The organism is Haloplanus natans DSM 17983 (genome assembly GCF_000427685.1).
Classification (GTDB): domain Archaea; phylum Halobacteriota; class Halobacteria; order Halobacteriales; family Haloferacaceae; genus Haloplanus; species Haloplanus natans.
Genome location: NZ_ATYM01000003.1, coordinates 1 through 57,671 on the forward strand (window position 1 = coordinate 1; position 57,671 = coordinate 57,671).

Here is a 57,671-nt window from a genome sequence, read left to right on the forward strand (position 1 = left end):
ACGATGATGACTCCGACGACCACTCCGACGATGATGACTCCGACGACCACTCCGACGATGATGACTCCGACGACCACTCCGACGATGATGACGAAGATTAGCTGATACCGGATCAAACCTATCCGCTATTGTAAAGTAACCGTCTGCAGGCACAGTAGTCCCGGGCACCTGCGTTGAGCCCTTCGTATTATGCCAGAATACTGTGTGGACGCATACGATTCGATGACTGGACGCGAACACACTTTTTGATACCGTACCCACAGCTAGATATGTATAATCGATTATCGCAAGTCGGTCTCGCCGTTGTGCTCATTCTGGTCGTTAGTGGAGTCGGCACTGTTCAAGCGGGGGCATCACCAGTAGATGGTGATCATATAGTCGTGAAAAATCTTGACGCAACAGAACAGTCACTCCCTCCTGTTGCGGACGTGGATGAATTGGAGGGTGAGGAAGAGGAAGGTGAAGATGCAGAGGATACGGACGAAGATGAGACAGGCGCGAGTCTGATTGGAGATTGGTGGGGCCTTGGTGGCGAAGTGAATGAGGCTCCGTACATTGGTGTGGTTGAAGCTGGCGTTGTCTTTCTCGTCGTCGGTGTCCTCGGGTACAGTCTCGCAAAGCGAAAGCGATTGCTGCCGATGCAATACCGGCGGTATCAGTTACAAACACACCAGTGGGTCGTTCTCATCGGGACGGCACTAACGCTGCCACACTTCATTGCTGTCGAAGAGTGGGAAGGCCTCGGTCTCGCAGTTGCTGCCTTGCTCGGTGTAGAGGTGGCGAGTGGCCTGTATGGTCGATATCTACATCGACACGTCGTCCGGCGTGGACGAGGAGACGAGATACCGTCAGTCGTTGGCCGTGTGCTGACTGTCACAAAAGAGACTCTCTTTTCACGATGGCGACGAATACACGTCTTGCTGACTGCTGTCACTGCCATCATCCTCGTCCTCCACATTATCACCGCAATCGGCGACTGACCTTCTCGTGGTCCCGACTCAGCCTGATAGTAGAGGAATGACAGCAAAGTTGGAATTGGCCCGTTTCGGACAGTGCCGCACATCTTTCGATGGAGATGAGTCCGTACACGAGTCAGGGGTATGGAGTTCTAGTGGTCCCGAGTGACACTTCCCGCCGTGATGTCTTTCGACGAATCGCTCAACGCCCACACGTCGATTGGCCGGCCTACGACGCGACGCCACTGTACGACCAAAGTTCACTGACAGCGCTCACAGAGAATATCCGGACCGTCTCGGGGATCTGGTTCGAATCTCGCTGTCTGATCAGTTCCCGCCCGAGTTGACGGTACGAATCCCAATCGGATCGATGTTTCCGTTCCGGTTGAGACCAGTCCGGGTGATCGTAAATACGATCGGGGAATCCTCTACATTCGTCTGAGCGCCGCCCAGATCATAAGCACGACCGGCAGCAAAAAAATCGGTCCAACGCCGATAGCGAGTCCGATCAGCTGTGCGGTGTCGACGTTCGGGCTGACGGCGAGACCGGCGGGAACGGCGAGAAAGGAGAGTGCGAGCAATAGGGCGGACGCGATGACGGCCGAATCACGCTCGGGGCGAGCGGGGTCCGATACGGGCAGTTCGAGTGTCTCGATCGTGGCGTCGAGATCGGTGACCGGGCCAAGTTGGGCGTCACGGTCGTCGGGGTCGACCCCGGATACCGCCAGCGTGCCGGTGTCGAGCAGTCGATCCGGGATCGCGTTGCGGATCGAGAACGTCGCCGAGTCCACCGGGGCGGTCCACTGGACGGCCCCGAGTGCCGTATCGTAGGCTACGAGTCGCTTCTCGTACCGGCGGTACTCGATCGTCCCGTACCGCAGGTAGTAGCTGCCGATACGCGCGCCGGCGACGACGAGGACGAACACGAGCCCGATGATTAACCAGACCGATCCACCGGTGAGTGCGGCGAACGCCAGCCCGATCAGGATAGCGAACGTGGACCGGTGAGCGAACCCGAACGCGACCATCGGGAGGCTGCCGAGCAGGACGGGTGCCGCGTCGACGGATATCCGTCCACGAACGGGCCCGTCCGGGGTGTCGATATCCGGACGTGGCTCGGCGTGGCTTCCGCCGAACGCCCCGTCGAGGACGGACGGCACCGGGAGGTCCGTGTGATCTGTGACGAGCCGATAGACCGAGGTCGCGGTCTTGACAACGACGATGCCGGTGAGGAGGACTAGCCCACCGGATCGGTCGCCGGCGCTCGCGAGCAGACCCACCGTGAGAGTCACGAGGCCGAGCTGGAGGGGTTCACGCAGGATCTCTTGGGCGGAGACGTCGGCGTACTCCTGTCCGGCGAGGTAGTCGGACAGGAACTCGTGGAGCTGTGTGATCACCAGTCCGACACCGCCGACGAGCAGGGACAGCGACGGGCGGATAACCGGTGCCGCCGTCAACCAGTAGAGGACGCTCGCCGGGAGAACGGCGACGGTCCAGAACCCGAGTATCGACGCCGCGAACGGGACGTTCCGTGGATAGACTGCAGGGAGCCGGGAGAGGGGACGCCAGCCGCCACGCTTCTCACGGAGCTCGTGGAGCGGCTCGATATCGGGAAGACCCGGCGAGCCACGTTCGGCGAACAGCGCCTTCGCTGCAGCCAGCAACACCGTCACCAGTCCCTCGATCCAGTAGAGTGTCAAGAGCGAATAGACGTTCCAGCCGAGGGTCAGGACGCCGACCAGCGGAACGAGGTTGGCGACGGCCGCGACGCTGCCGACGCGATGTCTTTGCCACTCCGACGGGGGACGGACGCGCATGTGTCAGTCGAGACGTGGACGCGAGGTCTTGCAGCGTTTCATATCGGCGTGGACGAACGGCCGAGGCTCATCGCCAGCGGCGGGCGAGTTCGTAGGCGAGGGTCACTGGAATAGTGATACTCAAGACCACGAACGTCACGTCGTCGACCGTCGGACTGGATCGAGTGAGCGCGGCGAAGAACACGAGCGCGCCGACGGCGAGGACCCCGACGACGGTCGCAACGTAGTCCGGGCTCGTCCAGTCCGCTCGGGACGTATCGGAGGGCACGTGCGATGGCACCACCGTGTCGTATCGAAGCGATCCTCAAGAATACTGGTGTCGGATCTCTCTCACCGCGACGGTCGCAGCTTCCGCCCCTACAGCTCCGTGGACACATGGACGACAATTACACAGTCGATAGTCTCCCGCGGCTGCATCCGTGGCGTCGTCATCCTCCCGGTCCACCGACGCGGTCGAGGACACGATCGAGCGGGCCACGATAGGCGAGTTTGCTCCCGGCCCAAGAGGTCCCTACCCACACGCCGACGCCGATACCGGCGGCGATGGGGTCCGGGAGTATGCCGGTCGTCTCCCACAGGAAGCTCCCGCCGAGGCATCCCGCGACGAAGACTGTGGCAAACGTGAGGTGGTGTGGGAGACGGCCCGCTTCGTGTGCGTGACCGAGGCTCACCACGACGAGGCCGAGGAGGAGGTCCACCGCGACGAGCGCGAACGCCGTGGACCGTACCCGACCGTCGGTAACGAGGCCACCGACGAGGAGCACAGCGAGTACGGCGACCGCGAGGCCGCGGCCGGCGGTCCGGAGCCATCCAGACCTGGACATCCACCCAATCCGTGGCACCGCCACAGAATTTCGTTACGGTTCGTCACGCGGAACTACCCACGACCTCGCGACCTGATCGTCCGATCCGTCGGCGTGAGCGCACGGGAGCGATGACGCGTGAGATGCCCGGTGCCAGCAGCGAATCCCGACCGAGCCGTACGATGGCGACCCGCACCGCACAGGGTTTATGACGCGTCACACGAAGCCCGGGACGTGCCCTCCATCCGCGACCTTCGAGCCCGACTCCTCACGCCGGAGAATGTAGGTATCACCGTCGCCATTGTCCTCTCGGTCGTCGGCGCGTACGCGATCCAACTCCGCGTCAGTACGGGCGTCGCCGCGTTCTTCGGACTGATCGTCCTCGGCGTCTCGACGCCGACGACGCTCACCTCACACGACCTGTTGGGGACACGGGTCGCCTCCGCAGTCGTCCGCACGGGCGCCGCGTGTACCGCCACCTTCGTCATCTACGTCGGGTCGTTGATTGTCGTTTCCGGACGGGACGGGAGTCTCCTCGATGCTGCAGTGGCGTTTACCCTGACTGCACTCGCGGTCGAGGCTGCCGCTCGCACATTGGATTGAGGCGCGGATACGCGTGTGACAGACAGCACTCTCATACTGTTGGATTGCCATATTCGCGACCGAGATGGAACTCCCTGTGGGAATCACGACCCTCCACCTCTCAAGAAAGAGTGTCTACCTGCTGGTCCTCGCGGTCGCCCTCATCGGGGCGGGTGGGTACAGCTACGCACAGCAGGGACAGGCGGTCGACGACGCCGTCCCCGTCCAAGCGACGGTCGATAACGCACGCGTGGAGCGACTCGACGCCGGCAGAGGCATCGATTACGAACCGGAGATCGAGTACACGTACGAGTATCAAGGCGAGACGTACACGAGCGAGCAGGTGTTCCCCGGGCCGACGATCCGAACCTACTCGGACCGGTCGAACGCGCAGTCGGTCGTTCGGTCGTACGAGCCGGGGACGACGGTTCGGGCGTACGTGCGGCCATCGGAGCCGAGCAACGCGTTCCTGATCAGGGAGCGGACCTTATGGCCGGCGCGAGCGGTTGCCATCGGGGGCGTCCTGCTGTGTATCGTCGTACTCGCCGGACTGGGATCGAAGCATCCGGGGCAGCACGAACTCCGTCCGGAGCGCGAGGTGCGGTCGCCGCCGTCCCGAACGTGGGTCGAACGCAACGACGAAAGGCTCCGTCGGCTGTCGAAACGGTCACTCGCTGTCTGCTTCGTGGCGTTCTGGCTCTCGATGGTCGGGTTGGCGTTCGGCATCCTGAGCCTGAGCGAGGGGTCGGCACGGTCGGTTGAGGCCGACCTGCTCGGACCGGTCGGCCTCCCGCTGCTCGCGGCGGCCGCCTTCTGGATCGGCATGATACTCTCGCTGTGCCTGTACGGTCTCCAGTCGTTCAGTCGGTACCGACGGCTCCGGCGACGGCTCTCCGAGCCGAAACCGCCGAGTCCGTTCAGACATCCGAGTCGGCTCGTCACGATACTCGGGACGGAGGGCAACGAGTTGCCCGAGTACGGACGGCGTGTCCGAGTGACTGGGTGGGCGTTTCTGATCGCTACCGGGATGACCGCCGTCCTCGTGCAACTCCTCTATACGGCGAGCTGAGACGCATCTGGGCGGCCGTCTCCCGTGGATTCGAGCCGGATCGAACAGTCATCCGAACGATGTGGCCCCGTCGATTCAGGATGCCCTGTGAGCAGCGGTCGCCGACAGGAGCAGGAACGCGAGTAGCCCGAGTTGCCACACGACGACGCCGAGCACCCCCGAGTTCGACAGCCCGGCGTATTCGCTGACCGCCAACGGCCCGACGCTGACTCCGAATAGACCGACTGCATAGCCGAATTTATGATCACGGTCGGTGAACTCAATGTGCGTCCCGAGGAGGGGGATGTCGAACGCGAGGTAGAAATACGCCGCCCCGGTGTAGGTTGCTGCCGTGGCGAGTGCGGGGAACCAATCCGGAAGGAGAAACTGGTAGACGACGGCACCACTCACCACCCCGAACAGTCCGGCGACGGGGAGTGCTACCTCGGGGGCCCGATCGGTCATAGTACGAAGGTAGGCGGTTCGACACGTCGGCCGACTCCGTTCAGTACGGGTTCCATACGTACACCACCCCTGCGTACAGGACACCACTTATCGCTCCAACGGAGAGTGCTTCGATACTAGCTCTCTCGGTGAGCAGAAACGCAGTCAGCGAAACGACGGCGAACCAGAGCGCCCCGTGAACCAGGGATTGCTGCTCCCGTGATAGCGTCTCCGACCAGTTGCCGACGGCGGTCCAGTCGTCAGCCCCCATCGGTCAGTGACCCCTTCTGGCTCCGATGGCTGAGCCGCGAGCGTATCGAGCGCCGAACCACTGTGACAGGCCAGTCGTGACGAACGCAGCAGCAATCCGTATTTTCGAGTCACCAGGGGGGAGAGAATTATCGATCGGGATGGGCATATTCGAAATCCGGGTGGGCGATTGATAAGCATGGATGCTCGTTTCCACGTGAGAGACGAATCTCGGGCCGGGGACCTCACGGATCGACACTGCGACTGCGGCCGCTTTTGATCATCCCTCTTGTGAAGCGGAACGCGGCAACCAGCGTGGTGTCGACCTGTGAGCAGAGATAGACGAAGCCCGTAACGTAATGGCATAACGACTAAATGGAAAGCATGTTTTACATCAACTCGTGATGGAGCTCCAGCGACTCATTCCGATACTCACCGCACTGCTCGGCGTACTGCTGGCGAGCATCGGGTTAGGCGCCACGGACAGCCTCGTGGTTGAAGCCGGCGCGGTTGTCGCCGGCGTGGCCACCTTCGGCGGGGGCGTGGCCTGGTACCGACGGCAGCGAGAGCGAGCGGACGAGGTCAGAATTGACGAACGGATCGAGCACCTTGCGTACCGCTCGGGTGAGCTTGCATTCAGAGTCTCCCTCGCCTTCGGGATGATTTTGTTCCTCATCGTCGAGGCGGAAAGCGTACCAGTGACGGCCAAAGAGGGTCTCGTAATCTTGATCTTGGGTATGGTTGCCACTCGCTTCGGACTGTACGAGTGGTATAAACGACAGTCGGTGTGAGACTCGTGGAAAACGATCTCAAAGTCCGGCGGGCGAGAGTGGACGTGACACAGAAAGAGCTCGCCGATGCCGTGAACGTGACCCGGCAGACGATCAACGCCATCGAGCGAGGGCGGTACGACCCGAGCTTGGAACTGGCATTTGCGCTTGCGGACTTTTTCGGCTGCGATATCGAGGACATCTTCCATCCTGAAATGGAGTGAGAACTTCCGTCTTGTTCGGCACCGTCGAGGGAGCTGTATCGGCTCGTGGCTGGATCGCCACGCGGGAGATACCGTCTGAGTTCGGCCAAAAAACGTGCCGAGAGCAGTGTTTCGACCTCCGAAACAGCGCTCGGATTTTTTTACGGATCGATAGCATATCCCGGTATGACGCTAATGAGAGCAGGCTGTTGTCCGGATCGCAACGTCCACATGGAGCGGACGAACGTAACTGCTGAGAGGGCCAGGGGCCTCTATATTGAAAGTGAAAGAGACGGTGGTACGCTCGGCCGGCTCGGTGTCGGGCATCGACTTCCGCTCTCCCCACTCCTCTATCCGGAATGTGGAGTGATGCAACGTCATCCGGACGGTTCCGAATAGCCAAGGAGTCCTCGTATGTGTTCCATCGAGTCATTTCCGACAAAACGCGGCACAGCACGCTTCTCCGAGGGTCGTGTGCACTTCGACGAGTCGCTTTCCGGCTACATTCAGTCACTGTATCAAGAATATTGGCAGAGTGGGACGTGGTGGCACAACGGAATCTTCGTCGGATACATGCTTGCATTTCCAATCGGACTCTGGTGGACCGTCAGCGCGGTCCGCAGTGGTGATTTCTTACTCATAGCTGTCGTGGCTGGTCTGATGATCGTGCTCTGGCTGGTGGATCGCGTGCGTGGATTCCGATCGCCGGATCGGATTCGACTCGACACGATCGAGGAGGTCTCTGCAACGGATGGCCAGAAAGGACTGACACGCCCCCGGCTTATTATCACGTACACCGAGGGAGGAACGACCTATCGGCGTCGCGTGAATCTTCCGTCGCTCTACACGAGTGGCGGTGAGACGGCATACGAACGGGCACGGACGGCGTTTACGGAGCGCGGATTCTGAACGATTCCTGTATTGGTCGGTACGGCCTCCCTGCGAGGGAAAGTCACCGCTCCCGTGCCTGGTATACCGTACGAACGCGACTGCTGAGTGTATTCTTTCGTGCTTGAGCGTTTCAATTGCTTCCGACTTCTGCTCGCGGAGTTCAGCTATCCACTTCCGTAGACGTGACCTTTCGCGTCTGTTATTTTTTGTGTTAAGCGTTACATCGGTTCTGTTCTATCAGCACTACTAATTGACTATCGGCATAACGTTCTCGCGATGCCCTCCACACGAACTGTCGACCGGCCACAGGAGGCACTCACCATTGCGAAGCGATATCTCAGACGTGAACGGCCGCTGAGTGCGCTGATCGTCGTGTTCGCCGTAGTTGGATTCCTCGGCGCGTTCGTCGCGACGTCGCTTGTACCCGCAGTCGTCGTCGGGGGACTGCTGATCGTCGTCGCACGTGCCCCGATCATCGAATCACGCGGGACCGTCCGTCTTCGAACTGACGAGGACGCCGAGTCCGTCGCCGAGTCGTTCACTGGGCCGACACCGCCGATCCTCGTGTTTCAGTGGGGTATCGCTGACGAGATCCGTACTGGAGATGAAGCGGTCACGTACCGGCTCTCGTATCTGTTCGGCCTGCGGTCGGTCGAGGTGACCGTCGATACCCGGACGGATCGGACGCCGGATGGCGGCCTTCGGATCGAGTTGGAAGTCACGGTGGACGGCCAGCCGTGGTCGACGTACGTCGTCACCGTCGACACGCGGGACGACGGGACCGCCGTCGAGTACGAGTACACGGCGGATCGGCGATTCGGCCTGCGGCGGGTTCCCCAGCGAATCGTCGCGAACCGGTACCGGGACGACGCGCTCGAAGCTCAGGGGTACGCCGTCGTCGAGCGAAACGAACGGTACGGCGCCGCTATCTGAACCACAGGTCAGTTATAGAGATTAGGGGAGAAAACCCACGAGTTTAGTCGTGGGATGAATCGCCGCACAGTTCTCAGATGCCGAAATCGGATGATTTGAGTGCCTACACTACGTATTTGTGGCTATCATTGCGACGGACCCCCGTCGTGATTGACGGTCCGAAAACTGGCAGTTGACTCGGTGTTTGCCTCATCAAAAAGTAAGCCCTCGGACACCTCAACCGACCTAAAACAACCAGATAACTCCGAATCCTTCACACGATAGGAGTAACGGGGGCGTGGCACTCCCATCGGCGTGTCGGGTGGTAAACGTAAGTTCCCAAACCAGCGCAAACGGGCGTGGGAAGCCCACGATTTTAGTCGTGGGAGGATGTCACGCTTGGGCGGCACGTATACGAGAGCGTGAACCCCGCAGCGGAGGAACTGACGCCGGTCATCACCGGAGGACTGAGCGGCGTTCTCGCGATGCTCTGGCTATCGAGCATCGGCTATCTCCAGGGCTACGGGATCAGTGCAATCCTAGTACTTTACACGGTCATCGGCGGGAGCATCGCGCTCATCGGAGTGTTCGCCGAGCGAGCTGTCGAGCGCCTCTGATGTTGGTCCACCGTGTGTTGCGACAGATCGGCCCCGTATTGAGACGGGGAACGATCACTTCAACTGGAACGTGAGTAGGCGCTCGATCAGTCCGGCGAGAAGCCAAGCGCTCAGGTTGACTGCGTGCAGGCCTGCGAGACAGACGACGATACCGACCGCTGATACGGCCAGCGCCTCCGGAAGCGTATTAATGCTGGCTCCGAACAAAGACCCAGCGTCGACAGTCAACGAGCCGACCTCGATGGTGCCACGGAGGCCTGTGAAGTCGTATCCGGCACCGGATATCCAGTAGAGGAAGGGTGTGGCTACGAGCGTGAACCCAAGCGAAAACACGACGGTAATGGCAACGAACAACGGAATACCGATGACAAACGACACAAACCCGACCCCGACGAGAAGGTAGTTGCGAGGGGTGGTCGCGACGGTTTTCAGATACTCCGTCACCGACTGTTCGCGAGGGTCGGCGAGGGTGACGGAGACGTCACGCCCGCAGAATCGGTCCAAGAGCGCCGCTTCAATCACCCCGATGCAGCCGCCGAGCGCGAGAACGCCGGCCAGTATCGGGATGCCGACGACTATCGGAACCAGCCCCACCCCCAGACTGAGACTGGTTACCAAGACCGTGAAGTAAGCGATGCCGAGCGGAAACCGGGCGAGCAGATACGCCAAGTTCACGTAGGTCTCACGGCGAAAACTGACGCCGAAGAGCCGGTTCGCGAGGGACCACCCGCCAGCTTCCGCAGTACTGAACTGTTGACTCCGAGTCATATCGTCGTATTAGTAGGGCCGATGTATCAACCACGAGCCACCGTTCCAGTCTCGGAAACAGCTCAGTTCAACCCGGCCACAGCTGACTCCCAGTTCCGTCTGTACGGGAAATTTCGCACTTCCGGGTTGGTCAGTCTACCGGAGAGCGCCGATCAAGTTCGTCCCGGAGTGTTTCCGAGCACGAAATTTCAAATGTGTCTTTTTACGACTTGGCATCAATACTGAGCTGAGACCAATGGATACGCGCCAGTGTCCGGACTGTAACGAGTCATTGGAGCGGATGAAGCTGAACGAAAGTCACGGACAGCCATCCATCGTTTCAACGGAAGGTGGACTCGTCAGTCGGCTGATGTCCGGGAGCCTCACACCAGTTCCATACGTCTGTCCCGAGTGCCAACGGACGTTGTTATATGCGGAAGAGTAAAATCGCTTGGCTCGCGGTTTGTCGGTCTGGTATTGAGCGGTTCACCTGTTCAAAGTGGGAGATGAGCCTGTGCGAGATACAGACCGTACATGCAGCACTCAACTACTGCTGATTTCGGATCGGTATTCGTGAATCTGTTGCGCAGTAAGCCCGGGCAAAGAACGTTTCGCACTGGGAGTATGAGGCTACTCAGACCTCGTATCCCAGTGAGATACGGACTTTCGTTCCATTTTTTCGAACGACGAATCCTCCGGTTGGTTCATCGTATTCGTTTGCTACTGATTCGACCTGTTGTACCTCCTGCGGGGGGAGGTCCCGTACCTGTGTCGCGTTCTCGGAAATCGCTTCTGCGATTGCACCGTTCAGTGATGGTGAGCGCGTGAATACCGTCCGATTGTACTGAACTACCCCACTCTCGTTGGCTTCGGCCATGTGTTCCACAATTTCCACAGTTAGTAGCCCCCCGCGTGATCGTGTTTCGGGACTCTGTGACTGCGTAGGGCTAGGGAACACGGTCGGAGACCCATCCGTTGAGGCAGTTGCTTGTTCGGGAACCGATGAACGTGTAAGGCTTTCGGACACGTTCGTTGCAGTTGGAGATTCGTCCGTGGTGGCAGTGTCTGCAGGTGAGAAACTACTACAACCGGCTACCGTCACCATCAGACAAAATAGTCCGACCGCAAACAGTTTGCTATTGCTGGAGGGCATCAGCACTTCCGGCATTTCATATCATAAATGAAATAATTTTTGATTGGGTGTGTTCCCTGTATCGACCGATTCGAACAGCACCGATTCCAACATCTCACTGAGAATGATACGCGCCCTGTATCCCGCAAAGCCTCCTCCTGATCTGACAAAAGCCCGTCAGTGACATTGTAACTAACTTGGAGGGCCTATGCAACACTCGGTCACGATTGGTTCGAGCCATTACGGAAGTGCGAGGAGAAAGCCCCGTGCTTTAGCGCGGGGATGAATCCGACAACCCCGACACCAACCACCGTTCGATGGCACGGCAGGATATTCCACGCTCCAATCCACGCCTTCAAGTAACTATACCTACATAGGTTATGTATGGCGGAACAGGTCGTCACTCGCACCTACACTGCTTCCATCCGGAACCAGCCACAGGTACAAGACGACCTCGACGCCCTCGGGTTCTCAGCGTCAAAACTCTGGAACGTCGGACGGTGGGTCTGTGACCGAGTGTGGTCTGAGATCGGCCACATGCCCGGACACAACGAACTCACCTCGTACCTCAAGTCGCACGAACGCTACGATGACCTGCATTCTCAGTCAAGTCAGCGAGTCCTTCAAGAACTCGCTGAGGCGTTCAACGGCTGGTACGGCAAACGACGCAACAGAGATACACGAGCGAACCCGCCGAAGTACCGCAAACACGGCGACGACCACCCACGAAGTACGGTGACGTTCAAAGCCGCTGGCTTCAAACTCGACACCGAGTACGAGAGAGTCCGACTCTCAAAAGGCTCGAACCTCAAAGACAACCGGTCGGACTTCATCCTCTGCGAGTACCAGACTCGGCCCGACGTTGACCTCTCCACCGTGGAGAGCGTCCAGCAGGCGCGGGCAGTTTGGACGGGAAGCGAGTGGGAACTGCACTTCGTGTGCAAAGTCGAAATCGAAGTGTCAGAGGCACCCGGTCAGAAGACGGTTGGTGTTGATCTCGGCATCAACAACTTCGCTGCCCTCGCCTACGAAGACGGCCACGGTGAGCTGTACCCGCTGAACTGTCTGAAGCAAGACGACTACTTCTTCAGCAAGCGGATTGCTCGCTGTGACAACTCCGATTCCGAGCAAGCCACGCGGTTAAATCAGAAGAAGTCTCGACGGCGCACCCACTACTTCCACACGCTCTCCAAGCACATCGTCCAGCGATGTGTTGAGGAGGGTGTTGGAACGATTGTGGTTGGCGACCTCTCTGGCATCCGTGATGAGGAAGAGAACGGCGAGTCGAAGAACTGGGGCAAGCATGGCAATCTTGACCTGCACTCGTGGGCGTTCGACCGCTTCACCGACCTGCTCGAATACAAGGCCGAGATGGAAAGAATCGCGGTCAATGACGTGTCTGAGTGCGATACATCGAAGTCGTGTTGGTGTTGTGGTCAGAAGCGAAAGGCGAACCGTGTTGAGCGCGGGTTGTACGTCTGTGACGAGTGTGGGACGGTGGCGAACGCAGATGTGAACGGTGCTGAGAACATTCGACAGAAAGTATCTCCGAGTCTTCGTTCAGAGGATAGGAGTAACGGCTGGTTGGCACAGCCATCGACGTTTCTGTTTGACAAGGAAACTGGTGCGTTCGCACCTCAAGAACAGGTCACGTCGTAAACCACAATATCCCAACGCGGGAATCCTCGCCCTTCAGGGCGGGGAGGATGTCAACGTAGACGGTGGGATGTGTCTTTTCGTTAGAAAGGAGAACTACGAACGCTTCACGGTGTCGAATTTCCGCCACAGCGATGGACGCTGAGGATCGACTATCGTTGCCTAACGGATTTTGCGAGAAAGTACAGGCCAGTGAAAGCCACTGCACTAAAGTAGACGAATAGCAGGCCAAACGGATTGAGTTCTCCCCGACTACTAAGCCAGACAACGACGAGAACAGTGAATATCACGCCTGCCTCTTTTCCCAGTGTTAGTCGCCGAATTGGAAGCGATTGGAGGGTCATAGGTACCCCAATGTGTTGGACGATTGTAATTCTTAGTGGCGTATATTCCAACCCCTCTTACCGGGTGTTTCACCACGGTTAGTATCGAACTAATCGGATTTCAACAGAACCAGTAAAGAAGATAATAACCCAAACCAATCGCGGAAAACTCCTCGGTTCGGGACTCCCTTCGAGAGGGATAATCGCGATAGGGGCGATGAACAGCGAAAGTATTAGAGACAGTAGGTACTTGCCAAATGATCTGATCATACTCGTGTACCGTTTCCAGATACAATATCTTCGAGCGTGAGTGTAAATCTCATTAGACCGTCGGGGACCGTCTCACGAATAGTGCGATAGTCGGTGTACCGAAGACAGATAGCTACAACCAGCAAGTGGCCGGTGAGAGGAGATTGAAACTCACCGAGACGAACATGGTGACGGGACAATATACCCCGCGCCCATTCAAGAGACGTTTCGTAAAACCCGATATACGAGGCGATACTAGGTTTTGACATTCGCTCCCTCATGTTGCGGAAGTACTCTTTTGTGCGAGTTGGTACCCTCCCCAAAAGAAGGCAATTCCCCCTCCGGCGAGTAAGATAACCGTCAACAGGCCGACCCGACCGCGCGAAACGTTGTATCCTCCCCACGAGAGGAAAAAGATTGCCTGAAAGAGGGGATAGTACTGCGACTGTCGTACCTGGTCACTGGCGAGTACGAATAGATAGCTGATGAGAACAGCGACGAACAGGTAGCCGTAAGGTTTCTCGACTCCCGCAAACTCGGGATACAGAACTACTACGCCGATGAAGACACACGAAACAGCTCCTGCGAGGAGATACTGCAGTGTCTGCTTATCGGGTCGGAGCCCACTCGGAGATGTGCTATCACTCATCGGTTGTCGATCACACTACGGGGTGTGCCCCACGGTGCGAATCCGGACTGATAGACGACGACGAGTACTCCGAGCCCACCGTACAGGACCCCGACCGCCAAGTCAATCCAAGAATGACCCCTGATGATCTGATAAGCCCCCTGTAGGACGAACAGCATCCCGACCGCACCAATAACGAGACGACTGGCTCTAGCACGTTCCGAGACTCCCAGTACCGCGACGAGAACGCCACCACAGAGAAAAATAGCGAGCTGGAACGGCGGACTGTCGACCACCGGCCACTGTGAGAGGACGATCACGACCAGTGCGAGTGCCGCACTGGCAGTTTTCCGATCAAGTATCATCGGTGGCTCCGGGATTGATCGTCCGATAGAACGCAACCGAATAGACGCCAAAGAATCCACCGAACAGTACTCCAAAGACAAGAACGAGAAGGATAACACCAACAGCACCAACCAGAGAAATCTGCGGGAGGGGTAACGTGCTGGGGGACTGTGGCGACGTGAGGAGCGAACCAATAGCAAACACCCCACCAGCAATACCGCCGAGTATCCCCACGAGTACCGAGTATCCGAGTGTACTCACGAGGTGATGGCGGACGACGGAGACGCTGTGTTTGAGCCCATCGGTAGCGCCGAGATCGTCAAGAACGATAGCCTGACTGTAGAACTGGACGAAAAAGAGTACCAGTAGATACGCGAGCACCACGAGAGCGACAATCAGGCCGATAATGACGAGAACTCCGATACCGACGCCACCGGTGTCGCTGTACGCTGCGAAGCCACCGAAGATTGCCACGAAGAACGCGACGAACCCGAGTGCGAAGTTGACGGCAACGAGTACGAGCGATACGACGAGAATCGACACGTAGTTCGATTTGCCTTCGCGAACGAAGCTTTCGAGCGATGTCTGTCCGTCGAGTGCTTCGTCAGCCATGCCGACGATGCCGGCCTGGAAGAACGGCATGATGAAAATAAATACGAGCGAGATCACCATCGAGACGACGCTGGCGACGAGTGGATTGATCGCTTGTAGAACTAACTGCGGGATTTGGAACAGTAGTATTACTAACACCGGGACGAACAGTATCGGATTGCGCTGGAGGGCGCTCGGCGTTTGGCGGAGGGCTTTCAGGACAGCCATGGCCGTGGTTCATTTAGTAATCTGATAAGTATTTCCTCTCCGATAGCCGATTCACGTCAGGTCCGCCCCGCGAACGCAGTCAGTTCCCCATCTGCGCTGATTTCGACGAAGACGTCTCGTATTCCCGTCCCCGGCCCGACTCGTATCTCGGTTTGCGTTCTCTCGGCAGTGTTGAGTTCGGCTTCGAGGAGGGCCGATCCCGTAGATCGTGGATTCTCGAACGTCGTGGTTGATGATTCGTCTGCTGCTAGTGTGGCTGTTTCGTCCACGAGAGCCGAGTTCTCGAACGAGATAGTGACCGACAGTCGGTGCGTGGTTCCACCGTTGTTTGTCATAGTGACGTTGATCTCGTCGCTCGTTCCGCCGAATCAGAACGTGCACCCGATCAGTATCGTTATCCCGAGACCGGACAGCTGAAGGGCTTTTCTTCGACACAGGGGCATGTGCTTCGGTTTCAATTATGGTAACTCAGCCCTCAAGGGGGGTTCCTTCCCAAGTTGAGCGGCTTGAGCGTGTCCGCATGATAGGCAGTCCGCCACAGTTTGAGCACCGCACGAGCCACTAGAAGGTCGGGTGACTGTTGTATGCAGGAGCCCTCGACATCGTTTGGGTCGGACGACGCATCTGGTGGGGGATGGTAGTGTTCTAGTCCGGTGACGTGAATGTAGTCGCCACCGTGAGGGTGTTTCCCCCAACGGAGGTTGACGTTCAGTGTGTCCGTGTAGTGGAATTTGTAGTCGCCTTGGACTGTCCACTGGATGTCGAGGCGACAGGAATCGGCATCGCAGAGGCCGTCTTCGAACCGTACTTCGAGAGCGGTGGGATTGAGGAAATCGTCTAACGTCGCCGCTGCAAGGGGTTCCTCATCGTTGAAGACGTCACGGATAGCGAGGAGTGCGGGTCGATCGATGGCACCTCTAAGCGAGTGGCGTTCAGCCGAGCCACGGGTTCCGTTCATACGCTACGGTGCAGAGGTGTTCTCTTCGGAACCGGACGAGTCTCCGCCGACGAACCGTTCTGCGTTGGCGATAGAGAGCGCAGCGTTAGCGAAGGCGAGATTTCGACGCGTAGTCTGCCATTCTTGGAGTGCGTCAGGATCAATCCCGTCCGCGTTGTCCGACGCGTCAGAGAGTGTTTGGTTCGTGTGCTCAACCATCAGTTCCTCAGGTGATTCGACGCCGTACGCCGTCTGGAACTCACTGATCGTCTCACGCATGGCAGAGATACGGTTCACGAGTTCGTCGACAGAAACGTGAGAGAGAATGTCCGTCGCCTGTTCCATGACGATCGACTCCGGCGATCGACGATAGTACGTCCCGCCATGGTCTCCCGTCGACGTGGCGACGAACCCCTCCTCGGCGAGTGCCATGAGATGTTTCCGAGCAGTCTTCGGTGACGTCCGTGCATCCGCTGCGACCGTCTCAGCAGAGCGTGGGGTATACTCGCGGCTAATGACTTCACGGACACGTTCATACGGCGTCGTCTCAGCCTCCCATTCCTCGCCGACTGCCTCGTTGACATCGTCGAATTTTCCGGGAGCGGCGGAGTCTGTCATGTATCAAACCACGATTTGGAGTAGTATAGGTTTTTGGTTCAGTAGTATACTACTTTATCCCCCGGGATAGTTCTCGGAGTGGTTGAACTGAACGCAGATGCGTGTGAGGAACTACAGAAATCGAACCGCATGGCTCAATCGAGGTCATCCAAGGAGTGTTGGATCCGGGTGTGCAAATGCTGGGCTTGTCTGTCGGAGAGATCTGCCTCGGTGTCGACCTCGATACCGGGAACGTCGACGATATCCTCAAGCGCATCGGACAACGTCTGTTGGTCATCCGGGAGGACACGCTCGTCTGGTTCCTCGACCTGCCGGTCATGTTCTTTCAGTGCGAGTTGAATCATCATCGCTGGTTTACGAAGGAGTTCCCCAGCGGTCTCAATATACTCCTGATATGTATCTGAAGCCCACGACCCTTCGTACGAATCGAGTAGCGAGATCAACAGGGAGAGTTGCAAATTGAACACCGTCGGTCGGGACGCTGGCGAGGCGAGAGTCGTCGCCCGATCGGCAGCGGCCTCGGCGTACTTCGCGGCCACGCCCCAATACTGGTAGCACGTGGCCGCGTCGAACGGGAGTGTCTCGAAGTCGTAGGCGATCGCCCGGGTGCGGCGGATCGCCCGGTCGACGTCAACGAGTCGGTCGGCGACATCGTCGTAGATCGCCTTCCACCACTCGTTGATCGGCACCCGGTCGTTCGCCCGCTCGTGAGTGGCGTCGGTCGCCCGCCCGTAGTGCCGGCGTGTGTAGCGCTTCCCCGTATCGGGAACGACGGTACCAGTCTCGGGGAAGTAGAGGATGGGCTTCGCCCACAGCGTCTGCGTCCCCCGGAAGTCATACCCGGTCTCGAACCCGCCGTACACGACCACATCCGTCGAGTCCGAGTCACCAACGCTCGTCACGCCGTCGGTGTCGTCATCGAACTCTGTGTCCCCACTCCCGGAGACGGTGTGCTCGAGGCCCGGACAGACGACGAACATCTTGAGGAGGCCACCCCAGTCCCGGTAACTCGCCCAGCCGAACGCCGCAGTCTCACCGCGCTGCTGGAGCGCACCGATGATGGGGAGATACGCCTCCTGTGGGTTGATGATCGAATATCGATCCGAGGCGATCTGCCAGCGGAACTTGACGTCGTAGCCGAGGGCACACAGCGCCTTCCGACGCTCGTCGACGATGTCCTGGTGGTCGCGGATTCGAACCAGTGGGTCCGACGACGCCCTCGTCGCAAGCTCGTCGAGTGAACACCCTGCAGCGTCCTCGAGTTCGTCGATATCCAATCCGTGAACGTCGCGAATTGCCTCGGTGTCGACAGTCCCGTCCACGCCCACGAACTCGTTGGTCGCCCAGAGCTCTCCGGAACTGGCCTGCGGGAGCGTCGCGATGACGTCCTTCAGCGACCGGGGATCGGGATCGAGACACCGAGCTTCCGATGAAATCGCATCGGGATAGTCGCCCTGGTCAGCAGGAGTGAGGCCAGCAAAGGAGAGCGTCGTCTCACGGGCGAGCAGGTCTGCGACTGGAACGGTCGTCGCTATCGAGCGTGGCGCGTCATCAGCGGTGGCTGGGTCTGGTTGTGTTGGTGTGGACATGATGAACGAAGGCGAACTCCGCTCTCGTTGGATGGAGAACGTCGCTAGTCCGCCCCTCAGCCGATTCGGGCCGCTAAATCACAGGGGGCGTGCAGTTCATGACTTTCCAGAAGCGGCGATCGAAGGGTCATCCTCGTCCGTTTCCTCGTTCCTGTCATCCTCGTCAGTGTCCTCAATCACGAGCGTCTCCTGTTCGTCGTCGTATCGGGGAATGTACTCTTTTCCCCCGAACCACTGGACGAGCGTCGGTCGGAGATTCCGAATCGTCGTCGCCGTCGATTCCCCGACGTGGTCGACCGTCGTGAGCGAAGTCGCATAACAGGCCCAGGCGGCGAACTCGCCCATCGTCTCGAATTCCTCTCCAAGCGCTCGTTTGGCAGCCGACGAAGTGAGCCGTCCATGTGTCGAGAGCCACTGCTTGGAGAACGGCTCGGCCGCCGGGTCACGCTCGCCACGTCGGATCGCCTGGAGTCTGACCAGATTGCCACGGGTGTTACCCTTCTTCCAGAGCACCTCTTGACATCCTCTTCGCGCTAAAACGCGAGGATTCCACCGTGGGGGTTCGGCTACACCGATTCCCCGGCGGTAACTTGCGGGTGTGTATGCTCCTCGTTGGGACGGTGAGCGCGTGGTGACGCCGACCAGCTGTGGTCGTCCCACTTGAGGCATACGGGCCGTGCCATCGGCCGTGGTACGTTCGATTCGTGGCGTCGGAGGAACGTCTCCGACGCGGTGAGGTCCGCGTGGCCCTCGAAGCCACACGAACAGGTAAGGGTGTCCTGGTGCCGAGTCGTGCGGTCGGTCGAACCGCATTTCGGACACGTCTGACTCGTCCACGTTTCGGGGCGGATCTCGACGGTGATGCCGAACTCTTCGGCCGTACATGCCAGCCGATCGATGAACGCGCGGAACGCCCAGAAGTTGTGCGTCTTCGTATTCGCCTTGGCCGACCAGTGCGTCTCCAGTACGTCGGTGAGGTCGCCGACGTACACCGTCGCTACTCCCTCCTCGTACAGTCGCTCGAAGAGGTCGCGGGCAAGCGCGTCCATGGCGTGGTCGCGCCGTCGCGTCCGGCGTCGGTACAGGCGTCGAATCCGCTTCGACATGTACCGTCCCTCTTCGCGCTTCACCTTCGACTGGTGTTCGGCGATTCGGCGAGTCGTCTCGCGGAACCGCTCGAAGAGGTCGCGCCCTTCGTACAGGTACTGCTGGCCGGTCGTGGTCGTACAGGCGACGATGTTGTTTGCGCCAATATCCAGAGCAGCCGTTTCGTCGGCTAATGGTGAGTCCTGTCGAGAACCGTCCGTGGTGACAGGTTGAATGGCCCTGTATTGGTCGCTCAACTCGTCGTAGTACAGTTCCAACCGACCTTGATCGCCCGACCACTTCGGCTTCCCACGAACGTCGAGCGTGAGCCGTTCGTGGTAGCCCATGTCGTACTCATCCTTGAGGTCGCTGCCGACCGTGATTTCGATGGTCGAACGGTCGCTCCAGCGGAGCGTGTACTGGTCGTTACGGATGTAGGTCCGCAACTCCCGACCCACTTCCTCGTTGCCCCAGTAGCCCGGCAGGCCGTTGGCTTCGTCTTTCTCTCTCAGGGTGAAGAACGACCGCCACGCTTCGGTGTTCTTGCGAATCACCTGCTGGGCGGTAGCACTCCCGAGGACACCGACGTACTGCTTGCGGTAGTCTTCAGTCTCCCACACGGATTTGTCGATGTCGGGGTTGGTGAAGTTCTGTCGGCGCTCGTAGGTGAGTTGGTTCCACAGGGACGCAGAGGCGTCCAATAACCGTCGAAGCAGTTCCTCCTCAGGGTCGGCGCGCGGGACCACAGTGAACGTGTTGACGCGCCTCATCGGGTCTCACTCCCCTCGTTATCGAATATAAACCCCTGCATCCTGTCGATGTCAGATTGCTGGATAATGTTTGGCTGAGTCGGCTGAACTCAACTCCCCTCCAAAGTCGCGTCGTAGGACTCGAACGCGCTCGCCGAGAGATCGAGGTCATCCATCGCAACGTTCGCGGGGTCGACCGCCCGGACGCGGATGCCCGTCTCGTCGAGTTTCACGCGGACCTCATCGACGGTCGCCCTGAGTGCCCGCAGAATGTTCTTGAGTGGCTCCGACTGGATCGCCGCCCGGAACATCTCCGGTGGACCTGTGAGGGTCGACTCGTCTGTTTCTTCCTGTTCGGATGGTGGGGGTGTTCCCTTGTCGGTCGAAGCTTAGTCGGTCGTCGGTTCGTCTTGCTGGCTGGTCGCTGACGGATCGACAGGGGAATCCTCGCTCTCGTCGGTGTCAGCGCTCTCTGGAGTTGCTTCTGTACTCATAGTTGGTGGTAAGAGTAGACACTAGGAGTGAAAGATAAGAGTCTAATCGAAGATGCAGTAGATCAACTCTACCTCTCACCCAGTCCCTTACGGGAGAATAAATCTCGACTATCGAACGCTAGCCTGGAGGTACGGTCGATAAGGACAGAACAATCAGCTATCAAGGAGTCATTGGAGCCGAACAGTAGCCCCGTCGCGATCTAGAATATGTTTGTCGACCATACGATCAATAGCATCGTCGACTGCGTCCTTCTGGTCGTCTGAAAGCGTTCTCACATTCGAGAGGAGTGCTCTCGGATTGTCTCGATGTCGTCAATCCCATCATCAACAGCCCCCAGAACAGTATACTCGAACTCCGCCGGGAAATGATACAATTAGGACACCTCGTACTGCTCTTTGAGGGCCAAGAAGTCCGATTCACTCGGGAGGAAGACAGGGAGATCATCCGAGACATTGAACTCTCCACGAAGTGGCCGGTCCAACGCAGTCACCGTCGTCTCCAGATCGTACCAACGTGCAGTTTCTGTCAACGTCTGCTGGTCGATATCCAACTTCTCGATCAAGAGCATGGAATAACTGACTCGGCGCGAACCACTGTCGAGGACGAGGGTATGGCAGACAACGTTGGCAGGCGTGAGTACCTCGTCGGGGGCATACCAGAATGCGGGTTCGCCAGCGAGGAAGAATTGGAGGCCGTACTCCTGAAATTTGGCGAGGCCACTTAACTGCCAGTCAGCGGCGGACTGCAATGCGGTCGTATCATCGGGCGTCTGTACACGGACGAGTGCCCGCTTCGGGTCGCACCACTCAACCGTCGCACTCGGGGCGGTCTCTCGAACCCGTGATCGATGCTCGTGGCGCACGACGGCACGAGCGAACTCGAGCAGCGGCCAGAGGTCGTCGCTCAACGCGTACTCCGGGCCAGACGGCGACAGCATCGCTCTATCCTTGAGTGGCGACAATGCATTGTGAACGCCTTGGCGAGTAATCCCGAGTCGCCCCGCGATATCGGTGGCACGGCGCGGTTCGTCGAGATACCAGCACACCCGGAGCGTGGCGGGCGAAAGCAGTTCAACCCAGTCAACGTGGCCGAGCTTCGACCGGAGATCTCGATACGCTTCAACGACCGGGTGGTCAGTCGCTCGGATCCGACGCTGGTTGTGGGACGCTCGGGTTTCAGTCACCAGGCCCTCGGACTGCAGCTCGTCCAGTATCTCATAGAGGTGGGGTTGAGAATACTCAGTCTCTCCTGCGAGTTCAGACGGAGTTGCTGTCCGGCCAGCACTCAGTGCGTCCAGTACAGCAAGTCCGGCCTTAGTGAGCATCGCTGTAAACTATATTACTCAGTCATATAAATATGTTTGCGGAATTTTGTTTACAACTTGTTGGGGAGTCCACACGCTCCTTGTCACCCCTCATAGAAGGCGAACTGGCGGGAGTCAATCACACTCCAAGAGAACGCTTCGTACACACCAAGCGTTTCGTCGAACTCCCACGATCCATCCGAACGGAATCGGATGCCTGCCCTGACGATAGCGTGAACGACCGAGTGACCACACTCTGGACAGGGCTTGCCCGGACGCCATCCGGCTGTAGACGGGTCAAGCATAACCTCGATACGTTCCTCTCGACCAGTGATCTCGTCGATAGTCATGGAAGCTCCCGTTCGATTTTAGTTGAAGAATCGGAGGACTCAGCGGACCAGACCGGTAACTCTCGATCCTGGAGAGCCTGCCAGACGTGCTGGAGACTGACTTCAGAGATACGAGCGGCGGTGGCGAGCTGCTCTTGCGTTACGGCGCCGAATCCCTTCAGTTCACGACCGGCGAAGTAGAGACAGCCAGCAGCGACACCGGCGGGTTTGCGCCCGTTCGCGAGGTCGATGAGCACGTCCGAATCGCACAGTTGTGCCGCCCGCTCTCGAACCCGCTCCGAAGCGTCGACCGCACTGGCGAGTCGTGGGAGAAAGTCCGCAGGCACAGCCGGTGGAATCCGTAGCGACAGCTCGCGATTGAGCACCCCATACGCCAGCCGAACCTTACCGTGGTCGACCCGAGCCGCCTCAGCGACTTCGTCGAGAAAGCGCGGCAGTCGGCGGCGGCGACACGCCGCGTACACCGCCGCACTCGCCAATGATTCGAGGGACCGACCGCGAATCAGATCCGCCGACTGTGCCTCGCGAAACAGCTGCCCCGCCTCTGCCTGGATGCTCTCGCCCACGCCCAGCGCCCCACCGATCCGACGGATCTCACCGAGACCGTGCGCGAGGTTCTGGTCGGCTTTGCTCTCGAAGCGGGCTCGTCGGTCCCAGCGGCGGAGTCGACGCAAGCGGGCTCGGGTCGCAGCCGGGAGTTCGCGACCGTGGCCATCGCGGAACCGACCGATTTCGGCAGAGATTCCCCGGTCGTGACGAATTGGGGTCACTGGCCCGCCGACTCGGCGCCGCTCTGCTTCGTCGTAGGGCGTCCACTCCGGGCCGTGGTCCAGGCCGGCATCCTCCACGAGCAGACCGCAGTCGGGACAGTACGTCTCGGTGTCGTCGCTGACGAGCTGCACACCATCACATTCTGGACAGCAGCCAGACGCGTTCGCCGGCGTTTCGTCGGCGTCGACGTGATGACGGGAATCGGTACACTGGTCGGTCGAAACAGTCGCGTAGCTGGGCGAATTGAGGGACATCTGGGAAACCGGCCCGATGAGGGCCGAAGGTTGATCGTCAGTCAGTTAGTCGCGGGCCTGGTCGGCGAGGTCTGGCGGGAACGGTGGGTCGAACGTGTCGTGGAAGGCAAGACAGACCCGGTCCTGCCAGGCAGCGTATTCGTCGGGCGGTGTCTGCTCGAATCGCTTCACGCCGATGCCGGACTCACGGGCGAAGGCCTCGAGATCGATCGCCTCGATGCTCGTGATGGCTCCCGTCGATGGCGTCGGCTCAGCCGCCGCCGGCAGGGGTCGCTCGATCCAGCCGTCGAAACAGCCATCCGTCGAACTGATCACCACGACGCCGTCCGTCGCGCCGACGAACAGCCGCGTCGTGATTCGAGCGAGGTTTCGATACAATCCAGGTGGAATCACGATCACGAGCTGGTCGGTGTCGATCGTCTCAACGAGACCGTGCTCGATGACACGTCCGTCGACCCGCCAACGCTGGCGGTCGTCGAGCCAGCCACCCGTCTGGAGTCGGCCGATGGCGGTCTCCAGACACGCCAAGGTCCGATACTGAATGTAGCCGGCGACCGTCGCGTAGAAGCTCACAGCACCCTCCACAAGTCCTCGCGAGTGTCGAGTCTCACGCCCACTTCGAACGGTCTGGGACGGCTGGATGAGGTGACACTCGCCGTGAATCGTTCAGTAATGGACATCAGCGGGCACCACCCAGAGCGAGTCGGAGTCACGGTCCTCGATGTAGCGGTCGACTGCATTCCGGGAACGGAGTCCAGTGCCGTGTTCGTCGTAGATCCAGACCGACGGCCCAGCGAACTGTCCGAGCCGGTAGCAGTCGTACCGGACGAGATCGACATCGTCCATCACCTCGGCCGGTTCGAGCCTGTCGAGCTTCTCACGAAGCGTCGCGACGGTCTCGACGAACCACGTTGCTTGAGCTTCGATAGCGTCGTCGAGGAGTTGTTTCCCAGTCGCGGACGACAGCCGATGCGCGGGATCGAGCCCACCGTAGCGAGGGTGGTCGCGATACCGTGCGGTCGATTCGTCGAGCGTCTTGTAGTAGTCGAACGCAGTACTCGCGCCCTCACCGATCCCGATCAATCGGTCGAGCGCGAATCGTGCGGTGCCGACCGCCTCGATCGCGTCGGCTGCAGGGACGAGTACGCGTATGAGCATGTGCATATTGCCGTTCCTCGCCCCCTTTGGGTCGATAAAATCGAGCTATAAGATCCATCGGTGGCGATGGCTGCACAGCCTATTGACCTGCCCCGGCTAACCCATGCAAGCGACGTCAGAACGTCAGCCAGTCGTCCTTCGCGTCTTCTTCTGGAAAGAAGCTCTCCGCTTCGGGGAGCAACGGATTCGATCCGTTTTCGACGTTGGGGCCAGGCAGATCGACCGCGCCTTCTGGCGACTCCGCGAACCCGTCCAAGCCCAACATTTCCGCACCGATTTCCGGATCCATCACGGGTTCCTCGATCAACACTCCAGGCCCCCCGCCGGACATTCCAAACCCGAATTCTGGCTGTTCAACCGGTTCCGCCGCTGATTCTTCAAACCCGGAGAATTCCGAGGTGACGTCGGTCAGTCCGAAAGGATCGGCATCCCACTGCGGTGGCTCCCATCGCGGCGGTGAATAATCCATCCCCACATCGAACGCCGACTCATCGGCTACACCCTCCTCCTGCGGTCCGATCGGTTCCTCGTCCATGACCGGCTCCGAACCAAGGGAGCGACGGGTACTGGAACGTCCGCCGTCAAATGTGCCAATCTCTTCACGGCTACCGTAGCCGGTTGTGTCCGCAATTGTCGGGCGGTGGCTCCCCGGTTCCGGGCCGGATGACCGTGGCCATGTCTCTGCCGGATACTGCCGTCTATCAGCGGCTGTCAGCGGCTCACGGCGGCGGTCCACACGCCTGTCCTGCTCAAGGTACCGAGTCTCCCAGGTATCGCGGGGTGCCGATCGCCGTCTGGTGGCGGTGTCGTCAGTCCGCCGGCGAGCGTGGTTGTCCGGTGCCGTCGACGGCCGCGTACTGTCGTTCGAGGCCGCGGTACCGGAGCTACGCGGAGTGGGGGTGAGGAGGGCCTTGAGGAACGAGGAGATCTTGATCTCAACCGGGCTGTGCACCAACTCGTGGCTCACAGCACTCGGCCCGACATCGACCTCAACGAGGTCCGGGATCGGGTCGAGACCGATGAATTCCGGTCCCCAGTCGATGTCGAGGTAACTAAACTTGGTGTCGACCTGAACGAACTTGATCTCACGGCTCGAATCGACCGGCTTGAAATACGGGTTGTCGGTCTCGGCGGATGGGTTCCGGCGTGGTGACGCTGTGGAGGTGACGTGTCTTTGCCGGTGGGTCAAGGTTCTCGCCGTTTTCCTCGTCTGGGAGGAACCGGTGTTTGAGGTCGTTCGATGCGTCGTCCCGGTATCGGCCGGGTGTGACTGTTGCTTCTTCACCGTGGCCGCCAACAGTTCAGGTTGCTCCGATGTCGGCGGCTCCGGTTTTTCCGACGTTAGCGGCTGCGGTGGATACGGGTCGTTGTCGCTCGCTGGCTCAGGTTCCTGCTCGGTCGATCCTGTGGACTCGGCCGTCTGCTCTGTATCAGCCGACTGTGAATCGGTCTGCCGCGTCGGTGGACCCGTCGTGGACTCCTCGGACGTGTTCGGAAACGCGGGTTCCGGAGCAGGCTGCGGACGCCGCGGAGACGGCGACGAAATAACCGGATACAGGGCCATCGTTGTTCCGGCTGCGATACTTGCGGCCGCGTACCAGAGGCCGGGGGGAGAACGGAGGCCGTCCACGAGCAGGAGGGCTGCCCCGCCGAGGACCACGAACAGGGCGCCAAGACGGCCGACTACCGTCATTTTCAGACAGTAGGTCAAGTTTGCTTAAATATCTGGTCCTAATACAGACGGTCTACGTGCGGCTTGTATGCCGGGTTATCGTCGGAATAAAGCTTATACATGCTTCGGAGGTTGGTAAACACATCTGAATGGCGCCCGGACTGCTCAAAGCCCTCCTACAGACGGCGAACTACTTCCGGAACTGGCGGAAGGGCGACCCCGAGAGCGCCACCCAGCGAGGCCGCAAGTATCTGTTCTGGATTCTTGTCGGTGGGGGTGCCACCCTGTGGATCCTCTACCAGCACGGAATCGCCGTCCCGGTCGACTTCGCCATGTTCACCGGCGGCCTACTACTCGTCGAGATGTTCCAGTTCGGGACGCTGCTCCGGATCGGGATGGCGGTCGACCCGCTGGTCGGCGGTGTCCTCGGGACGATTGGGCTCGGTACCCTGGCGAAGCTCTTCCGTGATCTCGGCGGTATCTCTGCGGCGATCAACTACTTCTTCTCCATTCGATAGCAGCCCTTACTACCGCGGTTACGTCGTACACTCGGGGCTGAGACTGATATGAGTTCCTCGTGGACGTTCTTTACGTCTCGGTCAACAACCCGGACAGCCTCGCTATGACATTTATACCGGTTGGGACCTAACACGAGCGTATGGCAACCGATAGCGTCTCCGACCGGGTGCGGGAACTCGCCCAGCACCTCGGTATCGATGAATCCGAGGTGATTCAACAGGCCGTCGAGACGGGCGTCGAGACGCTCTACCGCGATATGATTATCAGTCGATACCTCGATGGCGATCTCACACGCGAGGAGGCGGTCGACGAACTCGGCGCAGATGTTGTCGACCAAGTCGACTCCGCTCGCGACGCGATCGAAGAAGACGTGGAGTGGGGACTCCACGCTTGAGCAGACTCGTTGTCACCGATACAGGGCCGGTAAACTCCCCCACCCTACTTCGCTCACCCACAAGGGGGTCGCTCATTGAGGGTGGGGCTTTGATGTGGACTCCCAACTGTTCGACGAACACACCAGAGAGTTCCCTGTCGTTATCGATTTCAGCCAATTCGCGGATCTCGGGGAACGATATCAAGATCGAGGTCGCTATCGGCAAGCAGCAGCGGTTTATCGTGGACTCGTGGCCGGGATCGACGACAACATCAAACTCGTCGATGGAGCCTACGACCACTATGCAAGGGTTTTCCGTGAGGGCTTAGACGCCTACATCAAATGCGTCACAGCAGCTGATCTCTCCTCATCTGAGTATGAGTCGTACGAACAGTTCCTGGTCGAGCGAATCGAGTCTGGGTCACAGATTCATCGCGAACAGTTCGAGCGAGCGCTATCGAGTCTGCAAGCCGCAATCGAGGAGTGAGACTTCTATTCACCGAAAGAATTCAGTGAAATCGATTGAGAAGCGATGATGAACGAGATATGTCGACGCGCTAAAAACTGCAATAGTCTCTATTCGACTTGAGCTTCGTATTCATCCCAAAGCGTATCGATGTCTGTGCCGGTTTCCTCGGCGATATGGCGCAGCAACTGCGCCCTATTCTCGAACCGCCGGAGTTGCCCCTTCCCGCTCATACAGAGATACAGCCACTCCTGCGATGATAAATCACGGGGGACCCCCATCGATAAATGTAATTGACCGGCTTTTGGGTCGGAGCTCCCAGGCAAGGTCGGTTCCCTCAGTCAAATCACCGCTGGTCTGCCGAGGGATACGTTGTAACTGGTTCTGAAAGCCAGCTGTCGAAGGCTTAGAGAAGCGCTCTAATCTCTCTCACCACCTATTCGTCACTGCACGACCTCTGTTCAATCTTGGAGCATTGCAGCCATTCGGCCTGCCGCCTCAGCTTCCTCACTTCGGGACATATCGTACTTAGCGAGTGCTTCTTCAACCGCTTCTTCAAGCGTCATACCTCCCCTCCGATGCTGTAGTCACTGTGTCCCCTGATTCAGATTCAAACGAATGCTCTTGTGTAGAAGATTGTTGGTCGTTGCTGGAAGGGGCAATTCGGAACAGGTGACCGCCCGATTCAGCCCGTGATAACCGATCTGACTCCGCAATACTTGAACTACGCTCGGTACAAAATCACCCGGTGGCTATCCACCAACAATCCCTTACCCAAGAGCGTCGAACGAAAGCGTGATGACGAGTTCGTCGAACCAGACGACGGGACGCTTGCTCTGGCCTGCTTCCTCGAAGAAGATGATTCCCAGTTGGGAAAGTCGACTGAGTTCCTCGTGGACATTTTTGACGTCACGGTCCACAACTCGGGCAGTCCCGTTGATGCTGGAGGGGGACTCCCGACGAACAGCCTCGACGAGTTCGAGGGTACGCGGCGGCAGCGTCTCCATGAGATCGTCGTAGCTGGTGAACGACAGCGTCGGTGTCGTGTCCACTGAATCGCCGTGTTTCAGTGACTCGATGTGGTCAGTAATGTCGTCGTGGAACTCGTCGGACGATTTGACCGTCACGACGAGGGTCGACGCAGCCCGAAGCTGTTCGCGCTCCATCGGATGTGAAGGTGGCGTTGATTCGGTCACGGTATCACCCAAGGTAGATTTCCTCAGTGACTGGATAAACTGAAAGGCCGCATGCTCGGCCCAATTTCCGAATGGGCCCATCGAACGAGAACAGATAATCATCGCCACGTTTTGCCTGCAGTATCAAAATTGCTTCCTGAATCGAGACATCGTGCTTTGGGTACTGAGCGAGAAACTCTGCTGCTGCATCGAGTACAGTCCGTGGACTTGCAGTCAGATTATTTGATTCCCAAGAGTCGGATCCATGTTGGACAACTAAGTCAGAATCTTTGATATCTTCGTACAGATCAAGTGCCTCGTGTGCACCACGTTTGGACCGGAATGCAGAGATGACCTCCGCAACGACGTATGCATCCGTGACGTAGTAAGCCCGGTCGCCGGAAATTTCGAAGAACCGGTCGACTACAGCCTGTTTGCGTTCAGACCGATGATCGGTCGTCAGTCGAGCAAGTAACGCTTCTTTATCGAGAAAGACGATTGCGGTACCGATGTCGTCAGGGAAAACGAGACTATCGTCGACTGAGGACTCCCCATCTGTATCCGCCACCTCTACTCCTCGTCAGACTCAAGTTCGACGCGGTCGCGCGTGAGCAGCGGATCTTCGCCATCCTGAAGCGGGGGGTCACCCAGAGTTTCCGGATCGAGAGCGGGCCCACTCAAGAACTCCTCGAGCGGACTCGCACGATCTTCCTTATCAGCAGCCATGGAAACTCACCTTCGTATCATCGATTAACGGCCGATAGTACTTAAGTGTACAGTCTCGGAGGACCATACCGACCACACGAGTAGTTACCCCACAGGCCACTTTGGGTGTGATTTGTGGGGTGACTACAAGGCCGGCTCGAAGGATGTAGATACGCCGTTAGAACGTAAAATTGAGTGTGGGAAAAGTGTGGGGATTCCTTGGAAAACACCGAGACCAGCCGCTCAGTCGGCGATATACCTATGCTCCGCTACGCAGTGTAGAATGTGAGGCTGGACAGAGCCTCACGAATGCAATTGGAGTATTGCAATGAGTAGTAGCAACACCGAGGACAAGAACCTATCGGCGACGATAGAGGCGACGACACACAAAGACCCCAATGGGACCGCAGACTCGCGGACCGACGCCCGCCGCTCCCCCTACTTTCGGGACTACCGGGAGGAACAGGAGCGCCACCGCTCGACCGACACGGCCGAGACGATCACGCTGGTCACCAGACTGGCAGGGTTACTCTGGGCAATCGTCAACCAAGCGGCTGCAGACAGGTCCACCCGTGACGCCGACGTCGCGACGGACACTGACGCAGATCAAGAGCGCTTCACGGAACGGACGGCCTCGAAGACTGACTTCGGAACGCGAGCGGAACCCGTCGACGGACTGTACGGCTACACTCCCGACGGTGACCCTGTCGTTCCCGAGCGAGGCCAGCTCATGAGAGCTCGGACCAACGTGAACGGTCAGCCCGCAGACGCGCTCTTAGAGCCCGATGCTGCCGGCGACCTTACGACCTGGACGCCCGGCAACGCCAGCTCGAACTTCGTCGATCCGACCGGCGAACAGATCGTTGGCGTCGCCAGTGGCCTCGACGAATCCGCGACCCGGACGGCTGCACCGGAGACGACCGCTCCCGCGACTGTCGACGACCTGCAGGCGTACGACCGAACGGAGGACATCGAAGATGACGACACCACAACCGGCATCGAGACCGCCGATCTGGAGGTCCTGACGCCCGGTGGTGAGTACATCCGTCTCGGTGACCTGCTCGTCGAACCCGAGCAGTTCGCCGGAACGTCACTGGAGTCCATCGAGCGCTCGCTCGCACTGGAAGCCGAGAAGCAGCGCGTCACGGACGGTATCTGCCGCCCGGGCGAACTCAGCGACGAGATTGAACTGGTCGGACACGCGAAGTGGCTGAACAACCGGTTCGACGAACTCGCCGCTCAGCGCCCGACGACGACAGCAATCGCCGCGGCTCGCGCTGAGGCTGCCACACAGGCCCGTGACGAGCGTCTGCGTCCGCTCCTCGAGCTGGACTCGGACACTCACGACGAGGTCTGTACGATGGCGAATCGGCTCCTGAGTGAGGACTTCGAGAAGGTCCACGAGGTGCGCAAACAACCGCTCACCCTCGCGATCGCGCTTGCAAAGCGTGTCTCCCGAGGTGTCGAGCCAGCGAGTGCACTCCTCAGACAGGCCGAAGCCGAGGCGAACGATCCCCGGAACATCCAGACGATCGGTAACGTCCGATACATGTCGACCCGCCAGACGAAGGGCCGATTCTCGACGCAGGGCCGCGTGGCGATCCTCTTCGAGAACACGCATCCCGGAATCAAGCAGGCCGGCGTGCTCCAGGACGACACCGGATCGATCCGTTTCGCGATCTGGAAGAAATCCGAATGGGACGAGACCCGCCCCACGCCCGACCCGACCGACGTTGGCGGCCGCACGCTCATCCGATCCCACCGGTTCCCCGAACTGGCGGTCGGTGATCTCGTGCGCGCTGAAAACGTCGTGAAGGGCTGGTATGGGGACGAGGCGACCTTCGAGACCCGTCGGGACAGCGAACTCACGATCCTGGAGCGAGCTACCAACGACTCGAGGGACGACACGGCCACGTCCGAGACTGCGACGATCCACGAACGATGACCCAGACAACGTCGGCGGACTGGTCCGAAGACGACCGGCACACCCGTCCCGAAGAACCCGATCGCCTACTGGCGAGGGAGCGAACGATGGGTGTTCCCGATTACGGACTGGACCCCCGACTGGTGGCTGGCGCAGGAGAACGTCGAGACTGTCGAACAGGATCGGTCTGATGTGTCGACGATGACTGGTAGGAAGGTGATCCCCGAACAGTAGCGACCTGTAGCACAGCGAGTCTCCATCCGAGACTCAGAACCCTAGAACCCCCTCTTTCCGTATCCATAGACTTCTACAGCTCGAAATTCTCTAGTGTGGTCTGAGCAAAAACACTAATAACTGGTTGAATGTGGGGAATGCTTCTCCCATATCTTAATATGGGTGTGTGCCAAATGTCAAACCGGGTTAGGCGGTGGCACCGATCCAACTGATCGGAAACCACCGCGTTATTACATTCCGATCAGCTGTGCGACTACTCGGACGATCTCCAAGGCTGTTTTTATCACCTCCAGTGTCATCAGAGTTTGATTTTCCTCTTTATTTGCATCATCCTTCTCAATGTGATCTTGCTCAGATTCACACATGGCTTTTTCCAGCAGCCCGCCGAGAAGGACGCGGGTTAGGCGGTGGCCCGACGTGGCTGCAGTTCTACGTCTATCTCTCAGTAACTTATACTCTGACTTATTTAGGATGCTTAGGCCCTGAGAGTGGCGATTTTGTAAGACAGCGGTCTTACGAGCTATCACAGTAACGGGTCTTGTTGTGTTTGACAACTTAGAGTGGTTTCTCGATACGACACTAACCGACACAGTCCACGGCGAACGCAGTAATCACCTGATCGGTCGCTCGATCAGGTTGATTCCTGGCGATGAAATAGGTGAGCCGTATTTGAACCGAATCAGCCTGATAAATGAGACGGTGATTTAGAACGGTTCTCAGAGCTTATCTTGATGAGTTTTGATCACCGCCGGTGTATAGATTAACCCCTGTGTTCGACACTTAATGCGGTTCATAAGCTCGGTACTTCCCAACCGGCGTGAGAGGCGGAGCTAAAGCGTCGCTCTGATTGAGGAAGATGTCCGGTTCAGAAGTGTGTTAGAGCTCCCTGGACCGGACGGTGTCCTTTCGGCAGCAGATGTCAAAGATGTAGCGGCCGACGTAATTGGTCAGCTTCCACTCCAAGGAATCGAGGGCTCGCCCCTCGATTCCGGTGATATCTGGCCTGTCGTCACCATGGCCAGCGTCAACCAATCGTCCGTTTGGGATGTGACCTCCCAAACGGACGATACTCCTTGCGACGATACTGTCATGGACTGGCTTCACACGCTTCAACGTGAGAAGCTCGAAATGGCGGCAAACATCCTGTTTCGACATCTCGCCCTGACGATTCTCGACCCTGACCGGTCGAGAATCGTCTCCATCGACTTCGTCGATAACCCATATCATGGCTCTCCTGACGAGGAAGACGGCGAACTCTGTACAACGAATCCCAAAGATGGAACGACAACATGCCACCGCTATTGTACCGCTTACCTCGTCTCGAACGGAAAGCCAGTGACGCTGGCGCTGACCTACGTCCGCAGCGACGAGAAGGAGGCCGACGCGGTCAAGCGTGTCCTCGACCGCGTCGCCGCCTATCCCTTCGAGATAGATCTCCTACTTGCTGACCGTGGCTTCTACAATGAACGGGTGATTCGTCACGCACGCGACCTAGCGACGACGGTGATCCCTGTCAAAGAGAAGGGTGAGCGCATGAAGGACAAACTCGCCACGCACTGCTCGTACATGACGACCTATCGCATGTACAAGGGACGCGAGCGGGAACTGCGCTTCCCGCTCGCTGTCTCTGTCTCATACCAGAACGGTGACCGAGACAAACATGGCGAGGTCGTTCGAGGATATGTGGCGTGCGATCTGGCCGATCGCACGCCCACGCAGGTCGAACGACGCTACCGGAAACGCTCGGCGATAGAAACCAGCTATCGGCTGTCTCGCCAAGCGCGAGCAACAACAACGACACAAGACCCAATCGTCCGGTTTGGGTTCGTGATCGTAAGCTTCCTGCTAGAGAACCTATGGCTCGTGCTACGATGGGCGGTCGTCGCCCGCCCGCGGCAGGGCGGGCGCGACCTGCCCGAGCAGTTCACGTTCACGACGTTCTGTGACTGGATTCGCCACGAGCTGGAAGCGGAGTTAGAGCGGCGGTGGGAGATTGAGATGAACGGTGTGGGCGTCCCCGACGCATACGCCCCGGCCGCGGGCTGACGGCCAGCCCGCGGCCTCGGGCCAGCGAGTCGTCAGCAACAGCACTCGTCAGAAACCGCTTCAACAACCGCTCTCATCACTGTCTCTGTCCAATCCAGATCGATGTCTCGATTCAATCAGCTACCGCTCCGAGATTGAACGGCTCATACCGATTCAACTCGGCTTCCGAATCCTCGATTGGGAAGTACCGACTGTTGATCTCAACGACAGAGCCCAGAGCTTAGGGCAGAGAGCAGCAACACTCAGGGAGGACGCATCGAAGTCGGCCCGCAGCGTAAAGCGAATCAAAGCTGCACAATCTGCTGCGAAAGTCACTGGACGTACTGCCGTTTCGGCCGGTCAAGCAGGCAAGCAGGTAGGAAGGACCGGTGTCCAAGCTGGGAAGGCGAGTGGTATTGTGTTCGCTGGAGCAATGACGCGGAGCCCCTACGCGGCGTACAATATGGGGAAACGGGGTGGAAAACACCTTATCGGACCCGGAGCCAGCGACGAACTCGCCGATTCGGCGGACGAGCCCGACATCGACTGGATGGCCCGGCAGGAGGAGGGACCAGGACGGGCGTCGGCTCCGCCGTGGGATGATGACACTGGTAGTGAGCCGTCAAAGACTATGTGAACTTCTTCTCGATGAAGCCCTTGTGAAGCGAGAAGTTATAGCGTAGGACCAGCATGAAAGGAACATAGACCATTGTGAACGCATCTGTTGATGCCGTTCTCAGTGGCCGTATAGACACGCCGCGGCCCATATGAGCCCCGAACTCCGGCGCGAAATAATCGCGCAAATCGCTGCGTCCGCCCACACGGGTCTCCTGAGACTGATTACGTGATCCGATGAGTATTCTCGAAATTGCTATCAGCGTCGCCGGGTTTCTCGGTCTCTTCGCGGTCGTCGAGTACGCGACCTACCGTATCATGGAGCGGGAACACGAAAAGCGTGGTATCTACCGACTGTTCTTCATGCTCGGTTGGACGACATTAGCCCTCCTCCACATGTGGGTAGTCGCACCCCTGCTGAATTTACCGCCGACTGCAGTCGTTGGACTAGGCCTTGGAATTCTAGCGATACATATCGGAGGCGATTTGCGAATCCCTGTTCTGAAAACCATCGGCGTGATCGGTCTATATCCATTCGCGTTGGTCTACCAATTCTTTGTTATACTGTTGTTGATCGCTGAGGGAATCACATTTGTCGCCACCCTCATCACGATCCCACAACTGAACTTCCTCTCAGGGATTGGTCCGAGTGATCCACAAATACAAGCAGCACTCGGACTGGGGATTGCTGCCTCTCTCGTCGCCGTGCTCTACTATGATCCTCAGGGTGAGAACGGTTACTACTACGCCGCTGGACGTCACCTACCCAGTCCGTCCATAGATTCTGAAGGAATCAAGGAGATGGTACAAGAGAATCAACGTAGCACGAGCAATTCGTCTGAACAAGGAGTGGATACGTATACATCAAAAGGCGATTCCCCTGGTGATCACCATTCAGAAACCTCACGAGCACCGGCAATGCCACCCGATAATCAAGAATTCGAATACAACTGGACTCGCTCGGACATCAGCTTCGACGACGTCGCTGGGTACTACGAGGTGAAGGAACGACTCGCTGAAGAGGTCCTCCAGCCGGTCCATGCAGCGGCACGCGGTGACGACCGATACGATCGGTTCGGGATCGAGCCGTCGCGAGGAATTCTCTTCTACGGACCTCCAGGAACGGGTAAAACCATGTTCGCCCGGGCCCTTGCTGGCGAACTCGATATCCCATTCGTCGAGCTAGGGCCGGCAGACGTGACCAGTAAGTGGATTAACGAGGGACCTCAGCGGATTCGCCAACTCTTCGAAGAAGCCGACTCAATCGGTCCCTGCGTGATCTTTCTCGACGAGGCCGAACACCTCTTTGGTGGTCGCGATGTCGGCGCCGGGGGAGCGCACGCTGAAGACAGAAAGATCACTAGCGAGCTGCTCGTTCATCTCACCGACGACAATCGAACGGCCATCGTCGTCGGCGCAACCAATCGGCCCGAAGACATCGATCCCGCAATTCTTCGCCCTGGTCGACTCGCGACACACGTCGAGATCGGTCTTCCGGGAGAGGAAAGCAGGCACGCGATTCTCCAGTCGAAATTGCGGGGGGTTCCGCATGATCTCACCGGTGACCAGTTGGCACAACTCGCGAGTCACACAGCCGGCCTCAGCGGTGCCGACATCGAGGAACTCGTCACAGAGGCCAAGCGCCGAGCTGCACGACGTGATGCGCGAACAGTCTCGGTTGAGGACTTCCCTACTCCCGAAGAACTCGATGCGATGGCGGAAGATATTCGCCCTGGACCGACCACTGGCGTCAATCGCTCGGATGAGGACGAATCCTTCTCGGAGAACGTATTCGACGACGACTCTACAGTCGGATTCCAGTAGGTGTCGGCAGCCGGTGTTCGGAAGCGATATTCATCCAAAGTTACCCCACAAAGTAGAAGAATCCGAAAGTAGTGGGGTAACTTTCTGTGTCGTCATCGTTGGATCGCCGAATCACTCACCGATCAGGACGCGGCGCGGTCTCGTAGCGCTCGATTTCGTCGGTCTTCTCGACTCGGTCGTAGATCTCCCGGAGGGTCTCCTCGGCACGCAGCAGCTTGTGATCCTCGAGGAATCGACGTCCATCATCGCTGAGTCCGTAGAACGTGTACGGCAGATCGTTCTGTCGCCGATCCTCGGGGAGTTCGACTTTTTCGACGATGCCCGCGTCGACGAGGCGCTGCAGATGTTGGCGGATCGTCGTCTGACTCCGGCTCGGGTTGACGTAGTCCAGTTCCTTCAGCGTCGGCAGCCCCGACGGATGCCCGAGGATGTCCTGGATGAGAGAGAACCGGGTCTCCTGGGTGACGACATTGAGTCGCTCGCGAACCGTGTCGAGGTCGCTCGTAGCCTCGTCGGGGGTGCTCATCACACGCATCTTCGAGGAGTACGGGCTAAAGCGTTTCGCCGAAATACGAATCGGTCTAAAGCGATACGCTGACTGTCTCGGTCAGCACACTGAAATCCCCTCGACGAGAGGCACGCCATATGAGCGAGGAGGCGGAGAAGATGGAGGACCTCGTTGAGCGCGCGGAGGCATACCTCCACGAGACCTCGCTCACTCCCGAGGAGTACGAGGCACTCAAGCAGAGTGTTGCCGAACTCTCGCCGATCTTCTCGGCCGACCGAGCGTATTTCGTCCTCGGCAGTTACGGCCAGCCGGAGATTCGCCGGCTCCGGCTCGTCAAAGACCGGCTGAACCGACGGCCCGACGCCTACGCGTTTCTGATGGTCGACATCCGCAGCGAGTGGGTCAACACGTATCTCAAGTTCCGCTTGCTCGCGGATTACACCGACTACATCGTTGGCGTCGCTGAACACGGACGAGGCGGCTTCCTCGTCGAACAGGGCTACTTCACTGCCCTCGAGGAGTACTTCGCAAAAACGCACGTCTGCAAGCGCGAGTACGACGGCCTCGACCCCGACGACGTCGAGACTGGCGTCGACGTCGAAAACCCGTATAGCGGGATGCAGACGGCAATCTTCGAGATGCTCGAGGACCAGGGCCGACTCTATCAGTGGACCACCGAGGAAGACCTCGTCGAGTGTGTCGAAAACATCCCCTGAGGTGGAAGCTAACCGAAACTAGCAGTACTGGCCAGAGTTACCCCACACGGTACATCGATTGTGTCGCGTGGGGTAACGTTAACTCTCAAACCGCCCTGATTACGTCAGTCGATCCAACAGTCCCGTTCGACGAAGAGTGACGAAGTGCTTTCTGGAGATATCATCATCTTGTCCGATGTCGGCAAAGTCGAATACCGGATATTCCAGGCGTAACAAGGCGTATCAAGCTGTCTTACACTTCGATGACGGGGGGTGAACATCGTCAAACCTCAAAGTTACCCCACAGATTGATATGACGCGCCGTTCGTGGGGTAACTATGAGCGAGGACATCCCAGAGAAACCACCTGCACCAGAGTTGCCGAAGTATCTTCGCGAACCACTCGAGAACCAATCTCCGGAACGGCTGGAGGCAATCGCGACGTACGCGGCTGATCTGGCGGAATGGAAACGTCGACAGCGACAACAAGAACTCGAGCGTCGACGAGCCGAGGAAGAAGTCGATGAGGAGGACCTCGAGGAGCTGGACGAGCGCGAGATCTCGACGGATCCGGACGATTACGAAGACGTCCCGACGAGTGGAGCATATATCACGGTGAAGGAGACGAAACCTGGGTATCGCTACTTTTACTGGCAGTGGCGTGAGGGCGATTCCTGGAAGAACGAGTATATCGCCCCCGTGAATCCACGAGAGTAGCGAGCTATAACGAAGGACGTGGATATGACTCCTTGCCGATTACTCGGAACCCTCCCCCCCCGTCATCGATGTGTAAACTCTCGAGGGCGGGAGGGGGGTAGAGACGAGAACAGCCGAAAGAGGCCGGGAGCACCACGAACATGACAAAGAGACGCCGAGACAGAAGAATCAGCACATATCCCACGAGTGTCACTAGTCTGACGAAGTTTTATGTGCCACCCATCAGTACCGTAACCGCAATAGCGCTTACCACGAAGGTTCGGAGGAGTGAAACTCCGACGTACCGAGTGGGGAACAGCTTCCTCATCGTGATTGTTCTGATGCCTCTTCTCCGTGAGACCGTGGTTCTTATGGCTTCTCTGGTTAATCCGCGTCTTGCTCCTTGCCCTCTGTACCTTCCCTCTGGTGAGGATTTACACTTCGATGACGGGGGGAGGGGGTTCACGTCTTACCTGTATTCGAAGTTCGTCCGTGGATCGACCACCCGAGAACAATCTCGTCCAGCTTGATGGGTCCTGCCGTGATTCGAGCGCTATCGATGTGCAACTCCGGGAACAGAATCGGTTACACTTCGATGACGGGGGGTGACGTGTCCATAGAAACGGCGTCAAGACGGCGAAGGTGTTCCTACTTTTCGTGGAACTCGTTCAACTGAGCATTGACGACCGACTGAAGGAGCTCATCTTGGCCACTGATGGTTTCCAGTCTCGTGTCCTCGACGATTCGCTCCATAATCGCTGTTGGATCACCCGTGAACGTGAACTCCATGTACATCCCGCCACCACGTCCTCGGCTCTTCCTCGACGTCGAGATCAATCCGTAGGTGGAGAGCTCCTTCACGTACTTGACGTAGGTTTCACGAGTCATTTGATCCGCATCGAGTTCGTCCGTGACCCACTGATAGACTTTGAACCCAACTGGACTCGGAACTGAACTTCCCGAGCGCCTGGAGTGTCGGGCGACAGCTGCTGTCGCATACAGGGATATCTTCTTCTGGGTCGTCAACCCCTCGACGAGTTTTAGTGATCGGTCCTTGTCGATCTCCTCCTGCGATTCACGGACGTGTTCCTCGCGAACTTCTTCATCCCCGCGTTCGTCAGCAAGATCACCAGCACCGCGGAACAGATCGATGGCCTTCCGAGCATCTCCGTGGCTTTGCGCTGCGAACGCCGCCACCAGAGGAATCACGTCATCTTCGAGTGCATCTAGCCGGAAGGCGTCCCGACGATTTTTGAGGATCTGGCGCAACTGGTTGGCGTCGTAATCGGGGAAGTAGACGTCTCGAGGATTGAACGAGCTCTCTGCACGTCCATCGATGTTCTCCATGAATTTCGGATCGTTCGTCAACGCCGCAACTGAGACCCGCCCCTCGATTTCGTTCGTATTGCTCGCACGGGAGAGCTGGTAGAGTAGTTTCGAGTAGGCTGGTTCGTCATTTGCACGTCGGCCGACCAAGAGGTCGATCTCGTCGATGATGAAAATGACTGAGTCATAATTCTCGTTGATGAGCTCGTACAGACGACGGTACTTGCGTTTGGTCGACACTCCCGTCTCAGGAACGCCGACCTCTGCGTCCACGTTCTTCGCGACGGTTTGAACGAGTTCGTAGACCGCTTGGTCGAGCGTATTGATCGGTTGGCAATTGATCGAGATGACGCCGAAGCGCTCCCCCTTCGACTTACAGAGATCGATGATTTGCTCCGTAACAGCTCCAATGATGAGGGATTTTCCAGTGCCTGCTGGACCATACAACAGCATGTTCGGCGGCCGATTCCCCTGCAGGGTGGGTTTCAGGAACGAGACGACGGATTCGAGCTGGTCATCGCGACCAACAATCCGCTCTTCGTCGATGATCGTATCCGGTTCGACGAGGTCTCTGTTGTCGAAAACCGACGCACCACCCTCCTCATCCAGCATATCGCGGATGGAGCGTTGCGAGTTCTCCGTTGAATCTACTTCATCGCGTGCTGAAGCGGAGTTATCGGTGGCGTCCGCTTTGGCGGCTTCGGTTTCGGTTTCGGTTTCTGCCGCCTGAGAACGTGTTTCTTCTTTTGCAAGGGTAGATTGATCGGTCCCACCCTGATCGCTACCGGTCATACGCTTGCTGCATCCTGAAGGCATAAAAAGATTCACCACCGTCGATGTCTATACTGCCGCTAAGACGATTCTATTCCTTGCATTCAACGTCTTTGCTTCTACCGCCTCAGAACCGACGACGAAGTGCTATTCAGCAACTCATCGTCGGAGACCCCCCCGTCGTCGATGTGTAAGCCGTTCGTCTGACGCCCCGTCATCGAAGTGTAAATCGTGCTCGATCACACCCCCCGTCATCGATGTGTAACGCCGCAGTCTTGCCATTAGATCTTACAATCAGTAGAAATTGAATGATTGGCTACTCTTCATCAACGTGCCAGCGTCGCTCTCGCGTGTGGAATGAACACGGTCCGGTTATGATTTGATGAGAGGGCCGCTTCCATCATGATATCTTCAGGTAGCATTATGTGGTAAAGCCGACACACTCCTCAGAAGGAATGTCTCGGCTTCTCTGTGGCCCGGATGCTGTTGCGGTCGATCGGGCAGCGCTCAACTGGGCCGCGACCCAATCGGGAGAAAATCCCGAAAGCGTCCTCTACATCGCGAATCAACCTCATCGCCTCCCAGAAATCGAAACGCAGTGGGAAGACATCGGTCGCCCGCTTGAACTCACTGCGCTCACACTTGATGAGTTCGTCGACCGGTGTTACGACCGCGAAGCGATCGGCGGTACTGCTTCGCGGATGGACCAGCCAACCCGCCTCCGACTCGTCGAACAGTCTCTCTCAGACTTATCCGCCAAGTGGTCGCTCATGGAGGGGGACGGACTGCCTCCGACCGGTCTCGTCGAGCAGATGGAGGACCTCCTGAGCCTTGTCGAATTCGCCGGACTACTCTCACCAGAAGCCGTCCGCGACCGCCTGAGCGACGAAGGACTGGTCAATCTGAGCGCCGAACTCGAGGCCATCACCAAGCGGTTCTACGATGGACGCGAGGGACTTCCCGATGGTTCAGCTACGACTCTCTGGGCTGAGCGGTACCGACGGGTGGCGAATTCCAATCCTGCTCAGTGCTTCCCACACACTGACGCCGTCATCATCGGTGGGTTCGACACGTTCTCTGTCCTCGCATCGCGTGTAGTCGAGACGATCACGGAAACTTGGCCGACAGTCGCGACCTTCTCCCGGTTGACCGGAACGGACTCTCCGGGCGGTGTCGACGTCGCAACGGCCCCTGCATGGGAGTTCTTCGTCAACGACCTCGAATTCGAAACAGATGCAATCACAGCCCGTGAGTCTCGCCCACCCGCGAATCGACGGTTAGCGTCGGCACCCTTCCGTCCTGATGCCACCACACTCTCCCTTGACGAGACGACTGTCGAGACTGTCGTCCCGTCATCGCGTCCAGGAGAAGTACGGTATACGGGACGGCAGGTACAGGAACTCTTGGGTGACGGCGTTGATCCGAACGATATCGGCGTTATCGTGACCGCGCCATCGGCGTACGCCCATCGTCTCGCCGGTGAGTTCTCTGCGCGATCCGTTCCATACGCTGTTGCTCGGGACTACGATCTCGATGGAACGTCGGTCGGAGCTGCTCTCCTGACCGCGCTGGAGCTGCTCGACGAGACAGAGATCACTGATGACCTTCGCAGCCTCCTCGATAACCCACTCGTAGAGCCGGTGCTGCCGGGTTGGGAGGATGTCGATAGCGAACAGGCACACGACGCGATCGCGGACGTGGAAGAACTCAGCGATGTCGAGGAGCCGTACCGAGTGGCTATCGACGAGCTTCTCGTCGAAGCAAAAACCGTGGCAGATGACGGGAGCATCGAAGCCTATCGCCACTTCGTTGAGTGCCTCGGAATCGAGGACACGGTAGAAGATCGAACGACGACCGGGTCGCAACGGGTCGTCTACCGCAGTGCCGAGCGAGTCCTTGACGCAGTCGAACGGACGGGAGACGGAGACGACCTCGAACGTGCTCGGCATGCACTCGGTGCCGTCTCCGTCACCGACGATCCAACAATTCGCGATGGGAGAGTCGAAGTCCTCGGAGCGGCGGAACTCGGGATGCGAACGTTCGACCACGTGTTCGTCCTCGGTCTGACAGCGTCTCACTTCCCGAGTTCAGCGAATCGACTCGCACTTGTGAACGCTGTAACAGACGCACATCCCGACTTTGCCGAAGCCGACCAAGCTCGACGGGCCGAGTACCGCATCGCAAGCCTCGTTGCCGCCGCTGAGACCGTCACGCTCTCGCGGCCGAAACAACAACTCGACGGGACAGCGTACATCGATGCTGGGATCCTGGCCGAGTTCCGTCGAATCACCGAAACGGTGCCACAGCGACGGGATGAGTTCGGCCACCTCGTCGGGCAGACCCCGACCGGTCGACGGGATAAAATCGGTGCGCGAGCTGACGCACAGCGAGCGTTCGCAACTGCTGGCGCTCGAGTCAGTCTAGACACACTCGGCGAGTACGCGGCTGCCGCGTCGTCAACGGGACTGTTCGTAGACACAGCGGGCAGCAGTGATCGACTCGATACAGAGGCAACACCAGGAGAGACAGCGATTGATGGCATTCGTACGGCAGCCGACCGTGGGTTAGCACGTCCATCAGAGAATACGGGCTGGCTCACTTCGGGGACCGCGCAGGGCCTCTCGTTCCACCTTGACCGACTCTCGCCGACGCAGGTAGAGCGATACGCCAGTTGCCCGTTCCGCTTCTACGCAAAGGAAGTACTCGGGCTAGAGGAAGAGGACCGAGACGAGGGACCAATCAATCGTGGGCACTACGTTCACGAGGTTCTGGAGCAGTTCTACACGGAACTTCGAGACGAGGTTGGGTCTCCGGTTTCGCTTGCCGGGTTCCATCAAGATGACCTGGAGACGCGACTCCTCCGTGTCGCGGTCGACGAACTCCAAGCCGTCGACGACGAGTTCGACGACCGCTGGCTCTTCGAACTACTGGCCGGTCTCGGTGATGCTGATCAAAACGAGTACTACAACCGGACCGCCGTCGATGGACGACCTGCGGGTATCCTCGTGCGGTTCCTCGAAGAAGAGCTCGCATTGTACGTCGACCCGGACAATCGGCTTCAGAACGGTCCATTGACGGCGGCACCGGCCTGGTTCGAGACCAAGCTCTCCTTCGAGGTGGACGGAACCACGATCCGCGGTGTTCTCGACCGTGGCGAAACGACGTCCGATGGGAGAGCTATCGTCCGCGACTACAAGACAGGATACACCTCCTCCGAACGCGACACGCTGGACGGACTGAGCTTCCAACTCCCGATTTATGCGAAGATGCTGGAGGCGAATGTCGACGAGGTTACCGAAGCCGTCGGAGGCGGGTACTACCGGCTCAAGGAACCCGGAAAGGTGAGCAGCACCGCTGGTCAAATCGGGTTCGTCGGTGATGACCCGAAGAACGCGAGCTGGCGCGGTAACTCATATCGTGACGGATACGGCGGGACACCGATGGTCTACCAGAGTTCGGACAAACCTAGCATCGAGACTCGAGCAGGCTTCCGAGAGTTCCTCGATGACGTCGTTCCGCAACGACTCAGCGATATCGTCTCCGGCATCGAAGCCGGAACGTTCCATCCGACGATCAACGACCCCGACGACGCCGGGTGTTCAAACTGTCCCTTCCGCGATGCCTGCGACGTCCGGTCGTACCGGCGCCAACTATTCATGGAAAACATGGAATCCGAGGGACGAGATGCGTACGTCCCACCGATTGCTCGCGGCGTAGAGTGGGCTCCTGCGGTTGAGGAGGGGAACTGATGCGCCGAGACGACCTCACTGACCAGCAGGACGACGCCGTCACAGCGTTCTCACAGAACTATCCACTCACGGCCGGTGCCGGGACCGGGAAGACGACGACGCTCTCGTTCCGGTATCTAGCGCTTCTGGAGGATCATCCCGACGCCATCCCCGAGAACGTTCTCGTGACGACGTTCACGCGACGGGCTGCGCGTGACCTCACAGAGACCGTCCGCGAACGCGTCTTGGACCGACTCGCCACCGCAGACGCCGACCACGAACGCTGGCGCGACGTTCTCAACGGGCTGGACGACGCATACGTCCACACGCTGCACGCATTCTGTCAGCGCATCCTGTCCGAACACGCGACCGCAGTCTCCGGACTCGCCCCCGGATTCGATACCCTCGACGATGTCGAAGCGAGTAGACTCCAGCGGGACATCGTCGACGAACTCATGGAAAAAGAACCCCGAGAGGTCGGGCTCCTGCTGGACGCGTTCTCGGAATACTCCCTCCGCGAGGTTCTCGAGGACCTGTTCGGTGAGCGCCCTGGCAGCGAAGCCTGGGCCGACGTCTGGAGTGCACCCGCTCGTACTGTCGACGACTATGTAACCTACGTCGAAGAGGAACTCCACCCCTTCCCCGCCGACGAGGTGGATGCACTCTGTGCCGACGAGGAACTCCGAGTGCTCGTAGAGGACCTCCAAGAACTCGTTGCCGACCTCGACGAGACTGACCCCGGCGGACGGACCGAGCGCGTCTGGACTGCAGTCAAACTCTTCGACGAGCCCGACGGACTAGACGCTCGGGATTCCGTTCGTGACCGCCGAGATCGGATCTACGACGTGTGTGACGAACTCACCAAGTCCGGGCACGACGAGTACGCGAACTACTCTCCGGTCAAAGGGGACTGGAGCGGGACCGACGAAGACGCCGACCGTATCGGAGGCATCGTCACCGAGATCGTTGAACGACTCGATGCGACACATCGGTCTGCGGAGGGTGACGGTCTCGACATGGCCGTCGACCGCGAGGGCGCGCCGTACTACTTCGCGTTAGCTCGTCTGTTCGATGAAGCTGCCCGCAGGTACGCCGACCGGAAACACGAGCGAAACGTACTGGATTACACCGATCTGGTCCAGCAGACACGTAACCTTCTCCACCCGGAGCGTGGGAACGACGCCGTTCGGGAATCGCTCGCTGACCAGTTCGACTTCGTCATGATCGACGAGGTTCAGGACACCGACCCGAACCAATGGGACATCGTTCAGTCACTCACCAGCCTCGCCGCCGATGACACGGCGTACAGCGCGCAGAACGTCTTCGCGGTCGGCGACGAGAAACAGTCGATCTACCGCTTCCGGAACGCCGACGTCGCTGTCTTCCAAGAAGCGCGGAGCGCACTCGTCGGCGCGAACGGGAGCGAGAACACCGCAACGACAGGCGGAGGAGACGATGTTGTCGGGTACCAGCTTCAGGACAACTTCCGAACACTCCCACCGCTACTCCGGTTTCTGAATAGTCTCTTCGAGGATGTCTTCGACGACGACGCGGACGACGCCTTCGAGGCAGCACCACAGCCTCTCCGTCCCCGACGAGACAATCCTCACGACGTAACGCCGACGATGGAGTACTTGTTCGTTCCTGACAACGACCTCCGACCGAACGTCCTCGCTCCTGATCACCCGCTGAACGACGCACCCCCCTCCGCGCGACGGTGGGCGGAAGCTCAGTCCGTGGCAGCGCGCGCTACGCGCCTCGTCGACGACGAGACACGGGTCTACGAGCCTGATTCGGACGACGGCCCGGAAAGTCGGCCGGTGACGTACGACGATATTGCGGTCATCATCCGGAAGCGAACCCATCTCGACGAGTTCAAGCGTGCGTTCGACGATCACGAGGTTCCCTATACCGTCGTTCAGGGAGAGGGATACTTCGAGACGCCAGAGGTTCGGACCCTCACGAACCTGTTCCGCGTCCTCGCCGACCCAACCGACGACATCCGCCTGTTCGGACTGCTTCGCTCCCCGATGTTCGGCTTCACTGATGACGAACTCGCCCCAGTCGTGGAGGGTGGCAACGTCTGGGCGTCACTCAGTGAAACGGACGACACCGCGCTTAGGCGCGGTCATTCTTTGCTCGCCGAGTTGCGAACGCTCGCCGGTGCCTCTGAGGACGCCGCCGGTCCCCAGGTTGACTCGTGGGCAGAACTCCTCGACATCGCGCTTGACGCGACCGGTTACCTTGTGAGTCTCAGTGCGGATGAACGGCCGCAACAGGCACTTGCCAACGTCGAACAGTTCGAAGAGTACCTGCGTGAAGCCGTCAGCGACGCCGGTAGTCTGCGCTCACTCGTCACGCGCCTTGACGAACCTCAAGAGTTCACCAACTACGACCCCGAAGCGGCGATCCCGGACGGCGAAACCGGCGTCCAGATACTCACTGTCCACGCCGCAAAAGGGGAAGAGTTCCCCGTCGTTATCGTACCCGGACTCAGTGACAAATTCAACACTGATCCACCACTTGCCGGCGGAACCGAGTTCGAAGACGTGAACGACCGCCCAGCACTCGGGCTCTCTGTTCCCGACAGCCATGACCCCTTCGACACTACTGACACCGTCGCGAAGAAAGGGATCCGGTCACGCCGTCTCGCCAAGCTCTGTGCCGAAGAGAAGCGAACCCTGTACGTCGCCTGTACGCGCGCTCGGGATCATCTCATTCTGGCCGGCACACACGGAACCGAAGACGACGAATCACTCACGACGCTGGAAGACCCGGAGACGGACGAACCCAAACGGTGGAGCGACTTCGTCCAGAAGTCACTGCTCGGTGACGAAGAGTTACTCGCCACTCTTGAGGCAAACGGGGAGGTGACCGGTCAGCTGCACGTTGATTCGCTCACTCGGAGCGAGGACCCCGAACAGGGTGGCCCCAGCTACTCGGTTCGGCTCCCACAGCAAGCAGTGATACAGGACGAGGACGTGGATGTCGAGGCTCCTCCCACGACTGTCGAAATACCGCAGCGACAGCCTGCCCCTATCCAGTATCGCCTCTCGCCGTTCCAAGTCGCGGACGTTCTGAGCGACAACCAAGACGGCGAACTGGTGTTCGACGAAGCGAACCGTATCGTCAATTACCGACGGGGAGCTGACGACGATACCGAGTGGGACGAAGAGGACGACACGCTTGCCGAAGAGGGGGACGGGTCGACCGGGCTGTCGGGTCGGTTCTTCGGCGAAGCGGTCCACCGAATCTGCGAACTCCAGCATCCTCCCGAGCGCTGGGCCGACATTATCCATGACGCGCTCAGGTCGATGGACTATGAGGGAGCGGTGACTGCAGACGACCGCGACCGCGTCGCTGAACACGCCCAACGTGCGAACGGCTACGTCCGTCATGTGGCTGACAGCGACGACGTCGTCTATCGCGAACTCGAAGCAAGCGTGGAACTGGCCCACGGTTCCATCTCCGGTATCATCGACTGCCTCGTACTTGGTGACGAGACAGCTACTGTGGTCGACTACAAGACCGGTCATGTCGACGAAACGAAACTGGAGCAGAAGACCGAATACTATCAACCACAACTCGAGGCGTACGCTCTGATGGTCGCGGCCTTCGACGACGACCGTCCGGTTACGACGAGCCTCTACTTCACCGAAATCGAAGCCGACACCGGCGTCGAATTCAGCACTGGGAGTGGCGACGGGTCGCTCGGAGAACTCAAATCCAGTCTAGACCGGCGACTTCGTGAGGAAATCGAATCGCAGACACAGGCAGAGTTCGACACAGAGGACAGGACGCCAGACCTCTGATCGATGACGTGGAGAGAGCAGTGGCCGGGTGAGCCACGCGGGACGGAGCTCGACGAGGGGGATGAAGAGGGCTCAGGTCCTTTCCGTATTGCTCTCAAGCCCTCTGCTTGTGAAGCCTCCCCAGAGATTGCGGCACTCCGAGAAGAGTCGGGGGAGGTACTTACGTACGAATCTGAAGGGGAAGCGGCGAAGATACTCGTCGACGACATCGATTGTCCCGGACTGCAATTCCAAGCAGCAGCTCCGAATGACCCCGCAGAGGTGGACGCATACTTAGTGAAGCTTCGCGATCCTGAACCGCCCTCAACGGAACGGGGACCCCCAGAAGACGGCTGGACGTTCAACATGCGGGCCCAGCAGGTCGGGGCACTCGCTGAAGCGCTGTTCCGCGCATACGGGTGGAATCCACCTCCAATCGTCGCCTACGCTGCGAAGGATCTGGGCATTGACCCCGAAGAGTTCCGGGTGCAGGTAAACCCAGCACCCGAGAGCGTCGGCCAGTTCGAGTTCAGTGGTGGCGACGGGAAGTGGATTCCAGACTTCGAGTTCGTCGTCCACCGCCGAACTGACGACCACCCATTCGGCTATGGAGGTCCGGTACTGAAGCGATACATCGCCGAAGTCAAACACGGTTCCACCAACTTCGAACGAAACCAGCGGGCACAGATGACCCAGTTGGCTCACAAGGGGGGACAATATTTGGACGTACTCATCATCCGTGTCAACCTCGAAGGTACTCCGCAGACGTACGATCTCACAATTCGGTCAGTCGCCGACGGACTCCAGTAATCGCGAGAGCCCTACCGAGTCGCCCCGTACTCCGCCATTTGAAGGTTATCTACTCAATCGGCGCTATACTGTTCGCGGTTCGCTACAAAATCGTCGTACCAATCGGACAGATTGCTCACCGAGGTTGCTCCTGTGACTGCCCCATCGTCTGAAACAACGCTGATGGTGCCATCTCTGCCCCAACCGCAGACGATTGGATGGGACGATTGCGAATCGGGTTCGGCGTATCTGATCAGTCTCTCTGAGTCATCCGAATTTCGCCTCCAAGTCTCGATGAGATGCTGCAACAGCGGATTTCCGGGTGCCAGATAGTGGAGCGACGGGAACTCCTCCGCACATTCGTCCGAGAACGTCACTGCGACCGTCTTTTCGTCCGGAGCAATCACGGAGGCCAGTGTTCCCTCTGTGTCTAACTCTGGGATAGACTCTATGTCGCTGACTTCCAGTCGGTACGTGCACTCTCCGAAGTCGAAGCCGTCCCCGTATTCGGTGTCCATCACATCCAGGCCGAGTTCGTCGACACTCGTGAATCGAATACCCGCATCTACGAGAGCTTCACTCCTCGTCAAGACCGACTCGAGAGATTGTACAGTGAACGGCCTCTCTGTGTCGTAGTCGTCAGCACCGACATCGAGGATATCTGGATGATTGAACGATTCCCAGGCATCGAGCTTCGCTTCGTCAATTACGTCTTGGGCGAGCGGTTCATCGATGTCGTCTAGTGATTCGCCGACATCGACTCTGTCGCTCTCTTCCTGCTTCTCAATCCGGTCAGAGAACTCCTGATCGGCTCGCTCAACCGCATCCCGGCTTTCGTCACGCTCCGTCTCTAGTGTCGCGGATCGAATCTGGCTGCTGACACCGGAGAGAATCGGTTGCATATCGCCAACAACGTTCTCGAAGAGGCCGATACGTGCGTCTAGTCGCTCGTAGATATCCGTCTCGACCGTGTCCTCGTAGCTGTAATTGAGAATCGTCACCTCGTCGTACCGCTGTCCGATACGGTCGATACGCCCGATACGCTGTTCGACCCGCATCGGATTCCACGGTAAGTCGTAGTTGATGAGTGCGCCACACTCCTGAAGGTTCAGTCCCTCACTCGCAGAGTCCGTACAGACGAGTATGTCCACTCTTCCATCGTCAGCCGCAAATTCGCGCTTCACACGCTCCTTCCCGACGTGTGTCCACGATCCAGAATCGCTATCGTACATCTCTCCGCCGCGGCCAGAGTAGGTCGCGACCGTCTCCCCGTGGATCGACACGAGGCTCTGACGGATGAAGTCCATCGTATCGGCGTACTGTGTGAAAATAATCGCCCGGTTGTGCCCCTCGTGGTCCAGCTCGTCGAGATCGTCGATGAGTTGACCGATTTTGGGGTCCTGGTCAATCTCCGCCAGTTCGTCGACGAACGACTCCAACTCCTCGATCTCCTGGTCTAAGAGATGAAGTCCCTCGTCAGTAACGTTAGGAATGATCTCAGCGAGGTCGGCATCTTCCAAGTCGCCCTCCAGTTCATCCAGCGCCTCGATGTCCTCAAGATCGTACTCGGAGAGTGTCTCCATCACCACCTGGCGAGAGCCACCCGAATCCGCCTCCTGAGCACGCTGTTTACCCTTCAGCACTGTCCGTTGGCCACGGAGCTTCTTGAGACGGTTCTGGAGACTCTGCGAAATCGCGTAGACGCTGCTTGTGAGTCGCTGACGATACGTCGTCATCACGAACCCAATCGCTCGGGATTCAGCCTCGTCAGACTGTTGTGCGAGTTTGTAGAACTTCCTCGTGTAGTCGTCGATGCGATCGTACACGCGGCGCGTTTCCTCCGTCAGCTCGATCTTGTGCTGTTCGGGATTCCGGTCGGGAACCGTGGCGTCGAGGAGCCCCACACGTTCGTACTTGCGAAGGGTGTCGCGGGTATTCCGATGGATGAGCGCATCGACAGGGGTCGACTCTCCGAGGACCTCCTGTACGACCTTCCAGCCCGGTTCCGAGAGTTCGTCGAGCGCTGCAAGTCGCTCGCTTCGCGAGAACGTCAGCCACTCCTCATCCGCTTTCCACGAGGGATACAGGAGGTATTTCAGCTTCTCGTCCTCTTTGGCGTCGAATGGGTCGACATCGTGCTCGTCCATCGCGGATTCGAACGCATCGATGTACCCATCGTAGTGCTCGCCGTAGTCGCTGGCGAGGTCACAGGCTCGAAGTACGCGTTGCTTGGCGATAGACCGGGCCTGCTGGTCGTCTCCTACGTCTAGTTCGGTGCCAACAGCATCGAACACGCGGTCGGAGAGGCTCCGTTCGCCCGGGAGCCGGTCTTGATACCGACTTTCGGTGAGCGTCGCCTGTGCGGACCACGACTCGTCGTCTGCAGTGCGATTCCCAGCTAACTCCTTGTCAAGCGCTTTCGTGAGCGCACGGCGGGTCTCGAAGAACTCGACGAACTCGTCTTGATTGTCCCACTCACCAGGGAGGTCGAGCAAGGACATCAGATCGTAGAGTTCGCCTGCATGAAGTTGCATGGGTGTCGCGGTGAGGAGATAGTACGCCTGTGTGTGGTCGCGAAGGCGTTCCAGCATCGAGTAGAAGCTGCTCCCCTTGCGTCCGTTGTGAGCCTCGTCGACGATGACGGCGTCCCAGACACCGTCTCGGTTGGACGTCTGTCGGCCACGACAACTCGCAAGCACGTCGTCTCGCGTTCGCGTCTGGCCACCATCCTTGGGTGCTACCTGATCCCATCGATCCTGCAGTCGTGCAGTATGCCAGGACATGATGACGATCGCGGGATCGGTGTTATCGTCACTCTCCTGCTGTTCGTGCAGGAACCGCCAGATGGGGCTTTCCACCCAGGCCTGTTCTCGTTCCTGTCCTCGGAGGTCAAGTTCGGATGCCCCGGGCGGAGCATGTTCGCGCCCGAACGCATCGATGAATGCGTACTCGTAGTTGCTCCCTCGCTCGTACCGGTAGGTGTTCAGATTGAACTTCTCCCACATCTCCTCCTGCCACTGAACAGTGAGGCTCGCTGGGACGAGCAGTAGCCCCGTCTCGAGCTCGTCAGTCAGCCCAAGGCGTGAGAGTGTCAGGCCAGCTTCGATGGTCTTCCCGAGGCCGACCTCGTCACAAAGCAGGAAGCTATTCGGATAGGTGTTGACCAGTGTGTCGGAGACGACGCGCTGGTGGGGCCAGGGCGTAATCGTGCTGCCTTCCTCGGCAAGTGCGAGCCCTCCGGGGGAAAGATGCCCGTCGGCGATGATGTTCGCCTTGTCGCGCTCTGTCGGTGGTGCCTCACCTCGGGCGATCTGAATCGCTTCCTCGAGTTTCGTTTGCGAGTCTGGATCCTTCCAGTCGATGAGCTCTTTCTCGATGGCCTCGGGGAGGTCGTACACCTCCACGTAGGGATGCTCGTTCTCCCAGAGCCGGTCGAAGGTATCGATGTCGCCGTCGACGTAGGTCGACTGCTGGTCGACCCACGAGCGGTGGACTTTGAACCGTTCGTAGTTGTTCTTCCACCCGCCGACGGTCTCGTTCACGCTTCCTTCGAACGAGAGTGCGTTCCCATCGTCGTCATGGAAGATGCCCATCTTCGGATGGAAGATGCGCCAGGAACCTTCGCGGGGAACGGCGACCTTGATGTGTAGACGCCCCTCGCGAAGGAGTCGGGCGAGGAGCTGAAGCTGTGCGTCTAGTTGTTCGTCTTCCAGTTCTTCCAGTGAGTCGGTCAGCTCGTCAGTGAGTGCCTCGAAGACCGGGCGGTCGGTGGAGTAGAGCTCGGTACCGACGACGAGCCGCATCTCGCCGTCGTTCTCGAGGAGGGCGTCGATTCCTCGGGACGCGACCGCGAGTGCGCTGCTAGAAAAGTAGCCAGCGATTCGATCATATCGAATCGACCGTTCAAGTGCAGGGACATAGAATTCATCGACGAGATACGAACTGGAGCCCCCCGGCTGGCTCTCGTATATCGAGCGCCATGTCTCGTTTGTAAGATCAGCCATCCATCGAGTTAGTTCCGGTTATCGAGGTGCTCACTTAATTCTCTGGCTATGGATGGCGTTAGTACTGCCCCACGCACTCAGTGCCGCTGTTCGGGATTTACCCGCCCCTGTCAACTCGGCTGTCGGGGTCGTCACGTTCCGAATAATGTCGACAATCATTGGACTCCTGACTAGTGAGCCGCGTAGATAGCACGAAGCGAATCTTCAGCGACCGCGACATCGTGTCGAAGCCCAATAACAGCGGCTGTATTAACGGGTAGTTCGCGGACATCGAGGGTCCAGCGGTGTCGTATCTGCTGTGCATCAGGTGGAAGGTCATACAAACGGTACTCCCGCCCGTTTGCCAGAAGTCCAATCTCGCATGAAAACGTCTGCATATACCGTTCAAGTTGACCGACAGCACTTTCGAGATCGATATTCGGAGCCTTAGCCTCAATTGGAATAAGCGGCTGATTTGACCCATCAGTGAGCATATAATCGACAGTTCCTCCACCGCCAGGTTCAGAATACTCGATTCGGACGTTATTTGAATACACGTTCCAGCCGAGTTTGTGCAGTAAGGGAGTAATGATTTTAGCTTGCGCTTCTTCCTCTGTGAGTGATTGCGTACTGAGGACGGTCGTGCTCCGGAGCATCCACTCACGAAGGTCGGCAGTGAAATGTTCAGGCTCCGCAACGTATGCGTTGAGGTACGTTTCTGCGGCCTCAACATTAGGCCGATGAACCGTTCGGTCGGTTGATTCGATGTTATTCACCAGTAGGCACAACTGCGATCGCTGGTGGGTTTCTCCCTCTACGTACATTTGGCCCGTCAGTGCGACCGGTTCGTACAGCGAGAGTGAATCAATCAGGCTATGTTGAAGTTCGATGTCAACAGTAGTGTCCTCCGTTACATCGAGCGGATGAATACGACCTTTTTGTGCATCCATCATTTGTGACCGCAACCCGTCAAACTGGTAGCCGTCTTTGAAACCACACTCCGGGCATGCAGACAAGGATACGGACTCTGGACCGATAACTGTCATACGATGAGTGTGCTCACAGTGTGAACACTCATATACTGCCTTGGCCACGCGAACCTCGGGGTCATCAAGCGATTCAACGTACCCGATCACGCGCACTAATTCTCCAACACGATTCGGCGCTTCGGCGATGGGTGTCTCGAAAGGGACATCGGTCAATCGAATGAATGGTGGGTCGGCACGATTGGTTGTACCATCATAGAAGGAAACCTGTCCATACGGCGGAATCGCTGGATACGTCGTCAGCGCCTGTTCTAACGCCCGCAAGAATGCATCAGGATTCGAGCGAAGTGTACGAGACCATTCAGAGTTATATGTCTCAATCGTGTCCCACGAGATTTCGAGATGACGTTGGTCAGGAAATGCTGCTGCCAGTTCAACCACAGCGACCTGAAGTGCCTCGCCAATGAATTCGTGGAACTCCTGTTCGTCGGGCAATTCCATCTCTCGTAGGCTTGTCTATATATTATATTAGTCCTGTGGGTGGCGCGTTGCCCGGTGTTGCAACCATCTAGTAGTCGTCGATCCCTGTTTGCTGAGTTTGCTCGCTGTTCTCGGCGAAGACGTTCGGACTGAAGTCGAGATCGAGTACGTCTCGGGTACGTCCGACAGCGAGATCGCGAGCAAGTTCCCAGTCTTCGTGGTCGTGTGGCAGAACCTGAAGAAGCGCCTTGAGCGTAGCTTTGAACGTTGAGTCGGAGTCGAAGTTCCGTTCACGAAGCCAGTCGCAGCAGGCGCTCTCTCCTTGGACGTCATAGACGTGCATTGCGGCATGAACCTTGTCCAGCGCGAGGCCGAACGAGAGGTCGTCGGGGTTCACCGGCGTCCGGCTGGAGCGGTTCTCGGGCTTCTCGTTGATGTTCTGGACGCGGCCATTGTGTCCACGGAGGCTGATATCGCTGCGGCTCTTGCGCCATGTCTTCGTGCTGCGCTTGATCTCGTCAATGTCGACACCGATACCGAGACCCAACTGTCGCCCTTCGTCGTAGGAGAACGTCTCCGCTTCGTGGACGAGCCAGCAGAGGACGTACCACTCTGTGACGTCGTCAAGGTTGTTGATGCCTTCGACTTCGAGATACTCGTCGACCAAGACTTGCGTGACCGCCTCACGAGCTTCTTCGAGCGCGCGGCGGGGTTTGACCTCATTGTCCTCGTCGTCGACCACCGGATACGCGTCCGCGAATACACGCAGCGTCGGGCCAAATGCACTGATGATGACGTCCGTTTTTGTTAGGTTCAAATTTGATTCAATAAGATCACGAGCAGCTGCCTTTGCGACTTCCCGGGTTTCAGACCTCACATCGTTCCAGAGAGAAGGGGTTGCTTCAGGTGCTCTTTCGGTCTTTGGTTTTCTACCAACTAGTAGAAGTGTACTATCAGCAGATCCCCCACCTTGAGTGTCAATTCTAGCAGGCATTTCACTTGTGATGGGGTGAGTAGATGTAATGGTGAACCCAGAATTTATCAGAGACATAGTAAGCGTGTCCCACGCATCCGTTTCTTTATGCGTGAACATCACAGTCATTACTCCTCCTGGTTCTAGAACCCGATATACCTCTGAGAAGATTGCGCTCATCTTGGTTTCATAGTGCTGATTTGCTAACTTTTTGTTTGAAGAGTCGCTTCCAGCAACTGATTTAAATCTACTAGGATTTGCGACGGCTTCATCGTCTTTATTTGTTAATTGTGATTCAAAGATCGGCGGATAAACGTCTGCGAGAAATTCTCGGAGTAGGACATAGAAGACGTCCGATAGCTCAGAATACATCACGCTACTGTAATATGGCGGGTCCATAATTGCCGCTTGAATAGAGTTATTTTCGAGCGGCATATCTGCCGCATCACCACAGAAGACCTCTGCTGGATCCCCATTCTTTGGTAGATAGTCGACGATCTCCTCATAGGAATCGATAATTCGGCTTAGCGAGGTTTGGAAGCTCCCAATACCTTCTGTTGACATATTAACGACGGGGAACGACTTTTGTAGCGTTAAGTGCTTACCACCAAGAGCATTTGATGGGACGCCCTTGGTAGTATCCCAAGGTGAGAAGCGGGAATTGCGATCAATCACTTTACCCATAGATAATGCCAGGACGGTCAGGATCGTCTCTGCAACCTCTTCCTCATATTGACTCTTGACTTGAGACTTATAGTAGTCAAACGCTTTCCGATATTCAAAGTACGAAACAAGCTGATGTGGACTGAAAATATCGCTCCATTTAGTGACCCCATGTGCGCGAGGTTCACTAGTTTTTGCACCTTCTGGAACTGGTGTGGTTAGGAATGTTGAGAATTCATAATCTGATGATTTTCGCTTCTCTATTTTGTTTAGTGCCTCAAGGTCCTCCTCTCGTGGTGCACGGAAACCGTAATCTCCGGTCCTAGAAATATATCTGACAGCATACGTTTCGAATTCCATCTCTCCTTGTTTGAACATCTCGCGAACATCAGAGGATTCGATCACGACACTACAGTTTAGGCATTCGGCATCACCACCTCTGGAGACAGTTCCGTCTTTATGATCGAAATCGACCTCTTGGTCATCTTCGTTTTTTATACACTCGTACTCAACATTTCCGTCAGATGTTACGCTAGGGTGAATGAATACGTCATTCGCATCCCATCTCGTCCGTAGGGACCACTTTGATACGAGAGGAAGTTCCGAGCCGCACGTTGGGCACGTGATTTTATGAGTGCAGACGTAGCAATCGATGTCGCTTTCTGACTCGGCAGCAGGAAAGTATTCTCTAAGGTTGTTTTTTGCTCTTTTATTTATCTTTTCGCCCCACTTATTGAGTTCGTCGTTGATAGATCCGACTTTGGGTGCATATTTCAACATCAACCAGAGAATCAGGATCGGGACCGGGTTGAGTTCGTTCGCTTTTGTTGGTAACTGATAACGAAGTGATTCAAAAGGAATGACCCCACCACCAGCAGTAGGATCTAGTATAGTTGGTAAGTCTCCGTCCCACCTTTCCCTGAGGATTGAATGAAGTGACTCAAGTTCTTCTTGAGTGGGTGTTTGTGTAAACAAGCGTGGATACCCATAATGTTGATTCAGATTGCCACTGCGTTCATCTTCTGTGGCTTTCTTTTTTGTCACATAGTCCTCAATACTGCCCTCAATTTCCTCGCTAGGACCGATTTGCATCAAGCGAAGCAGCTCATCGGAGGACAGATTATTAGGAAGAATCGATGCCAAAAGTGCAAGTCGTGAAGCGGGTGTTGGCCGCCGAGCAAACCACGGGTGGAGATACCGGTGTGGAGGCATTACACGAGGATTTGCCTCCTTTAGATTCTCAACCCCAACTGCTTTGAGAGGGAGGTTCCCTTCAATCGCTACTGGTTCGAGTTCGTCTGAGATATTCAAATTGTTCGCCATATTCAATTTACGTGGTCCGTTAGCAGCGTCCGTAGTGCCTTCTCGCCGTTCGGAGACGACGGCGACCGACACTTCGCGTGCCAGTAGTAGCACTCTTCGTCACTCATTCGTGCGATGCCACGACAGAACGCTCGCATCCGGTCGACCCGCTGGATGGGCTTCACGCCGAGGAAGGCTAGTGCCAGTCGAACGCCAACCGTCTCTGGGAGGAATACTTCGGTTGCACCCCCAGTGGCGAGAGCAGACTCATCTAAATCGGCATCACCGAGCGTTTCTCGTACTAGTGGGAGAATGGCCCGGAGCCGACTCTCAGATAGTTGCGTGACCTTCACCGCCACCCAGGCATCCCACTCCCATCTGTCGACCTCTGAATCTGCTGACTCCCCGAACACCGATCCGAATGTTTCGGTCACTAGGCCGCGGTTTGGATTTCCACGCTGGAGACGGTCGCGACGAGCGGTTGCCTGTGCCTCGGGTAACAGCTCGTACAGCGTCAGCGATGCACCGTCGGCGTCGTCGCGACGGACGAGCGCGAAGGTCGGGCGACCCCCGTAGACGCTACTGCCGAACTGACCCCCTCCGATTGTTTCTTCCTCGGGCCCGAGTGGTGGCGTCGCGTCTGCGTCAGGGGTAGGGTGGGACGTCATTGCTGAACCTCTGCGGGCACTTCGACCGGTCCTCGTCCTTGAACCTTCACGTCGATATTCGTCGACCCGAGTTCGTCCTGGAGCTCCGCGAGCAGATCGTCATCCCCGTCCGTGATCGGCTCGGGGTCGCTCAAGTCGACACGGAACTTCAGTTCGACGAGGGACGCGCCGTCGAACGGGTCCGGCTGGTTCGTCACGCGGGAGAACTCGTCGATACCGCCGGTGAAGTCGGCCTGGTATGACGCCCCGCTCGACGACTCCGTCTTGTACCGCATCCGTA

General features: G+C 58.1%; 52 protein-coding genes (1 of these 52 running past the window's edge). 20 read left to right on the forward strand and 32 right to left on the reverse strand.

The features are described 5' to 3' along the window. Nucleotides 1–305: 305 nt before the first annotated feature. Nucleotides 306–980, forward strand: a complete 675-nt coding sequence (locus tag HALNA_RS18965) for a hypothetical protein (protein WP_211225961.1) — start codon at nt 306–308, stop codon at nt 978–980. A 404-nt stretch (nt 981–1,384) separates the two neighbouring features. Here the strand turns inward: HALNA_RS18965 and HALNA_RS20950 are convergent, their stop codons facing one another. The 3 genes from HALNA_RS20950 to HALNA_RS00020 all read right to left on the reverse strand — a co-directional run bounded on the left by HALNA_RS20950 (nt 1,385) and on the right by HALNA_RS00020 (nt 3,597). Beyond that, nucleotides 1,385–2,773, reverse strand: coding sequence for a DUF6498-containing protein (locus HALNA_RS20950; protein ID WP_245575952.1), 1,389 nt, complete (start codon nt 2,771–2,773; stop codon nt 1,385–1,387). A gap of 67 nt (nt 2,774–2,840) precedes the next feature. Continuing rightward, nucleotides 2,841–3,053 (reverse strand): hypothetical protein, encoded by a 213-nt coding sequence (locus HALNA_RS00015; protein WP_245575953.1) that lies wholly within the window; start codon nt 3,051–3,053, stop codon nt 2,841–2,843. Between the two features lie 148 nt (nt 3,054–3,201). Then, nucleotides 3,202–3,597: a hypothetical protein gene (locus HALNA_RS00020; RefSeq protein ID WP_049934150.1), complete on the reverse strand. Its 396-nt coding sequence runs from the start codon at nt 3,595–3,597 to the stop codon at nt 3,202–3,204. A 213-nt stretch (nt 3,598–3,810) separates the two neighbouring features. Here HALNA_RS00020 and HALNA_RS00025 point away from each other — a divergent pair, with 213 nt between their 5' ends. Together HALNA_RS00025 and HALNA_RS00030 are read left to right on the forward strand one after the other, a co-directional pair. Beyond that, nucleotides 3,811–4,179, forward strand: a complete 369-nt coding sequence (locus HALNA_RS00025) for a hypothetical protein (RefSeq protein ID WP_049934151.1) — start codon at nt 3,811–3,813, stop codon at nt 4,177–4,179. A 64-nt stretch (nt 4,180–4,243) separates the two neighbouring features. After that, nucleotides 4,244–5,227 (forward strand): DUF3592 domain-containing protein, encoded by a 984-nt coding sequence (locus tag HALNA_RS00030; RefSeq protein WP_049934152.1) that lies wholly within the window; start codon nt 4,244–4,246, stop codon nt 5,225–5,227. Nucleotides 5,228–5,302: 75 nt separating this feature from the next. Here the strand turns inward: HALNA_RS00030 and HALNA_RS00035 are convergent, their stop codons facing one another. After that, nucleotides 5,303–5,671 carry a hypothetical protein gene (locus HALNA_RS00035; RefSeq protein ID WP_049934153.1) on the reverse strand — a complete coding sequence of 123 codons (369 nt, stop codon included), beginning with the start codon at nt 5,669–5,671 and terminating at the stop codon, nt 5,303–5,305. A gap of 40 nt (nt 5,672–5,711) precedes the next feature. After that, nucleotides 5,712–5,921, reverse strand: a complete 210-nt coding sequence (locus HALNA_RS00040; protein ID WP_049934154.1) for a hypothetical protein — start codon at nt 5,919–5,921, stop codon at nt 5,712–5,714. 382 nt (nt 5,922–6,303) lie between these two features. On the opposite strand from HALNA_RS00040, the gene HALNA_RS00045 reads away from it, so the two are divergent. The 5 genes from HALNA_RS00045 (at nt 6,304) to HALNA_RS00065 (ending at nt 9,292) form a co-directional block, all read left to right on the forward strand. Then, nucleotides 6,304–6,690 (forward strand): DUF2178 domain-containing protein, encoded by a 387-nt coding sequence (locus HALNA_RS00045; protein ID WP_049934155.1) that lies wholly within the window; start codon nt 6,304–6,306, stop codon nt 6,688–6,690. 5 nt (nt 6,691–6,695) lie between these two features. After that, entirely contained in the window at nt 6,696–6,893 is a 198-nt protein-coding gene (locus HALNA_RS00050; RefSeq protein ID WP_049934567.1) for a helix-turn-helix transcriptional regulator, read from the forward strand. A 393-nt stretch (nt 6,894–7,286) separates the two neighbouring features. Then, nucleotides 7,287–7,781, forward strand: coding sequence for a hypothetical protein (locus HALNA_RS00055; RefSeq protein ID WP_049934156.1), 495 nt, complete (start codon nt 7,287–7,289; stop codon nt 7,779–7,781). Between the two features lie 258 nt (nt 7,782–8,039). Beyond that, entirely contained in the window at nt 8,040–8,696 is a 657-nt protein-coding gene (locus tag HALNA_RS00060) for a hypothetical protein (RefSeq protein WP_049934157.1), read from the forward strand. A gap of 401 nt (nt 8,697–9,097) precedes the next feature. After that, the gene (locus tag HALNA_RS00065; RefSeq protein WP_049934158.1) at nt 9,098–9,292 is read left to right on the forward strand and encodes a hypothetical protein; all 195 of its coding nucleotides are present in this window, start codon (nt 9,098–9,100) and stop codon (nt 9,290–9,292) included. 54 nt (nt 9,293–9,346) lie between these two features. Here the strand turns inward: HALNA_RS00065 and HALNA_RS00070 are convergent, their stop codons facing one another. Then, complete coding sequence (locus tag HALNA_RS00070; protein ID WP_049934159.1) at nt 9,347–10,060, reverse strand: sensor domain-containing protein; 714 nt, start codon at nt 10,058–10,060, stop codon at nt 9,347–9,349. A 613-nt stretch (nt 10,061–10,673) separates the two neighbouring features. Continuing rightward, the gene (locus HALNA_RS20390; RefSeq protein WP_169718981.1) at nt 10,674–10,916 is read right to left on the reverse strand and encodes a hypothetical protein; all 243 of its coding nucleotides are present in this window, start codon (nt 10,914–10,916) and stop codon (nt 10,674–10,676) included. A gap of 639 nt (nt 10,917–11,555) precedes the next feature. Here HALNA_RS20390 and HALNA_RS00075 point away from each other — a divergent pair. Then, nucleotides 11,556–12,830, forward strand: a complete 1,275-nt coding sequence (locus tag HALNA_RS00075; protein WP_049934160.1) for an RNA-guided endonuclease InsQ/TnpB family protein — start codon at nt 11,556–11,558, stop codon at nt 12,828–12,830. 846 nt (nt 12,831–13,676) lie between these two features. On the opposite strand, the gene HALNA_RS00080 is transcribed toward HALNA_RS00075, so the two are convergent. The 14 genes from HALNA_RS00080 to HALNA_RS00150 all read right to left on the reverse strand — a co-directional run bounded on the left by HALNA_RS00080 (nt 13,677) and on the right by HALNA_RS00150 (nt 26,194). After that, nucleotides 13,677–14,048 carry a hypothetical protein gene (locus HALNA_RS00080; RefSeq protein WP_049934161.1) on the reverse strand — a complete coding sequence of 124 codons (372 nt, stop codon included), beginning with the start codon at nt 14,046–14,048 and terminating at the stop codon, nt 13,677–13,679. A 333-nt stretch (nt 14,049–14,381) separates the two neighbouring features. After that, nucleotides 14,382–15,191, reverse strand: a complete 810-nt coding sequence (locus tag HALNA_RS00090) for a DUF7847 domain-containing protein (RefSeq protein ID WP_049934163.1) — start codon at nt 15,189–15,191, stop codon at nt 14,382–14,384. A 475-nt stretch (nt 15,192–15,666) separates the two neighbouring features. After that, nucleotides 15,667–16,149, reverse strand: coding sequence for a hypothetical protein (locus HALNA_RS18980; RefSeq protein WP_084509803.1), 483 nt, complete (start codon nt 16,147–16,149; stop codon nt 15,667–15,669). Nucleotides 16,150–16,152: 3 nt separating this feature from the next. Next, nucleotides 16,153–16,746 (reverse strand): DUF7342 family protein, encoded by a 594-nt coding sequence (locus HALNA_RS00100; RefSeq protein ID WP_049934165.1) that lies wholly within the window; start codon nt 16,744–16,746, stop codon nt 16,153–16,155. Between the two features lie 134 nt (nt 16,747–16,880). Further along, entirely contained in the window at nt 16,881–18,335 is a 1,455-nt protein-coding gene (locus tag HALNA_RS00105; RefSeq protein ID WP_049934166.1) for a hypothetical protein, read from the reverse strand. Between the two features lie 96 nt (nt 18,336–18,431). Continuing rightward, nucleotides 18,432–18,848, reverse strand: a complete 417-nt coding sequence (locus HALNA_RS00110) for a hypothetical protein (protein WP_049934167.1) — start codon at nt 18,846–18,848, stop codon at nt 18,432–18,434. Nucleotides 18,849–18,901: 53 nt separating this feature from the next. Then, on the reverse strand, nt 18,902–20,191 hold the full coding sequence (locus HALNA_RS00115; RefSeq protein WP_049934168.1) for an IS200/IS605 family transposase: 1,290 nt from the start codon (nt 20,189–20,191) through the stop codon (nt 18,902–18,904). Between the two features lie 89 nt (nt 20,192–20,280). Beyond that, nucleotides 20,281–20,481 carry a beta clamp domain-containing protein gene (locus HALNA_RS00120; RefSeq protein WP_049934169.1) on the reverse strand — a complete coding sequence of 67 codons (201 nt, stop codon included), beginning with the start codon at nt 20,479–20,481 and terminating at the stop codon, nt 20,281–20,283. A gap of 557 nt (nt 20,482–21,038) precedes the next feature. After that, nucleotides 21,039–21,989 carry a helix-turn-helix domain-containing protein gene (locus tag HALNA_RS00125; protein WP_049934170.1) on the reverse strand — a complete coding sequence of 317 codons (951 nt, stop codon included), beginning with the start codon at nt 21,987–21,989 and terminating at the stop codon, nt 21,039–21,041. An 83-nt stretch (nt 21,990–22,072) separates the two neighbouring features. After that, a complete protein-coding gene (locus tag HALNA_RS00130) occupies nt 22,073–22,318 on the reverse strand; it encodes a hypothetical protein (RefSeq protein ID WP_049934171.1) in 246 nt (81 codons plus the stop codon). Next, entirely contained in the window at nt 22,315–23,343 is a 1,029-nt protein-coding gene (locus HALNA_RS00135) for a transcription initiation factor IIB (RefSeq protein ID WP_084509804.1), read from the reverse strand. The genes HALNA_RS00130 and HALNA_RS00135 overlap by 4 nt, the downstream gene beginning before the upstream one ends. A 45-nt stretch (nt 23,344–23,388) precedes the next feature. Continuing rightward, nucleotides 23,389–23,916 carry a hypothetical protein gene (locus HALNA_RS00140; protein WP_157573359.1) on the reverse strand — a complete coding sequence of 176 codons (528 nt, stop codon included), beginning with the start codon at nt 23,914–23,916 and terminating at the stop codon, nt 23,389–23,391. 93 nt (nt 23,917–24,009) lie between these two features. Next, nucleotides 24,010–24,507, reverse strand: a complete 498-nt coding sequence (locus tag HALNA_RS00145; RefSeq protein ID WP_049934173.1) for a hypothetical protein — start codon at nt 24,505–24,507, stop codon at nt 24,010–24,012. Between the two features lie 109 nt (nt 24,508–24,616). Next, on the reverse strand, nt 24,617–26,194 hold the full coding sequence (locus HALNA_RS00150; protein WP_049934174.1) for a hypothetical protein: 1,578 nt from the start codon (nt 26,192–26,194) through the stop codon (nt 24,617–24,619). A 128-nt stretch (nt 26,195–26,322) separates the two neighbouring features. Here HALNA_RS00150 and HALNA_RS00155 point away from each other — a divergent pair, with 128 nt between their 5' ends. From HALNA_RS00155 to HALNA_RS00165, 3 genes are all read left to right on the forward strand, one after another. Next, complete coding sequence (locus HALNA_RS00155; protein ID WP_049934175.1) at nt 26,323–26,691, forward strand: hypothetical protein; 369 nt, start codon at nt 26,323–26,325, stop codon at nt 26,689–26,691. Between the two features lie 140 nt (nt 26,692–26,831). After that, nucleotides 26,832–27,086 (forward strand): hypothetical protein, encoded by a 255-nt coding sequence (locus tag HALNA_RS00160; RefSeq protein WP_211225962.1) that lies wholly within the window; start codon nt 26,832–26,834, stop codon nt 27,084–27,086. A gap of 94 nt (nt 27,087–27,180) precedes the next feature. Further along, nucleotides 27,181–27,552, forward strand: a complete 372-nt coding sequence (locus HALNA_RS00165; RefSeq protein ID WP_049934177.1) for a hypothetical protein — start codon at nt 27,181–27,183, stop codon at nt 27,550–27,552. Nucleotides 27,553–27,641: 89 nt separating this feature from the next. Here the strand turns inward: HALNA_RS00165 and HALNA_RS21270 are convergent, their stop codons facing one another. The 4 genes from HALNA_RS21270 to HALNA_RS19565 form a co-directional block, all read right to left on the reverse strand. Continuing rightward, nucleotides 27,642–27,764, reverse strand: coding sequence for a hypothetical protein (locus tag HALNA_RS21270; RefSeq protein ID WP_281172078.1), 123 nt, complete (start codon nt 27,762–27,764; stop codon nt 27,642–27,644). Nucleotides 27,765–28,301: 537 nt separating this feature from the next. Then, nucleotides 28,302–28,697: an HVO_A0114 family putative DNA-binding protein gene (locus HALNA_RS00170; RefSeq protein ID WP_049934179.1), complete on the reverse strand. Its 396-nt coding sequence runs from the start codon at nt 28,695–28,697 to the stop codon at nt 28,302–28,304. 34 nt (nt 28,698–28,731) lie between these two features. Beyond that, nucleotides 28,732–29,274 (reverse strand): hypothetical protein, encoded by a 543-nt coding sequence (locus tag HALNA_RS19560; protein ID WP_157573360.1) that lies wholly within the window; start codon nt 29,272–29,274, stop codon nt 28,732–28,734. A 2-nt stretch (nt 29,275–29,276) separates the two neighbouring features. Continuing rightward, entirely contained in the window at nt 29,277–29,432 is a 156-nt protein-coding gene (locus tag HALNA_RS19565; RefSeq protein WP_157573361.1) for a hypothetical protein, read from the reverse strand. Between the two features lie 307 nt (nt 29,433–29,739). On the opposite strand from HALNA_RS19565, the gene HALNA_RS00175 reads away from it, so the two are divergent. The 3 genes from HALNA_RS00175 to HALNA_RS00185 all read left to right on the forward strand — a co-directional run bounded on the left by HALNA_RS00175 (nt 29,740) and on the right by HALNA_RS00185 (nt 36,033). Further along, complete coding sequence (locus HALNA_RS00175) at nt 29,740–31,356, forward strand: single stranded DNA-binding domain-containing protein (protein ID WP_049934180.1); 1,617 nt, start codon at nt 29,740–29,742, stop codon at nt 31,354–31,356. Nucleotides 31,357–32,442: 1,086 nt separating this feature from the next. Continuing rightward, on the forward strand, nt 32,443–33,615 hold the full coding sequence (locus HALNA_RS00180) for an ISH3 family transposase (RefSeq protein WP_049934181.1): 1,173 nt from the start codon (nt 32,443–32,445) through the stop codon (nt 33,613–33,615). 831 nt (nt 33,616–34,446) lie between these two features. Beyond that, nucleotides 34,447–36,033, forward strand: coding sequence for an ATP-binding protein (locus HALNA_RS00185; protein WP_049934183.1), 1,587 nt, complete (start codon nt 34,447–34,449; stop codon nt 36,031–36,033). Nucleotides 36,034–36,148: 115 nt separating this feature from the next. Here HALNA_RS00185 and HALNA_RS00190 read toward each other — a convergent pair whose 3' ends face one another. After that, nucleotides 36,149–36,559, reverse strand: coding sequence for a helix-turn-helix domain-containing protein (locus HALNA_RS00190; RefSeq protein WP_049934569.1), 411 nt, complete (start codon nt 36,557–36,559; stop codon nt 36,149–36,151). A gap of 119 nt (nt 36,560–36,678) precedes the next feature. Between HALNA_RS00190 and HALNA_RS00195 the strand changes: the two genes are divergently transcribed. Together HALNA_RS00195 and HALNA_RS00200 are read left to right on the forward strand one after the other, a co-directional pair. Continuing rightward, a complete protein-coding gene (locus tag HALNA_RS00195; RefSeq protein ID WP_049934184.1) occupies nt 36,679–37,257 on the forward strand; it encodes a hypothetical protein in 579 nt (192 codons plus the stop codon). A gap of 317 nt (nt 37,258–37,574) precedes the next feature. Further along, on the forward strand, nt 37,575–37,952 hold the full coding sequence (locus tag HALNA_RS00200; RefSeq protein ID WP_049934186.1) for a hypothetical protein: 378 nt from the start codon (nt 37,575–37,577) through the stop codon (nt 37,950–37,952). A 627-nt stretch (nt 37,953–38,579) separates the two neighbouring features. Here the strand turns inward: HALNA_RS00200 and HALNA_RS00205 are convergent. Next, nucleotides 38,580–40,049, reverse strand: coding sequence for an orc1/cdc6 family replication initiation protein (locus HALNA_RS00205; RefSeq protein ID WP_394324582.1), 1,470 nt, complete (start codon nt 40,047–40,049; stop codon nt 38,580–38,582). A 434-nt stretch (nt 40,050–40,483) separates the two neighbouring features. Here HALNA_RS00205 and HALNA_RS00210 point away from each other — a divergent pair, with 434 nt between their 5' ends. From HALNA_RS00210 to HALNA_RS00220, 3 genes are read left to right on the forward strand one after another with little or no spacing between them, the layout of a single operon-like run. Further along, nucleotides 40,484–43,777, forward strand: coding sequence for a PD-(D/E)XK nuclease family protein (locus tag HALNA_RS00210; protein ID WP_049934188.1), 3,294 nt, complete (start codon nt 40,484–40,486; stop codon nt 43,775–43,777). Further along, nucleotides 43,777–47,568: a UvrD-helicase domain-containing protein gene (locus tag HALNA_RS00215; RefSeq protein ID WP_049934189.1), complete on the forward strand. Its 3,792-nt coding sequence runs from the start codon at nt 43,777–43,779 to the stop codon at nt 47,566–47,568. The genes HALNA_RS00210 and HALNA_RS00215 overlap by 1 nt, the downstream gene beginning before the upstream one ends. 3 nt (nt 47,569–47,571) lie before the next feature. Next, on the forward strand, nt 47,572–48,357 hold the full coding sequence (locus HALNA_RS00220; protein WP_049934191.1) for a hypothetical protein: 786 nt from the start codon (nt 47,572–47,574) through the stop codon (nt 48,355–48,357). Nucleotides 48,358–48,410: 53 nt separating this feature from the next. On the opposite strand, the gene HALNA_RS00225 is transcribed toward HALNA_RS00220, so the two are convergent. From HALNA_RS00225 to HALNA_RS00240, 5 genes are all read right to left on the reverse strand, one after another. Then, on the reverse strand, nt 48,411–52,340 hold the full coding sequence (locus HALNA_RS00225) for a helicase-related protein (RefSeq protein ID WP_049934192.1): 3,930 nt from the start codon (nt 52,338–52,340) through the stop codon (nt 48,411–48,413). A 170-nt stretch (nt 52,341–52,510) separates the two neighbouring features. Next, nucleotides 52,511–53,806, reverse strand: coding sequence for a type I restriction enzyme HsdR N-terminal domain-containing protein (locus HALNA_RS18990; protein WP_084509805.1), 1,296 nt, complete (start codon nt 53,804–53,806; stop codon nt 52,511–52,513). Between the two features lie 67 nt (nt 53,807–53,873). Then, nucleotides 53,874–56,744, reverse strand: coding sequence for a DUF1156 domain-containing protein (locus HALNA_RS18995; protein WP_084509806.1), 2,871 nt, complete (start codon nt 56,742–56,744; stop codon nt 53,874–53,876). A 2-nt stretch (nt 56,745–56,746) separates the two neighbouring features. After that, nucleotides 56,747–57,391, reverse strand: a complete 645-nt coding sequence (locus tag HALNA_RS19000) for a DUF7680 family protein (RefSeq protein WP_169718982.1) — start codon at nt 57,389–57,391, stop codon at nt 56,747–56,749. After that, nucleotides 57,388–57,671, reverse strand: the final stretch of a protein-coding gene (locus tag HALNA_RS00240; RefSeq protein WP_245575955.1) for an ATP-binding protein. It continues 3,025 nt past the right edge of the window; only the last 284 of its 3,309 coding nucleotides appear in the window; its start codon lies beyond the right edge, outside the window — the gene reads right to left on this strand; its stop codon occupies nt 57,388–57,390. Before HALNA_RS00240 ends, HALNA_RS19000 begins: the two co-directional genes overlap by 4 nt.

Coding starts and splice junctions, on each gene's coding strand:
- HALNA_RS20950 (WP_245575952.1), bottom strand. CDS start 2,773: ATGCGCGTCCGTCCCCCGTCGGAGTGGCAAAGACATCGCGTCGGCAGC.
- HALNA_RS00020 (WP_049934150.1), bottom strand. CDS start 3,597: ATGTCCAGGTCTGGATGGCTCCGGACCGCCGGCCGCGGCCTCGCGGTC.
- HALNA_RS00030 (WP_049934152.1), top strand. CDS start 4,244: ATGGAACTCCCTGTGGGAATCACGACCCTCCACCTCTCAAGAAAGAGT.
- HALNA_RS00035 (WP_049934153.1), bottom strand. CDS start 5,671: ATGACCGATCGGGCCCCCGAGGTAGCACTCCCCGTCGCCGGACTGTTC.
- HALNA_RS00040 (WP_049934154.1), bottom strand. CDS start 5,921: ATGGGGGCTGACGACTGGACCGCCGTCGGCAACTGGTCGGAGACGCTA.
- HALNA_RS00045 (WP_049934155.1), top strand. CDS start 6,304: ATGGAGCTCCAGCGACTCATTCCGATACTCACCGCACTGCTCGGCGTA.
- HALNA_RS00055 (WP_049934156.1), top strand. CDS start 7,287: ATGTGTTCCATCGAGTCATTTCCGACAAAACGCGGCACAGCACGCTTC.
- HALNA_RS00060 (WP_049934157.1), top strand. CDS start 8,040: ATGCCCTCCACACGAACTGTCGACCGGCCACAGGAGGCACTCACCATT.
- HALNA_RS00070 (WP_049934159.1), bottom strand. CDS start 10,060: ATGACTCGGAGTCAACAGTTCAGTACTGCGGAAGCTGGCGGGTGGTCC.
- HALNA_RS20390 (WP_169718981.1), bottom strand. CDS start 10,916: ATGGCCGAAGCCAACGAGAGTGGGGTAGTTCAGTACAATCGGACGGTA.
- HALNA_RS00075 (WP_049934160.1), top strand. CDS start 11,556: ATGGCGGAACAGGTCGTCACTCGCACCTACACTGCTTCCATCCGGAAC.
- HALNA_RS00080 (WP_049934161.1), bottom strand. CDS start 14,048: ATGAGTGATAGCACATCTCCGAGTGGGCTCCGACCCGATAAGCAGACA.
- HALNA_RS00090 (WP_049934163.1), bottom strand. CDS start 15,191: ATGGCTGTCCTGAAAGCCCTCCGCCAAACGCCGAGCGCCCTCCAGCGC.
- HALNA_RS18980 (WP_084509803.1), bottom strand. CDS start 16,149: ATGAACGGAACCCGTGGCTCGGCTGAACGCCACTCGCTTAGAGGTGCC.
- HALNA_RS00100 (WP_049934165.1), bottom strand. CDS start 16,746: ATGACAGACTCCGCCGCTCCCGGAAAATTCGACGATGTCAACGAGGCA.
- HALNA_RS00105 (WP_049934166.1), bottom strand. CDS start 18,335: ATGTCCACACCAACACAACCAGACCCAGCCACCGCTGATGACGCGCCA.
- HALNA_RS00115 (WP_049934168.1), bottom strand. CDS start 20,191: ATGAGGCGCGTCAACACGTTCACTGTGGTCCCGCGCGCCGACCCTGAG.
- HALNA_RS00120 (WP_049934169.1), bottom strand. CDS start 20,481: ATGTTCCGGGCGGCGATCCAGTCGGAGCCACTCAAGAACATTCTGCGG.
- HALNA_RS00125 (WP_049934170.1), bottom strand. CDS start 21,989: ATGCTCACTAAGGCCGGACTTGCTGTACTGGACGCACTGAGTGCTGGC.
- HALNA_RS00130 (WP_049934171.1), bottom strand. CDS start 22,318: ATGACTATCGACGAGATCACTGGTCGAGAGGAACGTATCGAGGTTATG.
- HALNA_RS00135 (WP_084509804.1), bottom strand. CDS start 23,343: ATGTCCCTCAATTCGCCCAGCTACGCGACTGTTTCGACCGACCAGTGT.
- HALNA_RS00145 (WP_049934173.1), bottom strand. CDS start 24,507: ATGCACATGCTCATACGCGTACTCGTCCCTGCAGCCGACGCGATCGAG.
- HALNA_RS00150 (WP_049934174.1), bottom strand. CDS start 26,194: ATGACGGTAGTCGGCCGTCTTGGCGCCCTGTTCGTGGTCCTCGGCGGG.
- HALNA_RS00155 (WP_049934175.1), top strand. CDS start 26,323: ATGGCGCCCGGACTGCTCAAAGCCCTCCTACAGACGGCGAACTACTTC.
- HALNA_RS00160 (WP_211225962.1), top strand. CDS start 26,832: ATGGCAACCGATAGCGTCTCCGACCGGGTGCGGGAACTCGCCCAGCAC.
- HALNA_RS21270 (WP_281172078.1), bottom strand. CDS start 27,764: ATGAGCGGGAAGGGGCAACTCCGGCGGTTCGAGAATAGGGCGCAGTTG.
- HALNA_RS00170 (WP_049934179.1), bottom strand. CDS start 28,697: ATGGAGCGCGAACAGCTTCGGGCTGCGTCGACCCTCGTCGTGACGGTC.
- HALNA_RS19565 (WP_157573361.1), bottom strand. CDS start 29,432: ATGGCTGCTGATAAGGAAGATCGTGCGAGTCCGCTCGAGGAGTTCTTG.
- HALNA_RS00175 (WP_049934180.1), top strand. CDS start 29,740: ATGAGTAGTAGCAACACCGAGGACAAGAACCTATCGGCGACGATAGAG.
- HALNA_RS00185 (WP_049934183.1), top strand. CDS start 34,447: ATGAGTATTCTCGAAATTGCTATCAGCGTCGCCGGGTTTCTCGGTCTC.
- HALNA_RS00190 (WP_049934569.1), bottom strand. CDS start 36,559: ATGAGCACCCCCGACGAGGCTACGAGCGACCTCGACACGGTTCGCGAG.
- HALNA_RS00195 (WP_049934184.1), top strand. CDS start 36,679: ATGAGCGAGGAGGCGGAGAAGATGGAGGACCTCGTTGAGCGCGCGGAG.
- HALNA_RS00200 (WP_049934186.1), top strand. CDS start 37,575: ATGAGCGAGGACATCCCAGAGAAACCACCTGCACCAGAGTTGCCGAAG.
- HALNA_RS00205 (WP_394324582.1), bottom strand. CDS start 40,049: ATGACCGGTAGCGATCAGGGTGGGACCGATCAATCTACCCTTGCAAAA.
- HALNA_RS00210 (WP_049934188.1), top strand. CDS start 40,484: ATGTCTCGGCTTCTCTGTGGCCCGGATGCTGTTGCGGTCGATCGGGCA.
- HALNA_RS00215 (WP_049934189.1), top strand. CDS start 43,777: ATGCGCCGAGACGACCTCACTGACCAGCAGGACGACGCCGTCACAGCG.
- HALNA_RS00220 (WP_049934191.1), top strand. CDS start 47,572: ATGACGTGGAGAGAGCAGTGGCCGGGTGAGCCACGCGGGACGGAGCTC.
- HALNA_RS00225 (WP_049934192.1), bottom strand. CDS start 52,340: ATGGCTGATCTTACAAACGAGACATGGCGCTCGATATACGAGAGCCAG.
- HALNA_RS18990 (WP_084509805.1), bottom strand. CDS start 53,806: ATGGAATTGCCCGACGAACAGGAGTTCCACGAATTCATTGGCGAGGCA.
- HALNA_RS18995 (WP_084509806.1), bottom strand. CDS start 56,744: ATGGCGAACAATTTGAATATCTCAGACGAACTCGAACCAGTAGCGATT.
- HALNA_RS19000 (WP_169718982.1), bottom strand. CDS start 57,391: ATGACGTCCCACCCTACCCCTGACGCAGACGCGACGCCACCACTCGGG.